The sequence below is a fragment of the Corallococcus interemptor genome, from assembly GCF_003668875.1.
Lineage (GTDB): Bacteria > Myxococcota > Myxococcia > Myxococcales > Myxococcaceae > Corallococcus > Corallococcus interemptor.
Genome location: NZ_RAWM01000006.1, coordinates 1 through 56,861, shown reverse-complemented (window position 1 = coordinate 56,861; position 56,861 = coordinate 1). Strand labels below are relative to the sequence as shown.

Below are 56,861 nucleotides of genomic sequence, written 5' to 3'. Positions count from 1 at the left end.
GCCGGCTGATTGGCCGGCCCACGGCGCCGTTCGGGAAGGCGATTGGCGCGGCGTTGAAGCAGGGGTGAGTTCTGGCGGAGCGCTCACCCGTTCAGCCAGAAGTGGGTATCGGCGCTGGTGAGCGCCTTCTCCAGGAAGTCGCCGAAGGAGGCGGCAATGGGGCGCACGCCTTCGGGGAAGGTCTCGTGGTACGCGTCGAGGAGCGGGTACCGGCCGTTCACCGGATGAGCGACGTCCAGGATGACGTAGTCGGAGTCCTGGAGGTCCACTAGCGTGAACCAGGACGCAGGGCCAAACCGGTCGTCGTCTCCCGGGCGCATGGCCACTCGGGCCCTGCGGATCTGATCGAGGGGCAGCAGGTGGTAGTTCGTGTCTGGGAAAGGCTGGAAGAGGGCCGCGCCATCGCAGTGCAGGTAGAAGGCGCGCAGCTCCTCATCCAGCTCCCAGCCAACGCGCGCCTCGAAGGCGGCGAGCTGGTCGGGTGTGGCGGGAGGATTGGGGAAGTGGTGGGCGGAGATTTCGGCCAGCAGCCGCTGCATGTTCGTGGACGTCACCCGGTGCATAAGAGGCCGGGCCGGAAGCTTGGCGTGGAACGGGCGGCTTGGATAGGGTCCAGGTTCGATGCGGAACGTCCTACTTGGCTGGTTCGTTGCCTTGATGGTCCTCGTGGCCGCCCCTGTCCTGGCGGGGCCGCGTGAGCGGGCGCAGGTCCGGACCCTGGTGCTGTCGGAGCATCCGGACGACGCGGCCCATCGCATCCACGTGGCGGGGCAGATCGTCACGGTGCTCCGGTTCGAGCAGCCCTGTGACCCGCTGAAGACGAAGCTGCTCGGGTGGGAGGGCCGCTTCGAGCCGCTGGTGGTCGCGGGGAAGCGCGTGGTGATCGAGCCTCTTCGTGCCTTGGGCCCAGATGAGAGTGTTCCCCTGCTCGTGACGCTCGCGGACGGGACCGCGATGTCATTCCTGTTGCGACCGCCTTTCCAGGAGGATGGCGGCTGGACGGATCAGCAGGTGGACGTCTTCGAGGACCGGGAGAGCTATCAGGCCCTGGTCTCCGTCCTGTCGCGCACGCTCAAGGCGAAGAACGCGCTGGAGGAGGAGAACGCGCGGCTGCGTGAAGAGGAGACTTCCGCGGACCACGCGCTGGCCGCACTGCTGGTGTCGGGGGCAGGGGCGCAGACGCCGTTCAAGCGGCAGCACACGTGGCGCGGATATGACGTGGATGCTCAGCTCTCGATGACGGTCTATTCAGGTAAGGGCAAGGCTGCGGTCATGATCCGCGTGACGAACCAGAGCGAGAGCCGGACCTGGCGCTTGTCCCGGACGAAGCTTTTCGCGCCATCCAGTCGCGCGCCAAGAATCGTGGCCATCCGGGCCGAACGCGAGTCGATCGCCGTGGGCCAGACTGGTGCCATCGCGTTCGTGGTGGACCGCAGTGCGTTCCTCAACCCGGAGGGAAAGTTCGAGGAACTGGCGCTGGAGGTCTACCAGCACGACGGGCGTCTCCAGGCCTCGGTGCTGCTGGATCCCCAATTGGTGCGTGAGTAAGAGCCGGGCAATGGTCTCCAGGAAGCTCGAACGTGTGTGCTGTCTTGCCTTGTCGGTACTGGCCTCGGGGTGCGTGGGCTCGACAATGGGACGGGTGTCGCTTCGAGCCGATGGGACTCCAGGACCCGAGCGGTGCTCGGAAGAAGCGCTCGAGGCGATGCGCTATCTGCGGTTGGCGGTGGGGGCCGGCGCGCTCGTCGAGTTCGATGTGAACCAGGGCGACGCCGAACCCATCACGCTGTACGAGGGCCGGGTCGAGAGCATGCTGTTGAGTGACCTGGGAACGCTGGACTCGCCCACGCGGCTCTACGGCTACGTGTGGACAAGCGGTCCGCAGGTGGCCATCCGCTACTACGAGGCGCGCCCCCCGGATTCGGCGGCGCGGGTTCCCATCTGCGCGGTGGTTCGCATGGCCAAGGGGCAGATGCAAAAGTTGTCGGGCTCTCTCCCGGGAACCGCCGTCCTCAAGTACTCACGAGGCGGCGTCTTCATCGTGGACAAGTTCCTCTAAGATCCACGGGATGGCTTCCAGGACGTTTGAGCTCACGTGCGGTCTCTTCTGCATGGCCCTGATCACAGGTTGCGCTGGCACCGCGATAGGAAAGGTAAGCCTGCGACCCGACGGAACTCCCGGGCCCGAGAAGTGTCCAGAAAATGCGCTCAAGGTGATGCGCTATCTGCGATTGGGCGTGGGGGACGGCGCGACCATCGAATTCGATGTGAACCAAATGCGTAGCCGGTCCATCACCTTGCATGAAGGGCGTGTCGAGAGTGTGTTGATCGACGACCTGGGGACGCTGCAGGCACCGGCGCGTCTCTATGGATACGTCTGGACAACCGGACCCCAGGCAGTCATCCGCTATTTCGCGGCACTTCCACCGGGTGCATCACAGCGGGTGCCCATTTGTGCTGTGGCGCGGACGGCCAAGGGACAGATGCGGAAGCTTCCTGGCTCAGCCCCCGGAACCGCTGTCCTTGAGTTCTCTGGCGGGGGTGTCTTCATCGTGGACGAGTTCCTCTAAACCCTCGGGAGGGAATCCGGTTCCCAGGGAGGAGAAAACGAGGGTCCTGCTGAGCCTCCCGGCGGCGGCGCTTCGTACGAACTTGTCCGACTGTCGGACAGGTTTTTGGAGAACCGGCGCCGGGCGGAGGTGTAAAGCAGGGATGCCTGGGGGCTTGGAACGCTCCCTGCTATGCGCAACGCGGAGGCAACCATGATTGTCGTCACAGGAGCCACGGGCCGGTTGGGCCGTTTCGTCATTGAAGGCCTGTTGAAGACGGTGCCCGCGAACCAGGTCGCGGTGGCGGTTCGCAATCCAGACAAGGCAAAGGATTGGGCCGCGCGTGGCGTGCAGGTCCGCAAGGCGGACTACAGCCACCCGGAGACGTGGGACAGCGTGTTCTCCGCCGGGGACTCGGTGCTGCTCATCTCTTCGAGCGAAGTCGGGCAGCGGCGCAAGCAGCACCAGACCGTGGTGGACGCTGCGAAGAAGGCCGGCGTGAAGCTGCTGGCCTATACGAGCATCCTGCACGCGGACACGTCGCGGATGGTGCTGGCGCCGGAGCACCTGGACACGGAGAAGGCCATCCGCGCGTCAGGGCTTCCGTTCGTGTTCCTGCGCCACAGCTGGTACCTGGAGAACTACACGGAGGCCGCGAAGCGCACGCTGGAGCAGGGCGTGCTCCGGGGCTGCGCGAAGGACGGCCGCGTCGCTCCCGCCACCCGGCAGGACTACGCGGACGCCGCCGTGGCGGTGCTCACCGGCACCGGTCATGAGAACCAGGTGTACGAACTCGCGGGCGACACCGGCTTCACGCTGGCCGAGTACGCAGCGGAACTGTCCCGCCAGTCCGGCAGGACCGTGACGTACCAGGACCTGCCTCCGGCCGACTTCGCCGCCGCGCTCCAGCAAGCCGGCCTGCCCAAGGGCTACGCGGACGTGCTGGCCAACTCCGACGAAGGCATCGCCCGGGGCGACCTGAACGACACCAGCCGCACGCTGAGCCGCCTCATCGGCCGGCCCACCACGACGCTGGCCGAGGCGCTGGCCGCCACGCTCAAGCAGGCGTGATGTTGAGCCACTTCGCGGCATCACTCGACGGAGACGAAAGGCTCGCGAGCACCTGATGCAGCTTCGCCTCAATCTCCGCGATGGAGGCGGATAGCGCCTCGGGTGCCAGCTGAGCCACGTCTTCCAGCTCCGTCGCCAGATGGATGGCGTGACGGAGCTCGGGGGGGACTTCCATCGCTTCGAGCCGCGACAGCAGCGCTGGTCCAAAGAGCCGGCTGCATGCTCCGGCGGGAGCGATGCTCCCCAGCATCAGCGCACGGCACATACCCAGGGCCGTGACCGCCACGAAGCGCTGGACCTCTTCAAGCCCCGAGGCCTGAAGGGTCATGACTGCTCCTTGTTCGGGGGGCGCAGGATTCACAGGTTGCTCCATCCGGGTTTGACCTTGAGGTTGAAGACCTTGCCGGATGCACTTTCGAAGTAGTGAAGGGACACCTTCTCGCTTCCGACCCAGCCATCCTTGTAGACCTTGTGCCAGGTCCCAGGTTCGACTTCCCGAAGCTTCTCCAACAGGGCCTTGTTGGACACAGTGTTCCGGGTCGTCCCATTCTGGACGGCCTTGAACCCAGGAGGATATCCCGGGGCGATCTTCACACTGTCGTGGACGGAAGCGACCCCTCCTCCCTGTCCCGACGGCGAAGGGCTCCCGGTTCCCTGCCAGGCGGAAGCGGCCACGGCGGTGGACGCGACGCCGATGGTGAGTACGCCCTCCGCGAGCGAAATAGACCGAACGCCCCCGGATGCCGCGGCACTCAAGCGCAGACCTGCGTTGGTCTCCGCCGCCAGTGCCGCGCGAGCGAAACCCGGAAGCATGGGACCCTTCGTGGCCACATTCGACGCTCCGCCACCCAGGGCGGCCGTGAGTGCCAGGATGAGGAGCCGGGCTCCGCTGGTCCCCATGACCTTTCCAAAGCGATGCCCCGCGTCCTGCAACTCCTCGAACGTGACCGCTCGCCCTGCTTCCGCGGACAACTGCTCCCAGCCGCTCACGAGCTGGACGAAGTTCTCCACTCCGACGTAGGCGATGACGTACGTGGTGAGCGCGATGGCGATGAGCTTCGTCACGGGCTCGGGCGCCACCAGCAGGGCCATGTAGGCCGCCATGGCGGTGGAGATCATCGCCTTGAGCGTCAGGGGATTGATCACCTCCGCCACGGCACCCTGGACGCCATCCCAGACTCCGTCCCATGCGAAGGACAGCGCCAGTCTCCTCCGGGCGCTGGCATCCAGGAACGAGAAGCCGTCATCCAACAGGGAAAGGCATTCCGTGGGTGCTTCTTGCTGGGAGCACCATTCCCGGGGCTCCAGTTCCTGCGCGCGCGAAGCCGGGCCCCAGCTGGCGAGCTGGAGGCGGGAAGGGGGCTGTCGCTCGGATTGAAGAGGGAGGCGCATCTCCAGCACGAGCTGAAGCAGCGCCTCCCGGAATCCATCCTCGGGAATGGGAATGGGGTCTACGTTCCGGGGAGGCGTGTAGATGATGGGGACGCCATCACCCGTGTCCAATTGGACGACGCGCGAGGTTGCACATCCCGCGCAGAGCAGTCCAAGGAGCAGGAGACCCAAGCCGCGTTGCTTCATGTCGTCCTCCCGGCACGCATGCCCACGAGGAGCATGCGTGCGGGGACTGACATCCACGGCCGGACCACGACAACCGCCGGGGCGCGACAGGCCCCGGATGATTCAAGACCTCAGGCCACCTGGGCTCCGGCGCCGCTCTGGCGGGCCACTTCGCGCGGCTCCGGGTAGACGGCGCGCTGGGGCGTGGTGATGCGGATGACGCCCAGCTTGGACAGCACGCGCATCACCTGCCACGTGGGGTCGATTTCGAAGGCGCGCGCCGCGAAGTTCGGGCTGCTGCCGTACTTGTGGTGGTTGTTCTGGAACAGCTCACCCATGCACAACACGTCCACCGGCAGCGTGTTGCGCGACTTGTCCGCGCCCTTGAAGTTCCGGTAGCCGTACTTGTGCCCGCACCAGTTCACGATGGCCCCGTGCACCGGCCCCATCACGAAGTGCACCGGCAACAGCAGGAACATCCAGGCCGACGTCGCGAACGCCACGTAGAACGCCGTGTACAGCGCCACCCAGCCCAGCACCGCGAACCAGGACTGGCCCAGCGTCTCGTCCACCAGCTTCCACTCCGGATAGCCACCCTCGAAGCGCGGCTCCGGCTGGATCTTCCGCGTCAGGATGCCGGTGTAGCGCTCCTTCGTGTGCCACATCATCCGCATCACGTCCTTGAAGTAGTGCGGCGAATGCGGGTCGTTCTCCGTGTCCGAGTACGCGTGGTGCTCGCGGTGCAGGATGGCGTACGCCCGCGGCGACAGGTACGACGAACCCTGCACCAGGTAGGTGAGCAGGTGCATCACCTTCTCCGTGCGCGGCCCCATGCTGTACATCCGGTGCGCCGCGTAACGGTGCTGGAAGAAGCTCTGGAAGAAGACGCAGAGCAGCCAGTGACTGATGAAGAAGATGACGATGGCCATGACTCTCCCGTGTTTACAGACACAGGGCTAACACCCCCCCTGTCACGGCAATGTCAGCGCCCCCCATGTCACCGGCCCCGTCCCGCTCGCCCTGTCCACGGGCGGATAAGGAACCGTTGCCGGCCGCACCCGGGGAGGGCAGAAGGGCACGCGGCGCGTCACCCTCCCTGTACCCAGGAGCTTCCACCGTGGATCGGGCAACCCTCGTCGGCCTGGACAAGCAGCACGTCTGGCACCCCTACACCGCCATGGAGGCGTACATCGCCAGGACGGATCCGCTCGTCGTCGTCCGGGCGGAGGGCGTCTGGCTCCATGACGCGGACGGACGGCGTTATCTGGACGCCAACGGCTCCTGGTGGGTGTCCACCCTCGGACACCGCCACCCGCGCCTCGTGCGCGCACTCACCGAGCAGCTGGGCAGCCTGGCGCACGTCTCGCTCGCTGGCATCACCCACGGCCCGGCCGCCCGCCTGGGCGCGGAGCTGAGCGCGCTGGCCCCGGGCGCGGACCGCCCGGACGTGCCCGCGGAGCAGAAGCTGTCGCGCGTCTTCTACACGGACAACGGCAGCACCGCGGTGGAGGTGGCCATCAAGATGGCCGCCCAGTACTGGGCCCAGAACGGCCGGCCCCGCCGCACCCGCTTCATCACGCTCACCGGCGCCTTCCACGGCGAGACGATTGGCTCCACCAGCGTGGGCGGCGTGCACGAGTTCCGAGACGTGTTCGGCCCGCTCCTCTTCGACGTCATCCATGTCCCGTCCCCCGCCGAGGCCAACGGCCACGCGCGCGCCCTGGAGCAGGTGAAGGCCGCGCTCGCCCAGGATCCGGACGGCATCGCCGGCGTCATCCTGGAGCCCGTCATCCAGGGCGCGGCGGGCATGTGGATGTCGTCGCCGGACTTCGTGCGCGAGGTGCGCGCGGCCACCCGGGCGGTGGACACCTTCCTCATCGCCGACGAGGTCTTCACCGGCATGGGCCGCACCGGCGCGCGCTTCGCGGTGGACCTGGCCGGCGTGGTGCCGGACCTCCTGTGCCTGGCCAAGGCGCTCAGCGGGGGCCTGCTGCCCTTCGCCGCCACGCTCGCGTCGGAGCGCATCTTCCAGGGCTTCCTGGGAGCGAAGGACCGGGCGCTCTATTACGGGCACTCGTACTGCGGCAACCCGCTGGGCGCGGCCGTGGCGCGCGAGGTGCTGGCCGTGTACCGCGACGAGGACGTGCTGGGGCAGGTCCAGCGCAAGGCGCCGCGCGTGAAGGCCGCCTTCGAGCGCATGGCCGCCACCCTCCCCGGACTGGAGCGCCCGCGCGCGGTGGGCATGGTGGGCGCGGTGGACCTGGGCGGCGGTGGCTACTTCGCGGACAGCGGCTGGCGCGTGTACGAGGCCGCCCGCCGGCGGGGCCTCTACCTGCGCCCCATGGGCAACACGGTCTACATCGCGCCCGCGCTCAACATCCCGGACGCGGACCTGGACCTGCTGCTCCAGGGCGTGGAGGACAGCCTGCGCGAGGTGGCGGCGGGCTGAGTCGTCACTCGCCACCGGCGCGTGCCGGGCAGCCCCCTCCCGCCTTCCGGTCCTCCCAAGGCCGTCACCGTGCGCATCCGTTGAGTCAGGCGCCGTGCCGGTGCCGGCCCTTGAGGAGGGAACCGCCGTGACACTCGAAACCCACCGTCCGCGGACGGGCCCCGGCCTGCCCGCCGGGTTGACACCGGACAGCGTGGAGCTGTTCCGCGCGCAGCTGCGAGGCACGCTCATCCAGCCGGGTGACGCCGACTACGCGGAGGCGTGCCAGCTGTACAACGCGATGATCCACAAGCGCCCGGCCATGGTGGCCCGCTGCGCGGACGTGGCGGACGTCATCGCCGCGGTGGCCCTGGCCCGCGAGCGCAAGCTGGACCTGGCCGTGCGCGGGGGCGGCCACAACGGCGGCGGCCTGGGCCTGGTGGATGGCGGGCTGGTCATCGACCTGTCGCGCATGCGCGGCGTGCGCGTGGATCCGGATGCCCGCACGGTGCGCGTCTCCGGCGGCGCCGTCTGGGGGGACGTGGACCACGCCACGCACGCCTTCGGGCTCGCGGTGCCCTCCGGCATCATCTCCACCACGGGCGTGGCCGGGCTCACGCTGGGCGGGGGCCTGGGCCACCTCACGCGCCGCTTCGGGCTCACCATCGACAACCTGCTCGCCGTGGACATGGTGCTCGCGGATGGCCGCTTCGTCACCGCGAGCGAGGAGAAGCACCCGGACCTGTTCTGGGCCGTGCGCGGCGGCGGCGGCAACTTCGGCGTGGTGACGTCGTTCCTCTTCCGCGCCAACCCCGTGGACATCGTCCTGGGCGGCCCCACGCTCTGGCCCCTGGACCGCGCGGCGGAGGTGATGCGCTGGTACCGCGAGTTCCTGCCGAACGCGCCGGAGGACCTCACCGGCTTCTTCGCCTTCATCACCGTGCCGCCCGCGCCGCCCTTCCCGGAGGAGCTGCACCTGAAGAAGATGTGCGGCGTCGTCTGGTGCTACACGGGCGACCCCGCGCGCGCGGACGCATTGTTCGCGCCCGTGCTGGCGCTCAAGCCCGCGCTGCATGGCGTGATGCCCATGCCCTTCCCCATGCTCCAGACCGCGTTCGACGCGCTCTATCCGCCGGGGCACCAGTGGTACTGGCGCGCGGACTTCGTGCGCGAGCTGCCGGACGCGGCCATCGAGCGCCACGTGTCCTTCGCGGAGCGCCTGCCGTCCATGCAGTCCACCATGCACCTGTACCCCATCGACGGAGCGGCGCACCGCGTGGGCCCGCATGACACGGCCTTCCGCTTCCGCGACGCGCGCTGGTCGGAGGTCATCGTCGGGGTGGACCCGTCACCGGAGCGGGCGGCGGACATCTCCACCTGGGCGAAGGAGTACTGGAACGCGCTGCACCCGTACTCGGCGGGCGGTGCGTACGTGAACTTCATGATGGAGGAGGGCCAGGAGCGCGTGCAGGCCACCTACGGCGACAACTACGCGCGCCTGGTGGAGGTGAAGCGGGAGTACGACCCGCACAACCTCTTCCACGTGAACCAGAACATCCAGCCCGGCCCGGTGAGGCCCCCGAGCGTCGCGCACTGAAGGCGCGCGCTCAGGCCTGGGCCCGCGGAGGCAGCGGCAGGTCGATGATGAAGGCAGCGCCCTGGCCGGGGGCGCTCTTCAGGACCAGCTTGCCGTGGTGGCCCTCGACGATCCGCCGGGCGATGAAGAGGCCCAGCCCCAGGCCGTGCACGGAGCGGGGCGAGCCGCCGCGCTCGAAGCGCTCGAAGACGCGGTCCTGGTGTTCCTGAGGGATGCCCGGGCCGCCGTCCGACACGGAGAGGATGAGCCGGTCGCCGTGCTTCCGGAGCCCGATGCCGAGCGCCGTGCCCGGTGCGTACTTGATGGCGTTGGACACCAGGTTCGTCAGCACCTGCTGCATGCGCGAGCGGTCCCACCACACGCGCACGTTCAGCTCCGCCCGCAGCTGCAGGATGCAGTGGGCCTGATCCATCTGCTCGCGGAAGACGTCGAGGACCTCGTGCACCAGCTCCATCGGGTCGCTCTCCTCCATGTGGAGGTCGAGCTTGCCCGCGCGGATGCGGGAGACGTCCAGCAACTCGTCCACCAGCCGCGACAGCCGCTCCACCTGCCGCTGCGCGGACCCCACCGCCACCGTGAGCTTCTCCGGGGAGGGCGGGTCTCCGCGCTTGGGCGACAGGCGCCGGCGCGTCATCTCCAGGTGAAGGAGCAGCGCGGTGACGGGCGTCTTCAGCTCGTGCGAGGCCACGCCCAGGAAGGTGTCGCGCGCGGTGAGCGCGTGCTGGAGGTCGCGCGTCAGGGCCTCCAGTTGCTGGCGCGCGTGGGTCCGCTCGCTGACCTCCTGCACGGCGACGAGCAGCCCCTGGATGTGGCCCCCGCCGTCGCGCTGCGCGTGGATGTCCACGTCCAGCAGCAGCTCCTTGAGGCCGCCCTGGCCGTCCGGCTGGCGCACCGGCACCTCGCGGCCCACGAAGGGCTCGCCGGTGCGGTAGACGCGCTCCAGGTGCTGGAGCAGCATGCCGTGGCCACCCTGCGGCTGCGCCTCGCGCGCGGGCCTGCCCAGCATGTCCCGGCCCATCAGGCTCGCGAACAGGGGGTTGATGACCGTGAAGCGGAGGTCCGGCCCCGTCAGCACGCACATGGCCACGGGGGCCTGCAGGAAGAAGTCGGAGATCTGCTGCCGGGCCCGTCCCAGCTGCAGCTGGCTGTCCACGCGCGCCAGCAGCTCGCGCGCGGAAAAGGGCTTCACCAGGTAGTCGTCCGCGCCGGCCTGGAGCCCCTCGATGCGGGCCTCCTCGCCCGCGCGCGCGGACAGCATGATGAAGGGGATGCCGCGCGTGCGTGCGTCGTCGCGCAGCTTCTTGAGCAGGCCGAAGCCATCCAGCCGGGGCATCATCACGTCGCTGAGGATGAGGTCCGGCCTCATCTCGAGCGCCGCCTCGAAGGCCGCCTCGCCGTCCGCCACCGCGCGCACGGTCCCGTGCGCCGCCAGGAGGCCGCTCACGTACCCGCGCATGTCCGCGTTGTCGTCCGCGACGAGGATGCGCCCGCGCCTCACGGACGGAGCGAACCCCGTGCCCAGGCTCTCCAGCATGGTGGCGTCGTTCGCGGCCAGCGCCGGTTCCAGCCCGGCGTCCCGTGAAGGCACGGGCTCCTCCGCGTCCGGCAGCCAGCGCAGCGCCTCCTCGCTGAAGGCGGACCCCAGCTTGCCCGCGTGCGGAGCGCCTTCCTCTTCGTGGACCTGCTCCGCGGGCAGGTGCGCGCGGCCCAGCGGCAGCTCCACGGTGAAGGTGCTGCCCTGGCCCTCCACGCTGCTGACGCCCAGCTTTCCGCCGTGCAGCTTCACCAGCTCCTGGATGAGCGCCAGGCCAATGCCGGTGCCCTCGTGCGTGCGGCCGCGCGAGGACTCCACGCGGTGGAAGCGCTCGAACACGCGCGGCAGCTCCGCCTCCGGGATGCCGGTGCCGGTGTCCCGCACGGTGAGCTTCACCCGCCTGCCTTCGCGCTCGAGCCGCACGGTGACGCCGCCGTGGAGCGTGAACTTGAACGCGTTGGAGAGCAGGTTGAGGACAATCTTCTCCCACATGTCCCGGTCCACGTAGACGGGCTCGCCCACGTCCCGCGCCTCCACCGTGTACTGGAGCCCCGCCTTCTCCATGGCGGAGCGGAAGACGCTGGCCAGGTCCCCGGTGAGCCGCGCCAGGTCCGTGGGGTGGTAGCCCGCCTTCACGCGGCCCGCCTCGATGCGGGAGAAGTCCAGCAGCGAGTTGACCAGCTTGAGCAGGCGCAGCGCGTTGCGGTGGGTGAGCTCCTGGCGCGCGCGCCAGGCCGGCGGCAGCGGCGCGGACGTGTCCGCGAGCGACTCCTCCAGCGGGCCCAGGATGAGCGTGAGCGGCGTGCGGAACTCGTGCGACACGTTGGAGAAGAACGCCGTCTTCGCCCGGTCGATGGCGGCCAGCGCCTCCGCGCGCTGGGCCTCCGCCTCATACGCGCGCACGGTGACCACGGCGTTGGTGACCGTGGCCTGGAGCTGCTCGTGGAAGTCGCGGTAGGCGTCATCCATGGCGCGGCGGGGGCTCACGCCCGCCACCAGGTAGCCGAAGGGCTCCGCCATGCCGGGCGGGTGGATGGGCAGCACGCGCGCGTGCGCGGGCGGCTCCTCGTACGGCCCCGGCACGATGCCCGCGTCCAGCGGCGCGCGTGGCACGTCCACAACTTGCGCGCCCGCGCTGGCGAAGGGCCACGGCCCGTCCAGCCCGGTCTCCTCCGGGCTCCACGCGGTGCCCGGAGGCAGGCCCATGCCGGACACCCAGCGGACGCGCGGGGCGGCTTCGTCGCGGCGGTAGAAGAGGAGGAAGGGCACGTCCAGCGCGGCGTCCGGCTGCAGCCGCGGCAGCGCGGCGCCAATGTCCTCCACCGTCTTCACCTTGCCCAGCAGGCCGGACAGCTCGCGCAGCGTCTGCGAGCGCCGCGCGCCGAGCATCTTCTCCGTCACCTCCGTGATGGGGTGGAAGAGGCCGCCCACGCCCCCGGACTCGTCGCGGATGGGGCTGAAGGAGAAGGTCATGAAGGCCTCCTCCAGATAGCCGTGCCGGTCCAGGAACATGCGCTGGTTCTCGATGTAGGAACCCGTGCCCGTGCCCGCCTTCTCGAACACGCCGCCCACCACCGGCAGCGCCGTGGCCCAGCAGTCGCGGAAGCGCTGGCCCATGGACTCCGGGTGCTTCGCGCCGCAGATGGGCCGGTAGCTGTCGTTGTAGATTTGAACGCGCTCCGGTCCCCACGCGATGAGGATGGGGAAGGTGGAGGACAGGCACAGGCTGACGGTCGTGCGCAGGCTCTGCGGCCACGTCTCCAACGGCCCCAGCGGCGTCTTCGACCAGTCCATGGCGCGGATCAACCGGCCCATCTCACCGCCGCCGGACAGCCAGTCCATCCCCCCTTCCGTGGATGACATCGCCGTGGAGCCGGCCTGAAGGGGGATGGGGAGAGTCATGAAGCCTCGGATGTTCGATCAGGGGAGCCGTCTGGTTGATAGCGGAGTCGCGCGGCGCGTGCCGGGCCAACGCCCCGAAGTGTGCGCTTGCCTGCTTCAGCCCTGGGGGGGATGGCGCGACAGCCGCTTCTCGCGGGCATGGCGCACCGCGAACGCGACAAGCAACGCGGCCACGCCGACCAGCACGAGGAAGTGCTCCACGCGGCCCACGCCCTTCGCCACGCGGTCCACGCTCTGGGAGCCCAGGTAGCCCAGCGTCACCACCAGCGGTGAGCTCACGCACAGCGCCAGCCCGTCCCAGAGGAGGAAGCGGCGCAGGGGCATGCCTTCCGCCGCGGCCATGGCGAACACGGGCACGCGCAGCACGGACATGAACCGGCCCACGAAGACGACGCGCGGGCCGTGCTTCGCGTACAGACCCTGGATGCGCTCGCGGCGCTCTGGGGGGAACAGGCGGCGGGTGCGCCGGTGCGTGTACAGGGCTTGTCCCAGCCGGCGGGCCGTCAGGAAGAGGACGGTGTCGCCGCACAGCACGCCCACGAAGCACAGCGCGATGGCGGCCGGCAGCGGCATGGCGCCCCGGTGCGACAGCACGCCCGCCGCCAGCTGCACCAGGTCCTCCGGGAAGGGCAGCCCCAGCCCTCCGGCCACCAGCACGAGGAAGAGCAGCGGGCCGGAGCCGTGCGTCACCAGGAGCTGGAGGGGCGAGGCGTTCATCAAGGCGTGAAGCCGTTCAGGGCTCCGGCAGGACGGCCGCGGCGCGGCGCTCCTGGCGGAAGAGGAGGACCTCGCGGACGATGATCTGCACGGTGGCGGCCACGGGCACGGCCACCACCGCGCCCACGATGCCCGCCAGCTCCACGCAGAAGAGCACCGCGAGCAGGGTGACGAGCGGGTTGACGTGCACGGTGCGCTTGAACACGAGCGGCGCCATCACGTTGCCCTCCAGCTGGCCGTAGAGGAGGAAGTAGATGAACACCGCCAGCGCCTTCCACAGGCCGCCGGTGGCCAGCGTGAGCAGCGTGATGAAGCCGCCCGCGATGATGGGGCCCGCGTAGGGCACCAGGCTGGAGAAGCCGCTGGCCACGCCCAGGGGCAGGTAGAAGGGCATGCCCAGCACGGCCAGCATGGTGGTGGTGAGCGTGGCGTTGATGGCGCAGATGAGCGTGATGCCGGACAGGTAGCCGCCCGTCGCCGTGTACACGTTGCGCAGCACGCGCACGTACCGCAGCCGGTGATCCGGACGGGCCAGCTCCAGCAGGCGCCTGAGCACGCCGCCGCCGAACACCAGCATGAACACCACCAGGAAGAAGACGGTGATGACGCCGCCCAGCAGGCCCACCACGCCGCCAATGGCGCTCATCAGCAGCTCGGGCAGCGGACCCGCGAGCGCGGGCGTGGCCTCCTCCAGCCGTTCGTTCCAGCCCAGGCTGTGCAGCCGCTGGTTGAGCGCGCGCAGGATGCCGGTGCCGCGCACCTGCTTCCACAGCTGAGGCCACTGGGTGACGAGCGCGTCCACCTGCTCCACCAGGTCCGGAATCACCAGCAGGCCCAGCGCCACGATGGCCAGGAACAGCGCGAGGAGCACCAGCGTGATGGCCTGCCACCGCCTCAGTCCGCGCTTCTCCAGCCGCGACACGCCGTGCTCCAGCGACAGCGCGATGAGCGCCGCAATGCCGGTGAGCGTGAGCGCCACGCGCGTCTTGGCGATGAGCACCACCAGGGCCATCACGCCCAGCACCACGAAGCACACGGTGAGCACCGTGCGGATGGACACCTGGGACTTCTGCTGCGGTGGGACGACGACGGGCTCGGACACCGGCAAAGGCTCCCCGGGGCGGGCCACCGGCTTCGGGCCCCATGTCCTTGCGGATGCGTCATCCCGTGCCCGGCGGCAACCACTGTCATCACGCCAGGTGTGCGCGCCGGGGCCGCGCGCCGCTCAAGCGTCCTGCGGGTGACACCCGGCGCTCGCGAAGTGGCCGGAACGGACGCAATCACCGGCCGCGTGGTTCGTCACCCCGGCAGCCCCGGAATGGCCGGGCTGGCCGGGCTGGCCGCCAGGCTGTCCGTCCCCCCGAGCACGGTTGCGCGTCCGCCACGCGACGGCGCCGCGCTCGGGCGTCCAGCACCTGACGCGCTGGGACGTCGTGGAAAGAGGGGACAGCACGGTTTGCCGGGCCCGAGCGTCAGACGGGGATGGGAACCTTCGTGGGAAGGGGCCTTTCGCGGGCCGGGAGAGGACACCATGAAAAAGACGGGTGAGCAGGAACTGGAAGGGGTGCGGCGGGAGGCCCTGGAGACCGAGGCCCGGTGGCGCGCGCTGGCGGCGAAGCTGGCGGAGCTGGGCGGCGAGGAGATGGACGCGCAGCTCCTGGTGACGTTCCGGAGCGCGCGGGACGCGGGCGCGGTGCCGCCGGACGCGGGCTTCTTCCTGGTGGCGCACATCCTCACGGCGATGGCGGACGAGGCCATCGCGGAGGATCCGCGCGTGCGGATGCGGGCGCGGGAGCTGGACGCGATGGAGCGCGACTACGGCCTCACCGGCGAGGGCTGGCCGGAGGGAGAGCTTCCACCGGAGGACTGGGAGGCCCTGTGCGTGGAGTACGAGCGGGCGTGTGACGAGGCGCGCGCCGCGTTCTTCCGCGCGTACGGCGAGGAGGAGATGGCGCGGCTGTACCTGGACCAGCGCGTCACCTTCCACCACCGCTTCGAGAGCGGGCGCCGCTTCTTCCACGGGCTGCCCATGCTGCCCACGCAGCTGCACTGAGCGGGAGGTAGACTCCGCCTCCCTGCGTGCGTTTCGGGAGGCGGCGGATGCGAGCGGCAAGCCTGGCTGTGGTGGTGGGCTGTTGGGTGTGGGGCGCGCTGGCGTCCGCGGCGGTGCCCTCGCCCGCGCCCGCGCGGATGGATGCCAGCGCGACGTACGACGCGCTCCAGCGCACGGTGCGCATCAAGCAGGTCTCGCTGTCGCCGGATGGCGCGCGGGTGGCCTGGGTGGAGTCGGTGCCGGGGACCGCGGAGGCCGCGCGGCTCCAGGTGCGGGAGCTGGCGCATCCGGAGCGGGCACCGGTGCGCGTCACCGCGTCGAAGGACGGCGCGCCGTGCGCGGAGGGCTCGCTGACGTGGAGTCCGGATGGACGGCAGCTCGCGTTCCTCTCCACGGCGGGCGAGGGCCGGGCGAAGCAGCTCTACGTGGCGGACGCCTCCGGGGCGGGCGGGCCCGCGCGCCGGCTCACCACGATGAAGGGCGTGCTGGCGGCGCCGAAGTGGTCGCCGGACGGGAAGGCCGTGGGGCTGCTGGTCATTGAAGGCGCGGAGGACGCGCTGGGGCCCCGGGGCCCCGCGGCGCGTGAGACGGGCGTGGTGCAGGCGTCCCCGCCGGTGAAGCGCTTCGCGGTGGTGACGGTGGAGGACGCGCGGCTGCGGCTCGTGTCGCCCGCGGGGTTGTTCATCCACGAGTACGCGTGGAGCCCGGAGGGGGTTCGCGTGGCGGTGACGGCGTCGCTGCCGCCGGGGGATGCGAACTGGTGGACCGCGCGGGTGTACGCGGTGGAGACGGCGACGGGGGAGACGTCGCTGTTGCACGCGCCCCGGTGGCAGGTGGCGGAGCCGGCCTGGAGCCCGGATGGACGGCAGCTCGCGTTCATCGAGGGGCTGATGAGTGACGAGGGCAGCACGGGCGGGGACGTGCTCGTGGTGCCGGTGCCGGAGCGGCTGGCGGCGAAGGTGCGGTTCGGGGAGAAGGCGGCGCTGCCCGCGAAGGTGCCGCCCGCGCGGAACGTGACGGAGGGGCTGAAGGCGACGGCCACGGACCTCTTCTGGCCCACGGCGGAGCGGCTGGTCTTCGGGGCGCAGGCGCAGGGCGAGGCCGCGCTGATGGCGGTGGCGCCGGGCGGTGGGGCCGTGAAGACGTTGTGGAGGGGCCCGGAGCGCGTGACGGTGTCGCTGGGGCGGGACGGGGTGACGAGCGCGGTGGTGCGCGACTCCATCACCCAGGCGCCGGAGCTGTGGACGGGGCCGGTGGGGAAGTGGAAGCAGGTGACGCGGCTCAATGCCGGCGTGCGCGTGGCGGTGGGCGACGTGCGCAGCGTGACGTGGACGAGCGGTGGGCAGCAGGTGCAGGGCTGGCTGGTGTTGCCGGTGCCGGATGGGTCCGGGCGCAAGGTGCCCATGGTGACGGTGGTGCACGGAGGGCCCGCGGCGGGCGTGCTGCCGGGGTTCAACCCGCAGACGGTGTTGTTCGCGGCGAGGGGCTACGCGGTGTTCATGCCCAACCCGCGAGGCAGCTATGGCCAGGGCGAGGCGTTCGTGCAGGCGAACCGCCGCGACTTCGGCTTCGGAGACTTCGACGACGTGCTGGCGGGGCTGGATGCGGTGCTGGCGTCAGCGCCGGTGGATCCGGCGAGGCAGGGCATCACGGGGTGGAGCTACGGCGGCTTCCTGACGATGTGGGCGGTGACGCGGACGCAGCGCTTCCAGGCGGCGGTGGCGGGCGCGGGCATCGCGAACTGGCAGAGCTACTACGGCACGAACCACATCGACACGTGGATGCTGCCGTACTTCGGAGCCTCGGTGTACGACGAGCCGGAGGTGTACACGCGCTCGTCGCCCATCAACGGCGTGAAGCAGGTGAAGGCGCCCACGCTGGTGCTGCACGGAGAGCGGGACGTGGAGGTGCCCGCGTCGCAGGGCTACGAGTTCCACAAGGCGCTGAAGACGCTGGGGGTGAAGACCCAGCTGGTCATCTACGCGGACGAAGGCCACAGCCTGCGCAAGCCGGAGCACCAGAAGGACCGGCTCTTGCGCACGCTGGACTGGTTCGACGCGAACCTGCCGGCGGCGCAGGAGGTAAAGCCGAAGGTGCGGGCTCCCGCGCGGTGAGCTTCAGAGCTCCGCGAACAGGTCGACCGCCGCCTGGGCCAGCAGGGCCTGCTCGTCTGGAGCGAGGCTCGCCGCGTAGCGGATGACATCACGAGGGCCGGGCGCCTCCGTGCTCCAGAAGAGATGGAGCAACCGGGTCCGGAGCGCCCGCCCATCTTCACCTGCCTGCAGCAGGGAAGCACGCACGGCCTGGGGACCTACCAGCTTGACGTAGGCGAACAGGTCGAAGCTGTCCTTGGTCTTGTCAGGTCGCAGCTCACGCTTGGCGCGCTCCTTCATCGTCAGGAACCCCGTGGCATCTGGCAGCAGGATCCGTAGGGGCTTTCCTTCGAGCAGGACCACGGCGTGACCGCGGCGGAGTGCCAGCCGCGCATCGGGCAGGGGCGTCATTCCCGTGGGCAGCTCGTCGGGGGCGACGTCCTTGGGGGCGAAGAGGTCCAGGTCCATCTGGCCTCCGGGCAGGGTCTTTGACCAGCGGAAGTGCCGCGACCTCGCATATCCCCGCTGCCGGAGGACCTGTGGAAGGCGCTCGGCCATGAAGTCCGAGCCATCCACGTCGAACAACAGGTCCGGTTCGTAAGAGAAGCCCCGCTCGACCACGATGCCGGTATCGGTCTCGATGGAGATGACCCCGGTTCCACCCCGTTGGCGGGACTCCAGCGCGAGGACCTGCCCGCCAATGAGCATGATGCGGCTGGAGAGGTCTCCCAGATCGAGCATCAGCTCGCCCAACTCACCAAGGATTTCGTCGAATCGCTCTTCATCCGTCATCAAGGCTCATCCGAAAGGGGGAGGGCCCGTGCGAAGCGCCGCACCAGTTCCTCCGCCTGTTCGGTTCCCCTGCCGCCACTCTGGTGGAAGTCCACGGCCAGCTGGGGCAGCGCGACCGCTGGACCGTGCGGTAGCAGTCGCTGTGCATGGTAGATGCCGCCCGCGTCGGTCTCGGCGGCTGGCTCCGGGCGGAGCACGAAGAAGTTGTGCGGAGTCATCCGGCGCAGTCCAAAGGCCGAGACGGCTGTCTCAAGAGCGCCGGACAGGTAGATGCCGTGGGGGAGTCCGGAGACGGACCGTTCGTCGGCGTGCAGGGCGCTCGCCAGCGTGAAGGTGGAGCGGATGCCCCGGGCGGTCAGCGAGGCATGGGCCTTGTTGAGCAGCGCGGGGGTCGTGGATGGCGCGTTGAACCCTTCACGGGTGACAGCTGTCGGCTTGTCGCTCGTCAGCCATGCCCTCAGCAGGGACACCGGATCCCGAAGCCGGAAGCCGGTGCCGCGGCCTCCTTCGACGAAGCCTTCCTTCAGGAGTCGCGTGGTGACCCCGTGCGCATAGGAGTAGCTCGTCTGGGTCTGCTCGGAGAGTGCGCGAATGGTCCAGCGATGGCCGGGCGACTGGAGCAGGACGCGCACGACCCGGCATCCCTTGCCATGAAACAAGGGCTCGCGAGGTGTTCGCTCCAGCGGCCGATGCCCCTGCACCCGGATGAAGGTGCTGCCCGTGCGCAGGAAGAACGTTCCCCGCATGTCGATGAGGCCCAGTTCCTCACGCTCACAGAGTTCGATGACGCTGGCGGAAGCCGAGTCCGTGACGAGCATCGGCAGGCGGAAGATGGGCAGCGAACGCGGATCCGCGTCCCTGCGTTGAAGCTGCTCGCGCAGGGTAGACAGCTTGTCACGCTGGCTCAGCACGTCCGCCGGGAACAAGGGGGCGCGATACCCCAGCAACACCGGAACGCGAACCTCCGGGAGCTGGACCTCCGCGAGGTCATAGAGGGATTCCCCCCCAGGGCCCACCCGGGACACCACGACGGCCTCCTGCTGCACCAGCTTGATGCCACGCGGCAGCGGCGGCGGATTGCGCCAGAACTCGTCACGGAGATGGGTAGGTCCGGGTCTCATTCAATTCTGTCGATATTGGTCGGAACTCGGCAAAAAGCGCGTAGAAAGGCGCCATTCTCCGACAATATCGACAGAATTGGGACGCTTGCGTGTCAGGGCTCGGCGGGGGCTACGAGTGAGTTGAGCACGTGGTCTCGCCACTGGCCGTTGATGAGGAGGAAGTCGCGGGCGTAGCCCTCGGGGATGAAGCCGAGGCGGCGGAGGACGGCGGCGCTGCGCAGGTTCTCCGGCAGGTGGTTGGCCTGGAGCCGGTGCAGGCCCATGGCGCCGAAGGCGAAGTCGCAGAAGGCGCGGAGGGCTTCGGTCATGAGGCCCTTGCCCTCGTGGCGCTGATCCAGGCCGTAGCCCAGGTCCGCGGCCTGGAGTGGCCCCCGGCGGATATGAGCGAGCGTGGCGTTGCCAATGACCGGCGCGAGCGCGAGGGGCTGACCCCTGGGGAGGATGAACACGCGCAGGGACACGTCGTGGCGGAAGTCCTCGCGGTCCTGGGCCAGGCGCGTGCGCCAGTAGGCGGTGGAGAAGAAGGTCGGCGGCCGGGCTGGAGACACCGGGCCCAGGTGGTCCTTGTTGGCCACGTGGTACGCGAGCACCCGCTCCGCCGCGTCAGGCGGCAGCAACATCAGGTGCAGACGCTCGGTGGTGAGCAGGACGGGCGACTTGTCGATCATGGCGGACTGGCGACGATGGGCGCTTGAATCAGGCGGGGCCGTTGCCGCTCATGACGGCGTCTTCGTGGAGCTTCTTGAAGGTCTCGTTCCGGTTCGTGGAACGAACGAGCGCGTCCAGTTCCGTCGGGCCGATGGCGACGACCAGGTGGTCGTCCTTCCGGAAGGTGGCGGAGCGGGTGTGAAAGCCCTCGGTGAAGCCTCCGGCCGCGACGAAGAAGCCGAGGCGGCAGCGTCCTCCGCGGTTCCAGAGCTTGTCGCGGAAGATGACCAGTTCCCCGGGGCCGACGTGCTTCGACCAGTTCTTGCACTCGACGAGGATGTAGCTGCTGCTCTCGCGGGCCCAGAACGGATCCTGGGATTCGTTGCGGATGACGATGTCGATCTCTTCGTCCGCGCTGGTCCGGTTGGTGCTCGTGTTCATCAGGCCCGGCACGGTCTTGAAGAGGAGGACCAGGAGCTCTTCCAGCAGGCGGCCCTTGCGGTTGCCGTTGGTTTCGGACCGGCAGGCGGCCCAGAGGTCCTGGATCTCCTTCTCCCGCTGGGCGTGGGTGAGCGAGGCGAGGCGGCGCTCACGCACGGCCTCGGAGGCATTGCGCACCTTGATGCGCAACATCATGGGAAGGGTGGGGACCTTTTCCAGATAGTCGTAGGCGCCGTCCTTGAAGGCGCGCTCAATCATCTTCGCGTCGGCATACGCGGTCGCGACGATGACCTTGGCGCCCGTGAGGACGATCTCCGAGATGAGGTCGATGCCGGAGTCGCCACCGGAGGAACCCTGGAGGCGCTGGTCGAGGACGACGACGTCCCAGGATGATTCCTGGAGGCGGGCCTGGGCGGTCTTCCGGTCCGGAGCCCATTCGACGCGGTAGCCCTCGGGGACGAGGATGTCCTGGTAGGTCTCGAAGAAGGGCTTCTCGTCGTCGACGACGAGTACGGTGCCTGGAGAAGTCATCGTGGTGTCCTCTCTGCCACAGGCAGGCGCATCCGGAAACGGGCACCGCCATCGGGTTTGTCCACGCAGGCGACTTTGCCGTGCAGTTCGATCTCGACGACCTCCTTGACCAGGGCCAGACCTTCACCCGCGCCACCGGAGCGGAGGGAGATACCGCGCTGGAAGATGCGCTCGCGGTCCTCGGGACGGACGCCGGGACCGTCGTCGTCCACGGTCAGGAGGAGGTTCCGCTGGTTGTCCTCCAGGATGCAGTCGATGACGACTTGCTTCGCGCCGGCCTGCTCCGCGTTCCGCAGCAAATTGACGATGGCGAGGACGAATCGCTCCCGGTAGCCCGACAGGGAGGGGAGGTCAGGGGCTACATGAAGCTGGGTGCGCAGTGACGTGGCAACACTCGCGACCGCATCCGCCAACACGCGGAGGACATCGAAACCTTCGGGCGCACGTGCTGCCAGTTCAGAGGTCTTGAGCAGATCCGTGACGAACTTCAGTGCGCGGTCAATGCCCGGGTCGATGCGAGGGCGGAAGCGGGCGACCTCCGCTTCAACCTGACTGCCCACCACGGAGCTGTAGAGCGACCCGAGAGCGATCTGCGCCGGAATGAGTGCGTTCCGGATCTCGTGAACGACCAGTCGTGCTTGTCGAGCGGTAGCGATGGCCGAGGAGTTGAAGACCATATCGAGACCTGGCCTGCCGCCACCTTCCTTCTCCAGTGCGGTCAGCGATTCGTCCTGGCTGAGCGTGGCCGCGAGAACGGAGAAAGGCGTTTCCGTAGGCGTCAGCAGGGCTTCCAGGAGACGCTTGCCTTCGTTCAGGAGCCTGTATCCGCTGTATGGATCGGATAGGTCGTTCATGCCCTCGATGTATTCAAGGACGCCCAGCGACCCAAGCCGCCGGAGAGTCGCCCAGGAGTGCGCGAGCCCGGACTCATCCCACGTGCTCTCGAGACGAATGTCTTCTGGGATTTGGAGAAGGTGCCTGGCGGTTTCCCTGCTCAGTCGCCAGTCATCAATGGGTCCCATCGATTGAGCGACCTCGACTTGGAGAAGCCACTGGATGGCGTCTCGTCCGCTCAAGCCCAGAAGGACTTCCCCGATGGGCCCCACTTCATGGCGCTCTCCTAGTTGGCGAATGGCGCGAACCTCTATCGCGTACTTTGCGACCCCGTTGAGTTGTGACGTGCCTCGAGGAGGCCCTTGATGCCAGGCCTTGTCGGCCAGACGGTCAATCTCCAGTCGACGCGTCAGCGATGAAGCGGGCCCGTTGAACCCCATGCGACGCGTCATTCCGAGGAGCACATGCTCTTCAATGACACTGCGTGGTTCACCATGCAGAAAGCCTTCCTGGAGCAGGATGGCAAGGTTGATGGCGAAACTCACGACGCGATCATCCGAAGTCCATTTTCGATGGAGGTCGAACAGGAGTCCGGGGGGAAGTTCCCCGGGTTCTCGCTCAAAGTGTTCGACGAGTCGGATGAACTCCGCACGCACCCATTTGGCTTCTGGCACGAAGAGACTTGAGGCCGGCCGTCCGTCCTGCGCCGAGCGCACGCTCTGAAGGTACTCTTTCAGGTCCTCGATGAAGCTCATGGCTCGGCATCATTCCACCAAATGGGATGGGCCCGCCGCGTTCTCTCCGCGACGGGCCCTGGCTCTGCGCTTCAACTCAAACGGCTACTGGCCGTGGTCCATGGGCTGCTGGGGCACCTGCTGCGGTGCTGAGCCACCGCCCGTGCCCTGCTCGGGCTGGGGGCTCTGGTGGTCGGTGCCCGTGCCGTGCGGCTTCGCGTCCGTGCCGCTGCCGCCCGCGTTCTGGCCCTGGTCCTGGTCGCCCTGCGCGCCGCTGCCTCCCACGCCGCCGCTTCGCGACGGCTGCGCGCCGGCCACGTTGCGCTCCACCACGATCTCCACGCGGCGGTTGTTGGCCCGGCCCTCCGCCGTGCTGTTCGAGGCCACCGGCCGGGTCTCACCCACGCCGCGAATCTGGATGCGGTCCGGCGGGACGCCCTGGTTCACCAGGAAGTTCTTCACGCTGTCCGCACGGCGCTCCGACAGCTGGTCGTTGTAGTCCTCCGAGCCTCGCGAGTCCGTGTGGCCTTCGATGAGCAACGGGTTCTTCGCTTCCTTCAGCGCCGTCGCCACCTCCGACAGCCGGTCGCGCGCCGCGGGCAACAGCTCCGTCGCGTTCGTCGCGAACAGCACGCTGCCCGACAACGTCACCACCGTGCCTCGCGCCTCCTCGCGCACCTTCACGTTCTCGTCCTGCAGCTTCGACAGCGCCTGCGTCGCGCGCTGCTCCGCCTGGAGCCTCGCCTGACGCTCCTGCTCCAGCTCCTGCGTGCGCTGCTGGAGCTGCTGGTTCAACTCCGCCAGCCGCTGCGCTTCGGCCTGCTGCTGCTCCAGGCGCCGCTGCATGTCCGCTTCCATCTGCTGACGCTGCTGCGCGTCCGCCGTGCGCATCCGCTCGGCTTCCTGCGCACGCTGGGCCTCAAGCTGCTGGCGCTGGGCCTCGTACTGCTGACGCTGCTGCTCGTACCTCGCGCGCTCCTCCTCCTGCTGACGCGTGAGGTTCTGCGCGCGCGCCTCCTGCTCCTGACGCAGGAGCGCCTCGGCCTGCGCCCGCTGCTGCGCGGCCAGGTCCGCCTCGCCGCGCGCCTGGGCGATCTCCGCCTTGCGCAGGGCCACGTACGCCAGCGAGCGTGTCGTCACCGAACCCTTGCTCTCCGCGTACTCGTTCTCCGCCTCCTGCAGGGCCGCCCGGGCCGCCGCCACGTCCGCGGGGCGCTCACGGCCCTCGGGGCTCGTGGACACCTCGCGGTAGGCCTGGCGCGCCGCGGTCAGCTCACTGGGCGGAGGACCGTGCGCACACCCCACCGAGAGCGCCGTGACTCCCGCGACCGCAAACCATCCAAGTTTCCAACGCTGCATGACTCGCTCCTCGCAAAACTAGAGGTGGGGACTCACTGACGGTTGCGGAGGGACTCGGCCTGCTCGCTGGCCCGACGCGCCTCGTTCTTCAGGGGCACTGCCCGGGCGAGCGCCGACGCCAGGTCCGCATCCGCGGCCGCCTGACGGAAGCGCAGCTCCGCGGCCTCCTGCTCGCCCTCCTGGACCAACCGCTCACCGTCGGCGATCTGCTGACGCGCGAACTCCAGATGCCTCGCGGCCTCGGGCACGTTCGGCGCCTGCGAGTTCTCCGCGGAACGCAGCGCCGCCTCCGCCTGGACGCGTTGGTTGTGGGTGGACGTCGCAATCACCTGCTTGCCTGCACAGCCAAGGGCCGCGATGGAGAGCAGGGCGGCGGCGAACAGCTTCGGGCGCATGGATCACCTCATGCCGGTGGGAAATGCTGGGACGCTCCGGCGCGGCCCAGAGGGAGTTGGTTTGGAAAATGGGACCCGTGCACCCACTCGGCATCGGCGACCCGTCCCCACCCGGCACGCTGGCCAAGGGGGTTGACAGGCGTCGTGTAGGGAACGAGGCGTGCCCCACTGAGACGCTGTGCACGGGTTGCTGGCCGCGCGGCGGAAGGGGCGCTAGAGGGGGAACATGCGCCTGCACCTCGTGGACGGCACGTATGAGCTGTACCGGGCCCACTACTCGCCCAGGCCGGGCACCACCGCTCCGGATGGACGCGACGTGAAGGCCACCGCGGGCGTGATGGACTCGCTGCTCGCCCTGCTGCACGACGAGCAGGAGGCCGTGACGCACGTGGCGGTGGCGTTCGACAACCCCATCCGCTCGTTCCGCAACGCGCTGTTCGCTGGTTACAAGGGAGACGAGGGCGTGCCGCCAGAACTGCGCGCGCAGTTCGACCTGGTGGAGGAGGCCGTGGCGGCGCTGGGCGTGCGCGTCTGGTCCATGAAGGACCAGGAGGCGGACGACGCGCTGGCCACCGCGGCGGCGCGCTGGGCGGGCGAGGTGGAGCAGGTGCGGCTGCTCACCCCGGACAAGGACCTGGGCCAGTGCGTGCGCGGCCAGCGCGTGGTGCAGGTGGACCGGCGGCAGCAGAAGGTGATGGACGCGGAAGCAGTGAAGGCGAAGCTGGGCGTCGCGCCGGAGAGCGTTCCGGACCTGCTGGCGCTGATGGGCGACGACGCGGACGGCATCCCGGGGCTGCCGGGGTTCGGGGCGAAGGGCGCGGCGGCGGTGCTCCAGGCGTATGGACACCTGGAGGCCATCCCGGACAACGCCGCGGAGTGGACGGTGAAGGTGCGGGGCGCGGACAAGCTGGCGGCGACGCTGAAGGCATCTCGCGACGACGCGCGGCTGTACCGCACGCTGGCCACGCTGGTGGAGGACGCGCCGCTGCCGGGCACGGCGTCGCTCGCGGACCTGGAATGGAAGGGCGTGCCGGAAGCGCGCTTCAAGGCGTTCTGTGAAGGATTGGGATTGAAGAGCCTCCAGCGCCGGCCAAAGCGCTGGGCGGCATGAGGAAGCCATGAGCATGGAATTGAAGCCCCCGCCGTCTGACGGCTGGGTCCCCACGCTGGACGACACCCCCTTCACCCGCATGGGCGGCGAGCAGGCCGTCCACGCGCTGGCGGAGGCCTTCTACGACGTGATGGACGCGGAGGAGCCCGCGCTCGCGGCCATCCACGAGCTGGACGCGGAAGGGAAGGTGAACCGGGGCACGCGCCAGCGCTTCGGCATGTTCCTGGTGGGCTGGCTGGGCGGGCCGCAGCACTACAGCGCGACGCACGGCCACCCCCGGCTGCGCATGCGCCACGGCCACCTGCCGGTGGACACGGCGATGCGGGACGCGTGGCTGCGCTGCATGCAGAAGGCCATGGACAAGCAGGGCATCACCGGCGGCCTGCGTGGCTTCCTGGATGATCGCTTCGCCCAGGTGGCGGACTTCCTTCGCAACACGGAAGGATGAGGTTCACCGGGTCCATCCGCATCACCTGTCCGCGAGAGCGCGTCTTCGCGTACACGCAGGACCATGGACAGCGGCTCGTCTGGGACACGTTCCTGCGTGAGGCGGTGCTGATGGACGGCGCGACACAGGCCGGGCCGGGCGTGAAGGCCTGGTGCGTGTCGTGGCACGGGCTGGGGATGGAGACGGAGTACGTGTCCTTCCAGCCGTCCCTCGCCACGCCTGCCCAAACCGGCCGCCTGAGTGCCTGCCCGCCCGGCAGTGGCCGGACGGGCGCCGAGCCCCCACCCTCTGGTTTTCACCACCGGCATCGGGGGATGGGGTCCATGCGAACGAACACTGAACTCTGGACGGCGGCGGGCTTCGGCGTCCTCGCCGGGATGCGCAGCATGACGGCGCCCGCGGTCCTCACGCGTGAGCTGTCGCGCAAGCCGACGCGCGCGTTGAAGCGGGCCCTGCCGGGCCTCACGTCGAAGAAGGTGTCCCAGCGACTGGGGCTCCTGGCGCTCGGTGAGCTGGTGGGGGACAAGAACCCCAAGGCTCCTCCTCGCACCGCGCTCCCGGTCCTGTCCGGCCGCATCCTCTCCGGGGCCATCACCGCCGCCGCGGTGTCACGCAAGCGCAAGGGCGCGCGGATTGGCTTCGCCCTCGTCGGCGCCGCCACCGCCATCGCCTCCAGCTACTTCTTCGTCGGCTTCCGCCGGCTCCTGACACAGCGGCTGCGCGTGCCGAACGTGGCCGCGGGCCTGGTCGAGGACGGCCTCGCGCTGGCCCTGGGCTCCCGCCTCACGCAAGCGCTGCGGTAGGCCCCGCGCCCTGGCTCACCCCGGTGTCTTGCCGGCGGTGAGCCTTGCCTCCAGCCGCGCCAGCACCGCGTGCTCCGCCCGTGCCCGCTCCGCCAGGGGCGCGAAGAGCAGCCGCGAGCGCAGGCCCATGCCTTCCGTCAATTCGAACTGGCGCAGGTCCTCCGGCAGCGCGAGCAGCACCTCGCCCAGCGGGCGCACCCGGTGCAACTGGTACGAACCCGCCGCCTCCAGCGCGCGCACCACGTCCGCCACGGGCTCCGCGCGGGCCATGGCCTTGCGCGACTGTTCCTCGTACCGCAGGCCCGCCTCCACCCGCTCCTCCAGGTCCGCGAGCACCGCCGCCGACGTGCGCTGCGCCTCCTTCACCAGCCGCAGCGGATCCAACGCCCGCTCCACGCGCCTTCGCACCGCCGGGGATAGCGCCCGCGCCCGGCCCTCCACACGCGACAGCACCGCGTCCCGGTAGCTCGCCGCGAAGCAGACCACGAACAGCGCCTCTTCCAACGGCGCCCGCTCGCGCCCGGCCAGCCCTTCCGCCAGCGAGCACAGCCCCTCACCGGTCAGCACGTACCGGCGCCCCCGGGGCAGCCCCTTCACCGGAGCGCTGGTGCCCGCCTCCGCGTGGCCCGCGCGCACCAGCCGCTCCAGCGTCCGCCGCACCTGCGTCAGGTCGATGTCCTGCGAGGGCCGGGTGACGTCGTGCTCCACCCAGTTGGTGAACAGCAGGAAGTAGAAGCGCACGTCCGACACGCGAAACCCGCCCGCGCGAGCACCCGCTCCATGCGCCGCGAGCAGCGCCGCCTGCACGAAGGTGGCCTGCGTGTCGATGTAGCCCAACCGGGCCGTCAGGGTGCTGTTCCGAGCCATGCCCGGGAGGATGCCAGCCCCCGTTCCTCCCGTCCCAGCCCTCCCAGGTGACAGTGTCAGTCCGGGCGAAAGCCATCTCCCGGAAGGTCCTTCGTAGAAGGGGCTGGTCCGAAATCACGGAAGGATTCCCATGCTGCCCTGGCTCGTGCTCATCGCCGGTTTCTGCTTTCTCATTGAACAGCTGTCCCTGGGGTGGAAGCTGCCCCGCGTGCGCGGCTGGCATTCGCGGGTGGTGCTCATCAACCTGGCGCAGGTGGGCGTGGTGGTGCTGGGCGGCTACACCTGGGAGCGGTGGTTCTCCGCGCACTCGCTCTTCCACCTGTCCCGGCACGTGAACCCGGTGGTGGGCGGGGTGCTGGCCTACCTCATCGCCACGTTCGTCTTCTATTGGTGGCACCGCGCGCGGCACGAGAGCGACGTGCTCTGGCGCTTCTTCCATCAAATCCATCACAGCCCGCAGCGGCTGGAGGTCATCACCAGCTTCTACAAGCACCCGCTGGAGATGACGGCCAACAGCCTCATTGGCGGGCTGCTCGTCTACACGGTGCTGGGATTGAGCCCGGCGGCGGGCGCCATCTACACGGCCTGCTGCGCGCTGGGCGAATACTTCTACCACACCAACATCCGCACCCCGCGTTGGGTGGGCTGGTTCTTCCAGCGTCCGGAGATGCACCGCATCCACCACGAGTACGGCAAGCACAAGAACAACTACGGCGACCTCCCCATCTGGGACATGTTGTTCGGCACCTACGAGAACCCCGCCACCTGGGACGCCGCGTGCGGCTTCGACGACGCGAAGGAGCAGCGGCTGGGGGACATGCTCGCCTTCCGCGACGTGCATCGCTCCTAGGCGGTGGCACACTGGCGCCCCCTTCGCTTCATCCGTGAGGTTGCGCCATGAGCAGCTCGCGTCGGCAGTTCCTGACCCACACCGTGATTGGACTCGCGAGCACCGCCGTCTCCGCGGCGCCGGACGCGGGCACGTCCGCACCGCCGGCCGGTGCGCCGCCCACCTTCGGCGCGGGCCCCACGGTGGGCCCGGAGGTCAGCCCCACCACCTTCGCGGAGGCCGAAAAGCTGATGCAGGTGCAGCTCACGCCCGCCGAGCGCACCCAGGCCGCCAGCAACTGGCGCGTGTCGCTGGCCCCGCTGCACGAGCGCCGCACCGGACCGCGCAAGCTCGCGCTGGAGCCCACGCTGTCGCCCGCCTCGCAGTGGAACCCCTCGCTGCCAGGACTCAAGTCCACTGTCCCCGTGAAGGCCCGCTTCGTCCGGAGCCGCGACGCGAAGCTTCCGCTGCCCGCGAAGGAGGAGGACATCGCCTTCGCGCCGCTCACGCAGCTGTCGCGCTGGGTGCGGTCGCGCGCCATCACGTCGGAGCGGCTCACGCAGCTCTACCTCGCCCGCTTGAAGCGCCATGATCCGAAGCTCCAGTGCGTCATCACGCTGACGGAGGAGCTGGCGCTCCAGCAGGCCCGGCAGGCGGACAAGGACCTCGCGGCGGGGCGCTACAAGGGCCCGCTGCACGGCATCCCCTGGGGAGCGAAGGACCTGGTGGACACCGCGGGCATCCGCACCACCTATGGCGCCGAGCCGTTCAAGGACCGCGTCCCCACCACGGATGCCGCCTCGGTGGCGCGGCTGCACCAGGCGGGCGCCGTGCTGGTGGCGAAGCTCAGCCTGGGCGCGCTCGCGCTCAATGACATCTGGTTCGGCGGCGAGACGAAGAACCCGTGGCTGTTGGAAGAGGGCTCCTCCGGCAGCAGCGCGGGACCGGGCGCGGCGACGGCCGCGGGGCTCGTGGGCTTCTCCCTGGGCAGCGAGACGGGCGGCAGCATCATCTCGCCGTCCATGCGCTGCGGCATCACCGGCCTGCGCCCCACCTACGGCCGGGTGCCGCGCTCGGGCGCGATGACGCTGTGCTGGTCACTGGACAAGCTGGGGCCCATGACGCGCGGGGTGGAGGATTCGCTCCTGGTGCTCGCGGCGCTCCATGGCGCGGACGCGGGTGACGTGGCGAGCGTGTCCGTGAAGCTCGACTTCGACGCGAACGCGCCCGTGAAGGGGCTGCGCGTGGGCTACGTGCCCGCGTGGATGAAGGAGAACCCCGCCACGGACGTGGACCGCCAGGCGCTGGAGACGCTCAAGGGGCTGGGCCTGACGCCGGTGGAGGTGCGGTTCCCCGACTGGCCGTACTCCGCCCTCAACGTCATCCTCTTCGCGGAGGCCGCCGCCGCGTTCGAGGAGCTCACGCTCAGCCACGGCGTGGACGCGCTGAAGATGCAGACGCCGGACGCGTGGCCCAACCTCTTCCGCCAGTCCCGCTTCCTGTCCGCGGTGGACTTCGTCCAGGCGGACCGGCTGCGCCGCAAGGTGGCGCAGGAGATGGCGCGCATCATGTCCCAGGTGGACGTGCTGCTCGTGCCCTCGCTGCGCGACGAAGCCCTCACCATCACCAACCACACGGGCCACCCGTCCCTCACGCTGCGCACCGGCTTCGTGGAGGTGTCCAAGGCCCGCAGCGACTGGGCCCCGGACCCCAAGCGCCCCATGCCCACGTTCAGCACGCCGCGCCGGGTGCCCCATGGCGTGACGCTCATCGGCCAGCTCTTCGACGAGGGCACCCTGGGCCGTGTTGGCATCGCCCTGGAGCGCGCGTCCGGTGTGGCCGGGGAGCGCCCGCCCGGCTTCTGAGGCCGAGCGTCGGCTGACGCACGCCAGGGCCCTCCCCCAAGGCCGGGGGAGCGGACAGCCAGCGACCCCCGGGCCCCTGTTCCCCGGGGTGGCACACCCGCACCTTCCGCGCCGGTCAATGCAAGGGGAGGGTGTATGGGATTGCCAAAGCCGGGAGTGAAGCTGTGGTGGATGTTGGCGTTGCTGGTGGCGCCGGTGGCGAATGCCTTCACGGACGCGGACGCGGTGCGCGTCTTCACGTTCGCCCGGGCTCAGCTCGCGGACACCATCACGGAGATGCCCAGCGTGAACCGCTCTCCCAAGGCCTCCACGTCCAGCGGGACGTGGACCACGGTGGCCAACACGGACCGCATCGCGTGGACGCAGGGCTTCTTCCCCGGGAGCATGTGGTTCATGTTCCAGGTGGCCAACGAGCCCTACTGGCGCGACCGCGCGGACATGTGGACGCGTCCCCTGGAGGTCCAGAAGACCAACACGGAGACGCACGACCTGGGCTTCAAGATGTACAACAGCTACGGCAACGCCTACCGGCTCACCGGCGACCCGTACTACCGCGACGTGCTGCTCACCTCCGCCGCGTCGCTGGCCACGCGCTACAACAGCACCGTGGGCATCATCGATTGTTGTGATTGGAACTCGAACTGGAACATCCCGCTCGTCACCGACACGATGATGGACATCGAGCTGCTGCTCTGGGGCGCCCAGAACGGCGGCCCCGCGGTGTGGCGCACCATGGCGGTGAACCACGCGCTGCGCACGCTCCAGGACGCGGTGCGCGCCAATGGCAGCTCGTTCCACTACGTGGACTACAACAACAACGGCACCATCCGTTCGCGGGGCACCTTCCAGGGCTACTCCACCACCTCCACCTGGGCGCGCGGGCAGGCGTGGCTCATCTATGGCTTCACCATGGTGTACCGCTACACGGGGGATGCACGCTTCCTCACCGCGGCCCGCCGGGTGACGGACTACTACCTGGCGAACCTGCCCGCGGACCGCGTGCCCAACTGGGACTTCAACGCCCCCAGCCAGTCCAAGGACTCCTCGGCCGCGGCCGTCGTCGCGTCCGGCCTGCTGGAGCTGAGCAGCCTGGAGACGGACGCCACGCGGCGCACGACCTACCGCAACGCCGCGCTGGCCATGCTCGACTCGCTGGCGTCGCCCGCGTACCTGGCGCAGGGCACCAACAGCCCGGGCCTCCTGCTGCACGGCGTGGGCAACTTCCCCGCGGGCCAGGAGATCAACGTCAGCCTCATCTACGGTGACTACTACTTCCTGGAGGCGCTGCTGCGCTTCAACCCGCGCCCCAACTACCCCTGGTACTCGAAGCTGAGCCTGCCGCGCGGCCAGCACCTGCTGGGCACCACCAACACGGGGACGCGCATCGTGGAGTTCGACCTCACGCCCCTGGCGGACAACCTGGGCGGCGGCGTGGTGGGGTGGACGGACAGCTCCACGGAGGTGACGGCCTTCAACCGGCTGAACATGGCGCTGCGCATGAGCGAGGACGGCATCTTCCAGGTGCGCAACGGCGCGGGCTACTCGTGGATCCGCCGGGTGCCGTACGTGAAAGGCCAGACGTACCACTTCCGCATGAACGTGGACCTGCTCGCGCAGCGCTACACCGTCTGGGTGACGCCGCCCGGCGCCGCGGAAGTCCTCCTGGTGGACCGCGTCGCGTTCCGGTCGGACGGGCCGCCCATCAACGACCTGGGCCGCGCCGCGGTCATCTCCACGGTGACGGACAGCGACTTCCGGGTGAACAACCACCGCGTCTACGCGCCCACCGCCAGCGTCGCGGCCGCGCTGAACGCCCCGGCCCCGCTGCCGGAGGCCCTGTGGAAGGCGCTGGACGCGCCGGCCCCCATCTCCACGGGCCCCGCGATTCCGTCCGAGCGTTGACAGCAGGCGCCTGTCCGGTGGCCCGCCCGTCGTCGGGGTGGGCCACCGCGGGTGCATGGGAGGCGGAACGCGGTTACATCCGCCGGGTGACGAACCTGGACCTCTTCCTCCCGGAACCCGCCCCGCGCCCGGCCGCCGTGCCCCGGGGCCCTGGCCCGCTCGACCGGCTGCTGAAGGTGTCGCGCATCTACCTGGAGCCCGGCGTGCGGGAGTCCGCGCGAGGCCGGGAGATTCTGGAGCGCTGGCCGGACGCGGAGCAGGTGGAGGTGGCCTCGCACCAGCACATCCCCGGCCTCTTCGGCAACGAAGGCAACGTGGAGGCCTGGAACCGCATCAAGGGCAGCACGCTGGTGCTGGGCGTGAAGAAGACGCTGTCGTTCATCGCGAATGACCGCAGCTCGGACTTCATCGCGCCGTCCACGGCGAACGGCTGCGTGATGGCGTGCGCGTACTGCTACGTGCCGCGCAACAAGGGCTACGCGAACCCGGTCACGGTGTTCGTGAACATCGACCGCATCCAGGAGGCCATCCGCAAGCACGCGCACAAGCGCGGGCTCAAGCTGGAGCCCAACACGGTGGATCCGCACGCGTGGGTCTACGACATCGGGTGCAACAGCGACTGCGCGGCGGACGCGGCCATCAGCGACAACGTGCGGGACCTGGTGCGGCTGTTCACCACGCTGCCCAACGCGAAGGCCAGCTTCGCCACCAAGCTGGTGAACCGCGAGCTGCTCACCTACGAGCCCAAGGGCAGGACGCGCATCCGCTTCAGCCTGATGCCGCACGCGCCCGCGAAGCTGCTGGACGTGCGCACCAGCCCCATCGCGGAGCGCATCGCCGCCATCGACGACTTCGTGGTCGCCGGCTACGAGGTGCACCTCAACTTCTCCCCGGTCATCCTCCACGACGGCTGGCAGGACGCCTACGTGGAGCTGTTCCAGCAGATTGACGCCGGCATTGGCGAACGGGCGAAGCAGCAGCTGGCGTGTGAAATCATCTTCCTCACGCACAACGCGGGCCTGCACGAGGTGAACCTGCGCTGGCACCCGAAGGCGGAGGAGCTGCTGTGGCGGCCTGGAATCCAGGAGACGAAGGTGTCCCAGGGCGGCGGCGTCAACGTGCGCTACCGCACCGGGTTCAAGGGCCGCCACGTGGCGGAGTTCCAGGCCCTGCTCGCGAAGCACCTGCCGTACTGCCGCGTGCGCTACGCCTTCTAGGCAGTCCGCCTGGAAGCCAACGCGTCAGCACAGGGCCCACGGCGCGGCCAATGAGGCGCCAGGGATACGCGGCCCACCGGAGGCCGGCCTCCAGAAGCGAAGCACCCGGACCTGCCTGACACTCGGACACGCTTCCCAAATCCGCTCGCGTCACATCCTCTCCGACGTACGCCATCTCGGGCTTGCATGGAGCGAACATCGAGGCGGTAGGAGACCGAGGCGCCCCATGGTCCGGCGCCAGGTCAAGGGCTGCCACCCGGGGACAGGGCACCCCCGGGAGTGCTTCGGTGTCCCTGGAGTCATGTGCCACTGGGCCAGGGCCATGCACCTCCAGGCAGGGGCGTTCCCCTATCGCGTCATCCGGAGCGGTGGCTGCGGCAAGAGCTTCGGCTTGCGCGATGGCTGAAGCAAGCTCGCTCGGGAGTTTCTCCTGGGAAGGATGGGCCGCAGGGGAAACAGGCTCCTTGAGAGCAGGAGCAAAGGCGTCCAGCACAAGGTCGTCGCAAGCCTTCATCAGCGCCGGCAGCTCATGCTGGAGGGCCCGCGTATCGCGATCATGCAGGGCATCCTTCGCGCAGTTCACCCACTGGCGCAGCGGCTCACCTCCCAGAAGAGGCAGCAGCTGGGCCGCGCCGACCATGAAGGCCCGCTGCAGGGATTGCACGAGGAGCACATGCCCGGGCCGGTCTGCTACTCGCGCCGCCAGCCGCAGCAACTCGAATTCCACCCGGGCGCAGTAAGCCCCCGACTCCCAGCGTGCCGCGTCCCAAAGCCCGAAGCAGATGCTCCCCAGTTGGTCCAGGTCCCGCTTGGAGGCCCGTGCGCAGCAGTCAGACAGCAGCTCCACCAGCACCTGCCGCCGGAGGCTGAAGTAGCCCTCCAAGAGCCACCGGGCCTGCGGCGAGCGCGTGTCATGCAGCGCCAGGCCCAGGTTCTCCAGCGTCAGCGACTCATCCAGAGGTACCGCGCGCGTCTTGCGTCCAGGCCTCTGCACCACCAGGCCCCGTGCCGCCAGCCGCCGCAGCGCTTCACGGATGGTGCCCCGGCAGACGTCATAGCGACGCGCCAGCTTTGCTTCCGAGCCGAATCGCCCGCTCGGGTGAATCCGTCCCAACGCGATGTCGCGCTCAATCTGCGCTTCCACGTACGCCACGAGTCCGCCGTGCCCCATCCCCATTCCCCTTCCTCGTTCCAGCATCGCCATCCAACCACAGGGGTCTGACATGGACGCGTGGGGCCCACCGCCCGCGTCGGCTGACTGGAAGGGGCGCCCTCCGGAGCCGGACGAAAAAAACCTGTCCGACTGTCGGACAGGTTTTTTAGCAACCGCCCCCGGCCGGGCGCCTCTGCCCGAGGCTTGGGCCTGGCGTCCTGGCGCGCACGACATGGCGGCCTGCAGCTGTGCCTCGCGAGGTGCATCGCTGGTTCATTCGGCGCGACCTGTCCAACTGTCAGACATGTTCTTGGGCTCTGCCGGTGTCCCGCCCCTGACCGTCAGATGCGCACCTCGTCACGGCCCACTGCTGTGTTCCGTCAGGCACGCGCCTTCCCGTTGAAGCGGCGCGGACCTGTCCGACTGTCGGACAGGTTTTTCGGCGACCGCCCCGGCGGGGGCTCTGGCTCCGCGAGCTGCGCGTCATCGCGGAGCACCTTGGACCGCCGCATGGGGGGATGCGGGTGCCCGGTGCTTGCTTGAGCTGCTCAGTACTCGTGCTGGATGAGCCAGAACACCGCGGTGCGGTGCGACACGGGGAAGTACACGATGTAGAGGTTGTGGAAATCGTGCGCGCCCGCGGCCACCAGCGGGTCGTCGTAGAAGTGCGCCACCTGCGGCACCTCCGTGCCGTTGCCCAGCTCCTGCGGCAGCACCTGGCCCAGCTCCGGGAACATCCACCCGATGCGGCCCGCGAAGTCCGGGTACGTCAGGTCCGGCTGCCGTGTGAATTGCACGCGCTGATTGGACGACAGCTCCGGCAGCGTGGCGAAGGCGCCCTCCACCACCCAGTCCAGCTGCGTGGGCTGCGTGCCCGCAACGAAGGGCACGTTGAACGTCCAGAGGGACTCGTCGCAGTAGTTCTCACCCGCCTTGCACCGCGCGTGGCCCGTGGCCCGGGCCTCGTTGATGGCGTCGTTGTCCTCCAGCGCCGTGAGGGGCAGCGGGCCCGCGCCGTAGTAGCGCTGGTAGAAGTCCTTGCACACCGGCCACATCCGCGACGTGAAGGCCGCCTCGCCATTGGCGCACCAGGGCTTCTGACCGGAGGACACCGCGCACTGCGACAGCCAGGCGTCGCGCGCGTCCTGCGCGTCCGTGCACTGCGGCAGCGCCTGCGCGGGCGTCACCCCCTGCGTCTCCACCACGCTCTCGTCACACACCTCGATGCGCGTGGCCACGTCCAGGTCGCACGCGGTGAACAAATCCTCCTGCGCACAGGCTCCGTTGAGACAGCCCAGCGCCAGGCGGAACTTCTTGCCCGCGCCCGTGCCGGTGCTCACCACCGCCAGGTACTCGCCGCCCTGGGCCAACGTCAGGCTGGCCACCTTGGACAGCTGGCCGTAGCCCGCGTCGTCGTCCTGCGCGAGCACCGTGGTGCCGTAGCTGCCGCTGGCGTTTTTCGGGCCATGGATGAACAGGCCCGTGTCCAGGTACATGCTGCTGCCCAGGTGCGTCACCTCCAGGCTCACCCGCGCGCCCGCGGCCACGTTGAAGCTGAAGGACAGGTACTGCGGGTTCGTCGTGAACTGCGTCTGCACCGCGTCGTTCAGCCCCACCGGACCCAGGTACGGCGTGCTGTCCACGATGTTGTCGCTCGCGGGCACGGGGGGCGGATACAGGATGGACTGCGTGCGCTCACCGACTTCCGCGGAGGCTTCCAGCTCCTGGGATGGACCACACGCCGCCACGAGCAACGACGGCACCAGCCACCACAGCCGACTCCAGGCGTGACGCATGCAACACTTCCTTCATGTCTTGGGGGGAATACAGCCTACAGCCGGTTCACGGCTCCTGGGACAGGCCCTGGAACCAGGCGGCGTACGGCGTGTTGCGCACGAGGCGCCGGTTGAGGTCCGGCGTGCCGTCCGTCCACCAGGGCGGGCCTCGCTCGCCCAGGCCCACCTTGGCGCGGTGCACGCGGTCGCGGGCCCTGCGCTCCAGGGCCGCGTCCTTCGCGCGCTTCGCCCGGCCCACGTCGGCGCGGGCCCGCATCAGCGCGGCCACCAGCAGCTCACGCTGCCGGGGCCCGAGCGCTGGATTGCTGCGGCGCCACAGCCGCCCGTCCACCACCAGGTAGCGTCCATCCGGGGTGGTGGGGGGCGGCGGCTTCGTCACTGATTCACGGGATACAGGAAGCGCAGGATGTCACCGAAGCGCGCGCTCCACGCGGCCTCGTTGTGCTGGCCTCCCTCCACCACCGTGTACTTGAGGTCGCTGTCCAGCACCCAGCCCTTGGCCACCAGCGCGTCACGCAGCGCGTTCGCGTCCGCCACCGTCTCCGCTTCGTCGCCGTCGCCTTCCTTGGTGCCAATGTCCTCCCAGATGCGCAGCGCGGGCTTCGTGGTGAGCGCGTTCACCTCCGCGATGATTTCCCGGTCCGCCCACCACACCGACGGCGACACCACGCCCAGGCGGCTGAAGACGTCCGGGTGCTTGAGCCCCAGCGACATGGACACGAGACCGCCCAGCGACGAGCCCGCGAGCCCCGTGAATTGCGCCTCCGGCTTCGTGCGGAACTCCGCGTCGATGCGCGGCTTCAGCTCCTGGATGAGGAACTGGCCGTACACGTCCGCGCGGCCCGCGTCCGGGTACTTCGGAGCAGGCACGGGCGTGTACTCCGCGATGCGGTCAATGGTGTTGTAGATGCCCACGATGATGAGCGGCTCCACCTGGCCGGACTCCACCAGCGCCTGGGCTGTCTCGTCCACGTTCCACTCGCCGGCGAACGCGGTGTTGTTGTCCATCAGGTTCTGGCCGTCGTGCATGTAGAGCACCGGGTAGCGGCGCGAGGTGTCCGCCTCGTAGCCGGGCGGCAGCCAGATGATGACGTCGCGCGGCTTGAGGGTGGCGTCCGTGGGCGTGACATTCTGCAGATAGCGCACGTTGCCGGTAAGCGTAGGCGTGGTGTTCGCCCAGCTGCCCACCGCAATGGACACGCGCTCGAAGCCGCCACTGGTGGTGAAGGTGTGGTTGTCCACCTCAGCTCCCGTGTCGCTCTTCTCCACTGTCTTCCACGAGCCCAGCGTCATCTTGAACTCCAGGCCCGTGCCCGCCGCGAACGTGACGGCACCGGCGTAGGCGTTGTCCACCGCGGGGTAGAGCTCCACCTCCGCGCCATTCCAGTTCCCCAGCTCCGGCTGATTCCCTGTCAGCCACACCTTGGCCCCTGCCGGAGTGGTGTCCGGTACCTGGACGATGAACACGGTCCTCGCGCCTGTCTGCCCCCCCTCCGCGCCGAAGCGCTCCACCGCGAGGGCGACACGCTCCTCGTTCTCCTGGGCGGTGAGGGTGTGGTCCGCCTCCGGCGTCCCCTGGGCGTCCAGCGCCACCTGGGGCGTGGGCGCCGTCATCCGCACCGCGTAGGTGAAGGCGGTGTTCTTGGGCAGGCGGGCCTTCAGGCTGAACTGACGGCCGCCCTGGTAGACCATCTCCAGGCCCCGCCCGTCCGTGCCCTGGAACGTGGCGCTGGGACCGGTGAGGAAGATGGCCGCGTCCACCGGCGTCTCCGGCGGAACGGTGAGGTCGAACTGCACGTCGGAGAAGAGCTGCTCGACGGGCGGCTTCGGCTCGTTGGAGGAACAGCCCCAGAGGGCCGTCAGCGCCAGGACGAGCAGCAGGGTGGGCCGCGAGGGCCGGGAAGGCGACATGGGTGGGTGGGCCTCCGGGGGCGAAGGACACCGGCCCCCTGGTGAGAGCGCGCACCCTAGCAGCGTGTTCCGACATGTTTCAGTGGGGCCCGGCTACCCCGCCGGAGGCATCCCGCAGGGGTTGGCCACTTGGCAGTTGCCCGACAGTGCCTACCTTGCGCCGCGCACTGGGAACGGGGGCACGCATACTGCCAGTCCCCCCTCGAGCGAAGGAGTCACACCGCATGAAGAAGCTGACGCTGCTGGCCTTGACGCTGGGTGCCATCTCCATGGGTACGGGCTGCCACCGCAACACCCGCGAGTCCGCCAAGGACGACATGGAAGAGGCCGGCGACAAGGCGCAGGACAAGGCCGAGGACGCCGCCGACGCCACGGGCGACGCCGTGGAGAAGGCCGGCGACAAGGTCGAGGACGCGACCGACAAGTAATCGCGCCAGGCATCCGCTGACGCGAAACACCCCGGACGCCGGACCCTTCACGGTGCCGGCCTCCGGGGTGTTGTCATTGCAGGGGGATCATCCCCCGGGCGCTCAGAAGCCCGCCGCGAAGTCCACGATGCTCCAGTACAGGCTCAGCTGGTGGGCCGTGCCCTGCGTCGTGCCGTAGTCCGACACGGTCCGCCCCGCCAGCGCGGGAATCTGCGGGCAGGTCAGCTGGCCGTGGATGGCCTGGGCGTAGCCGTTGGTGGTGATGGCGCTCGCGAAGCTGGACGTGGAGGGAATCGTCACCTGGCCGGACGTGCTGACCGTGTTGTACGCGCCGGTGGCCGAGAACGAGACGGCGATGGCGTCCGCGTCGAACGCGTTGTTGCCGGTGATCAGCTGGTTGATGATGGGCGAGCCGCCGTTCACGCGCCAGGCGCCGGCCTCACGCGCGGTGGCCACGCCGCTGATGGTCGTGCGGCCGGAGACGCGGCCCATGTGGTCGAAGCGGGCCTGGCACGGCGAGGTGCAGGGCACCTTCACGGGGAAGGGGAAGCGCACCGGGAACAGCCCGCCCGGCCGGTGGATGATGAGGTCCCACCAGTAGTAGTAGCGCCAGCGCGAGCAGCTCAGGTTCAGCGACAGCTGGCTGTTGCCCGCGACGGTGCGGTTGATGGTCACGGGATACGGGGTGACGGCGTTGGCGCTCAGCGTGTGCTTCGCGCCCGGCCCGTTCCAGCCGTAGAGGCTGCGGCCCGGGTACGACTGCAAAATGGTCTGGGTGGTAGTGGGCGTGCGCGTCGTCGTCGTCACCCAGCTGCACGTGCAGGGCCCCTGGAGGGGGAACCACGGCAACAGCTGATGCGCGAAGACGATGGCCTGGCCGCGCAGCTGCGGGAAGTTCTTGGAGACCTCCTGCACCAGGTCGTACTCGCCCTGGCCATACTTCGCGTCGAGCTGCGTGACGGCGGCGCTCAGCTCGCTGCTCACGTGCGCGACGTCCGGGTCCGACGCGACGCCCGCGGACACGGTGAGGCCGCACTCCTTGTCGTTCGCGCAGTCCAGGCCCACGTCATAGGGCTGGGTGAAGAGCGGCTGGCCCTTGGAGTCCTCCAGCACCAGCTTCTGCGCCCAGCCCGTCTCCCAGGGCTTGTCCAGCGCGCCAAAGAGCTTCACCTGGGAGATTTCGCCCGCCTTCGGGGTGACCGCCACGCCCGCGTTGGCGCTGTCCTTGCCGTCATAGGACACGAGCTTCGAGGACTGCGGCAGGTCCTCCTGCCGGCCCGTCCACAGGATGCGCGCCGTCAGCTCCCCGTCCTCCAGCGCCACGTCGAGCAGGGTGGCGACGTTCGGACGCTCCTCCTCCTGCGGCTCCGCTGCATGCGCCGGCACGGCCACGAGCAGGCCTCCGAGCGCGAAGGACGAGACGGTCAGCGAGCGAAGCCAGGACGGAACGAGGCCGAAGGGGCCTCGCGGGGAGTGATGGGGCATGGGCAATCCCTTGCGAAGGAATGGGGTCCGCCCTCCGGCGCGTGGGGCCGGAGGGCGGTGTGCCTTCAGAGCAGGTCCCGTGCCAGGGATTGCGCCATGTCTGACATTGCTGCGGGTTTCCGGAGGGAAAGCGTGGCTTTCCAAGATATCTCCGGAATCGTCGCTTGCGCGGAGGCTGTATCCCTTCGCGTTACGCGAACCCCGCCGGGTGTAGCGCGGCGGGCTACAGGCCGTAGAGGAAGAAGTCCCGGATGTTCTGGTCCAGGCTGGACTGGTTGTTCATGGTGGTGGCGAAGTCCGAAACGGTGCCCGAGGGGTTCAGGCCTCCACCCGGGCACACGGCGTAGCCCCGGATGGCCATGGCGTAGGCAGCCTGCGCCTGGCCGAACGGCAGGCCCAGGGAGGGGTCACCGTTGTAGGTGTAGAAGGCCTCACCGGAGGTCTGGACGAAGCCGGAGCCGCTGCTCGTGTTGTTCGCGATGGTGGACACGTCGAAGCCGCTGTTGGCGGGCGCGTGGACGGTCTGGTTCAGCAGCGGGCTCAGGGAATTGCCCAGGTGGTACTTGATCTGCTCCGTGGCGGTGCCGTTGAGGAGCATGGTGGTGCTGTTCGCGCTCGCGTTGCCGATGATGCGTCCGAAGTGGTTGAACCGGCCGCTGCACGTCCCGGCGCACATGCTGTAGACGGGCTGGGGCATGAGCACGGGCTTCACCAGTCCGCCGGACTGCTTGATGCCCACCTGCTGGAAGTGGATTGACGCCAGCGACGTGCAGTTCAGGGTCAGGTTGATCCGGCTGGTGCCCTGCGTGGTCAGGCGCGCGTTCGAGCGGCGGTTGGGGGCCAGGGGGCCCGCGTACAGGTTGTGCGCCGCGCCCAGGCTCGTCCCCGAGGTGTTGCTGCGCGTCGAGGACGCCTGCCAGGTGCACCGGCAGCCCTCGGCGGGGCCCACGGGGCCCAGCTTGCTCAGGCCGTGGGCGTAGCTCAGGGCCTCGCCGTACAGCGTGGGGTCGCGCCGGGCCACCTCGCGCACCAGGTCGAACTCCTTGGCCCCCAGGTCCTTCTCGATGGTGTCGAGCGTGTCCTTCAGGGCACGGCTCACGTGCAGGACCTCGCGGCTGGCGGAGACGCCCGCGGTGGCCTTCAGCGCGCAGGTCTTCTCGTCCTCGCAGTCCAGGCTGACGTCATAGGGCTGGTGGGTGAGCTCCTGGCCCTTCGCGCCGAGCACGGCGAGCCGCTGGGCCCAGCCCGTCTCCCACGGCTCCTTCACCGCGCCGTACAGCGTCACCTCGGAGACCTCGCCGGCCTTCGGCGTCACCCGCTCGCCCGCGGTGAGCGTGTCCTGGCCGTCATGGGACACGACCTCCACCTCTCCGGGCAGGGACTTCGCATCCTGGGCCCAGAGGATGCGCGCGGTCAGCTCGCCGTCCACCAGGGACACGTCGAGGATGGTGGCGGGGGCTTCACGCGGTTCGTCGGCGTGGGCGGGGGCGGCCATCAGCAGGCCGCCCATGGCGAAGGAAGAGAGGGTCAGGGCGCGAAGCGAACGACGGAACATGGTGCAGTCCCTTGGGAAGAGGGTTCCGCCATTCCTGACATCCGGTGTCAGGAATGGCGGGCCGCCCAAGAGCAGGTTGTGTGCCACGCACGGCCCCGTCTGAGCCGGGGGGCCTTTGTAGCGCGGAGCGCTACCCGGCGACGGACCAGGGATTGAGGGGTGTCTGGGGTTGTTTGTGTTTGGGGGCCCTCCGCGCCATGGAATCCGGCGGGGCCGGAGCGTGCGGGGTTGCTCCCCGGTGCTAGAAGGGGCGGGTGATTCCCGCTCATCTCCGACCGGAGCGCGCGGGCGCCGCGCGGCTCGCCTTCGAGCGCTCGGGCCCCCGCACCGTGGTGCGCACCGCGCTGGCGCACAGCCCCTTGCGGCTGCTCACCCCGCGCAACCACGGCCACGCGGCGTGGGCCTACACCAGTTCCTTTGGCGGTGGCCTGGTGGACGGCGACCACCTGCGGCTGGAGGTGGACGTGGCGGACGGGGCCTCGGCGCTGCTCGCGACGCAGGGGGCCAACCGTGTCTACCGGTCTCCCACGGGCTGCCGCAGCGACCTGTGCGCGCGCGTGGGCCGGGACGCGCTCCTGGCGTGGGTGCCGGACCCCACCGTCTGTTTCACCGGCGCCCGCTATTCACAGACGCTGGACGTGACGCTGGCGCCGGGTGCGTCGCTGGTGCTGGCGGACGTGGTGACGGCGGGGCGCAGCGCCCGGGGTGAGCGCTGGGCCTTCCTGCACTACGCCTCGCGCCTGCGCGTCGCGCGGGAGGAGCGCGCGCTGGTGGATGAGCGCTGGGTGCTGGACCCCGCGCACGGCGCGCTGCCGGAGCGGCTGGGCCGCTTCGACGCGCTGGCGTCCGTGCTGCTGGTGGGGCCGGCGTTGAAGGACGCCCGTGAGGCATTGGCCGCGCGCGTGGCGGGCCTGCCGGTGAAGCCGCGCGCCCGGGAGGTGGTCTCCGCCAGCCCCCTGGGCGAGGACGGGCTGCTGTTGCGCGTGGCGGCCGTGTCGCTGGAGACGCTGCTCGGCACCACGCGCGACTGGCTGTCGTTCCTGCCGGGCCTCCTGGGTGACGACCCGTGGGCCCGGCGGGTGTGACTCAATACCGGGTGATGTCGAACGTGCTGTAGTGCGAATACAGCCGGTCGACGTGCTCCGCCGTCAGGTTGACCGCGTCCTTGTGGTTGTTCGTCTTCCACTCGGCGGTGTTCGCGCTGCACACGCCCGCGTCCGTGCCCGCGGGCAGGCCCGGCTGCTTCAGCATCGGGTGGGAACTCCGTGAGGGGGAGAACGGCGCGGGGGGCCTCCATCCTGGCCCACGCTGACGCGTCGCGCTAGGGTCCCGCGGGTCGGCGCATCCCGCACCCGGAAGAACCCAGGGAGTCGGACCCATGCATCTGTCCCCCCGTGACGTGGACAAGCTGCTCCTGCACCAGGCGGGCGTCGTCGCCCAGAAGCGGCTGGCGCGAGGCCTGCGTCTCAACTACCCGGAAGCCGTCGCGCTCATCGCCACCCAGTTGCTGGAGTATATCCGTGACGGCCGCAGCGTGGCGGAGTTGATGGACCTGGGGCGCCGGTTCCTGGGGCGCGCGCAGGTGATGGACGGCGTGCCGGAGATGCTGGCGGAGGTGCAGGTGGAGGGCACCTTCCCGGACGGCACCAAGCTCGTCACGGTGCACCACCCGGTGGTGGCGGAGCACGGGGACCTGTCGCTGGCCCTCTACGGCAGCTTCCTGCCGGTGCCACCGCTGGAGCGCTTCACCGTGCCCGCCGCGTCGCCGGAGGGGCCTCCTGGCGCGGTGCGCGCGGCGGAGGGCTCGGTGGAGCTCAACGCGGGCCGTAAGGCCATCACCCTGCGCGTCACGCACCGGGGCGACCGGCCCATCCAGGTGGGCAGCCACTACGCGTTCGCGGAAGTGAACCGCGCGCTCGTGTTCGACCGGGGGCGCGCCTACGGCCACCGGCTGGACATCCCCGCGGGCACTGCGGTGCGCTTCGAGCCCGGCGAGGTGAAGACCGTGTCGCTGGTCCCCATCGCGGGCGAACAGGTGGTGCGCGGCGGCAACGCGCTGGGCAGCGGCACGGTGTCCGACGAAGGCCGCGAGCGTCTGCTGGAAGCAGTTCGCGCCCAGGGCTTCGGTCACGAGGAAGAGGAGGGCCGCTCATGAGCCGCAAGCTGGACCGCCGCCACTACGCGGACATGTTCGGTCCCACCACGGGAGACCGGGTGCGGCTGGGGGACACCGGCCTGTGGCTCCAGGTGGAGCGCGACGCCACCGTCTACGGCGACGAGTGCAAGTTCGGCGGCGGCAAGGTGCTGCGCGAGGGCATGGGCCAGCGCGCGGGCACGGGCGACGCGGACGCGCTCGACTGCGTCATCACCAACGCGCTCGTGGTGGACTGGACGGGCATCTTCAAGGCGGACGTGGGCATCAAGGCGGGGCGCATCTCCGCCATTGGCAAGGCGGGCAACCCGGACGTCATGGCGGGTGTCACCCCGGGCATGGTGGTGGGCGTCACCACGGAGGTCATCGCCGGGGAAGGGCTCATCCTCACCGCGGGCGGTCTGGATACGCACATCCACTTCATCAGCCCGCAGCAGGCGGACGAGGCCATCGCCAGCGGCATCACCACCTGGGTGGGCGGCGGAACGGGCCCCGCCACCGGCACCAACGCCACCACCTGCACGCCGGGCGCGTGGAACCTGGCGCGCATGCTGGAGGCCACGGACACGCTTCCCCTGAACATCGGGCTCACCGGCAAGGGCAATACGTCCCTGCCAGACGGTCTGTTGGATCAGGTCCGCGCGGGCGCCATCGGGCTCAAGCTGCACGAGGACTGGGGCACCACGCCCGCGGCCATCGACACGTGCCTCACGCTGGCGGACGCGGAGGACGTGCAGGTCACCATCCACACGGACACGCTGAACGAGTCCGGCTACGTGGATGACTCGCTGGCGGCGTTCAAGGGCCGCACCATCCACACGTACCACTCGGAGGGGGCGGGCGGCGGCCACGCGCCGGACATCATCCGCGTGTGCGGCGCGCCCAACGTGCTGCCCAGCTCCACCAACCCCACGCGGCCGTACACGGTGAACACGCTGGATGAGCACCTGGACATGCTCATGGTGTGTCACCACCTGGACCGCGAGATTCCGGAGGACGTGGCCTTCGCGGAGAGCCGCATCCGCGGAGAGACCATCGCCGCGGAGGACATCCTCCACGACCTGGGCGCCATCAGCATGATGGCCTCCGACAGCCAGGCCATGGGCCGCGTGGGCGAGGTCATCACCCGCACGTGGCAGACGGCGCACAAGATGCGCGAGCAGCGCGGGCGGCTCCCCGGTGAGCAGGGGGACAACGACAACCTGCGCATCCGCCGCTACGTGGCGAAGTACACCATCAACCCCGCCATCGCCCACGGGCTGTCCCACGAGGTGGGCTCCGTGGAGGTGGGGAAGCTGGCGGACCTGGTGCTGTGGCGGCCCGCCTTCTTCGGCGCGAAGCCGGAGCTGGTGCTCAAGGGCGGCTTCATCGCGTGGGGGCAGATGGGCGACGCGAACGCGTCCATCCCCACGCCGCAGCCGTACCTCATGCGCCCCATGTTCGGCGCGCGCGGAAGGGCGCGGGGCTCCACGAGCATCACCTTTGTCTCCGGACGCGCGCTGCGCGAGGGCACCGTGCAGGGGCTGGGGCTCACCAAGCGGCTGTCCGCGGTGGCGGACTGCCGCGCCCTGGGCAAGAAGGACATGCGCCTCAACGACGCGCTGCCGGTCATCACGGTGGATCCAGAGACCTACGAGGTCCGCGCGGACGGAGAGCTCCTGCGCTGCGAGCCCGCCACCTGGCTGCCCCTGGCGCAGCGCTACTCGCTGTTCTGAGAGGGACGCGCCATGGCTTCCGGCTGGAGGGTGTTGCAGCTGGCGGACTCGGGGTTCCCTACCGGAGGCTTCGCGCACTCCGGGGGCCTGGAGGCCGCGGTGCAGGCAGGTGAGGTGCGCGGCGCGGACGGCGTGCGGCGCTTCGTGGAGGCGCTGGTGTGGCAGGCGGGCCTGGGCGCGCTGCCGCTGGTGGGCGCGGCGTGGCACCAGCCCGGCTCCGTGCCAGCGCTGGACGCGAGGGCGGACGCGTTCCTCGCCAACCACGTCGCGAACCGGGCCAGCCGCACGCAGGGCAGGGCCTTCCTGGACACCTGCGCGCGCATCTTCCCGGAGGCCGTGGGGCCCGTGCGCGAATCCGCCCGGGCCGCCAGCGTGAGGTTCCACCACGCGCCCGTGTCCGGCGCGGTGCTGCGCGCGCTGGAGGTGGAGCACGAGGACGCCTTGCGCCTCTTCCTGTCGCTCACCCTGCGCGGCGCCCTGTCCGCGGGCGTGCGCATGGGCGTCATCGGCACGCATGAGTCCCACCAGGTGCAGCACGCGGCCACGCCGCTGCTGGAGGCCGTCCTGGAGCAATGCAAGGCATTGAGCGTGGACGACCTGGCCCAGCCCGCGCCGCTGTGGGACCTGGTGGGCGCCACGCATGACCGGCTGTACTCCCGGCTGTTCCTGTCCTGAATCCAGACACGAAAAGGAAGCGCGACATGCACGACGACGACCACCGCGGCCATGGGCAGGACGGGCACGAGCACACGCACGAGGACTGGGACCACCCGGGCCACTTCGACGCGCGCGACAAGCCGCACCGGCGCGACTACTCGCAGCGGGCCTTCACCATTGGCATTGGCGGCCCGGTGGGCAGCGGCAAGACGGCGCTGGTGCTGGCCCTGTGCAAGAAGCTGCGCGACACGCACCGCCTGGGCGTGGTGACCAACGACATCTTCACCCAGGAGGACGCGGAGTTCCTGGTGCGCAACCAGGCCCTGTCCCCGGAGCGCATCAAGGCGGTGGAGACGGGCGGCTGCCCCCACGCGGCCATCCGCGAGGACATCAGCCACAACCTGCTCGCGCTGGAGCAGTTGATGGAGGAGCTGCACCCGGAGCTGCTCATCGTGGAGAGCGGCGGTGACAACCTCGCCGCGCAGTACAGCCGGGAACTCGCGGATTACACGGTCTACGTCATCGACGTGGCGGGCGGCGACAAGGTGCCTCGCAAGGGCGGGCCCGGTATTACGCAGTCGGACCTTTTGATCATCAACAAGACAGACCTCGCACCGCACGTGGGTGCGGACCTGGGCGTGATGGAGCGGGACGCCCGGAAGATGCGGGGAGAGGGGCCGTTCGTCTTCACCCAGGTCACACGGGATGTCGGGGTGGATGCGGTGGTGAGCCACCTGCTGGACGCCTGGCGCAGGCGCTAAACACTGGACGATTGTTGTTTCACCTGTCACCCGCGCCCAGCACCTGGGGGCGGGTTGTGCCAGGGTGCGCGCCGTGGAACTCCTGGAGCGGGCGCGCGTTGAGTGGTTCGCGGTGGCGGTGGGGCTCATGGTGGGCACGTCGATGGTGTTCGTGCCCTATGAATTCGGCTCCACGCTCTTCCAATACATCTATCCGCACGTCCGGCTGCTGGGGAGCCTGTTCCTCGTCGGCGCGGGGCTGATGCTCATCGCGCTGATGTATCCGGCCTGGCCCTCCTTCGTGGGCTGGATGGGGCGCGCGTTGGTGCTGGCCGCGGTGGCGGTCTACTGGTGGGCGGTCTGCATCCTGCCCGTCAGCCTCACGGGCACCGTCGTCTACCTGTTCCTGATGGTCCTGCTCGTCATGGAGCCGCGCACCCTGCGCCGGGGCCAGGGGCAGCTGCTGGTGTTCCTGGCCTGCGTGGCGCTGTGCTTCGGGCCGCTGATGCTCTGGGCGCCCCAGGACTTCGTGCGCTTCGCCCTGGCGTCGATAGGGCCCTACGTGCGGTGGGTGGGGGGCCTCTTCCTGCTGCTGGGGACGCTGCTCGCCGTGGGGCTGTGGCGCCGCGAGCCGTTGTCCTGCCGGGTGGCCCTGGGCGGCCTGTCCCTGCTGTTCCTGCACATGACGGTCGCGGTGGTGTCGCGGCGCTCGTGGTCGGGGATGAGCGTGTACGCCGTGCTGACGGCGGTGTGCGTGCTGCTGGCCGGGGTGCGCCGGTGGCCGGTCCTGGTGGGGGTGCGCTGGCGGCTGTTCCGCGGCATGGCGCTGGCGTCGGTGCTGCCCATCCTGGGCGTGGGCGCGGTGGCGTCGTACCTGGCGCAGAAGGCCCTGGAGGCGGAGCTGCACGGCAAGACGCGCCAGACGGTGGCCGCGGAGTCCGCGTGGCTGGAGCAGACGGCCGCCATGGCCAGCTCCATGCTGCAGGTGTACAGCCAGGGGCCGGCCTTCATCGCCCAGGTGCGCGCGGGCAACCGCGAGGGCATCCGGGAGCGGCTGGCGATGCTGGAGGGCCCGTCCGGGCTGTTCGACGCGGCCTGGCTGCTGGATGAGACCGGCGACACGCTGATGACCTCCGCGCGTTTCAACCGGGTGCAGGGCAACTTCGCGTACCGGGCCTACTTCCAGGAGGCGATGAAGGGCGGCGCCCGGGTGCTGCTGTCGCGGCCCTTCCTGTCCCGCGCGAACCTGCCCTTCGTCGTCATCACCGTGCCCATGGACCTGGGCGCGGGCCGGCGCACCTTCCTGGTGGGCGCGCTGTCCCTGGAGCGTCTGGGATTGCAGCCGGCGCTCGCCTCGCCCGACTACCACGTGGAAATCTTCGACCGCCGCGATGGCAGCCTCCTGCGTGAGACGGACCGGGGGAGCGTGCTGGCCCGGGCACCCGCGCTGGACCTGGTGGGGGCGGACGCGCTGACGCGGCCCCAGGGGCTCACGGAGGCGTTCGACGACTCGGGGCACCGGCTGGTGGTGGCGCACACGCAGGTGGCGGGCACGCCGTGGACGGTGGTGGTGACGGCACGGCTGCGCGAGTCGTTCGCGCCGGTGACGCGCATGGGCGCGTGGGTGGTGGCCATCGCGTTGCTGGCGGGAGCCATCTCGCTCGTGCTGTCGCATTGGGTGGGGCGGGACGTGGCGCAGCGGCTGGAGACGCTGCGGGACGGCTTCGCCGTGCTGGGCACGCCGTCACTGGAGCGGCGCGTGCCGGCGCGGGGCGATGACGAGATTGCCCAGCTCGCCCTGGGCTTCAACGACATGGCGGCGCGCATCGACCGGACCCAGAAGGAGCTGCGCGAGGCCATCGCCATCCGGGACCAGTTCCTGTCCATGGCGAGCCACGAGCTGCGCACGCCGCTGACGCCCTTGAAGGCCACGCTGGACCTGCTCGTCCGTCAGCTGGGGGCCGGGCAGGGGATGAACCCGGAGCGGCAGCGGGACACCATTGCCCGGCTGAACCGGCAGGTGGACCGGCTGACGCGGCTGATTGGAGACATGCTGGACGTGTCGCGGCTGCAGTCCGGACGCTTCACGCTGACGGTGGCGCCCATGGACGTGGCCGCGCTGGCGCGCGAGGTGGTGGAGCGCATCCAGGTCACGCGCCCGGAGCGCGCGGCGCAGCTGTCGCTGGAGCTCCCCACGTCACCGCTGGTGGGCCGGTGGGACGAGCAGCGGTTGGATCAACTCCTGACGAACCTGGTGGAGAACGCCCTGCGCTACTCGCCGCCGGAGACGCCGGTGGTCGTGCGGGTGTTCGAGGAGGCGGACGCGGTGCGGGTGGAGGTGGAGGACCGGGGCATCGGCATCCCGGCGGAGAGCCTGTCGCAGCTCTTCACGCCCTTCTTCCGCGCGCGCAACGCGGCCGAGCACTACGCCGGAGGCCTGGGCCTGGGCCTGGCCATCTGCCGCGAAATCGTGGAGCGCCACGAGGGCCGCATCCAGGCGAGCAGCGAGGGGCCGGGGAAGGGCACCTGCTTCACGGTGACGCTGCCCCGCTCGGCCGTCGCGGAAGCGGCCTGATACGCGACAGGGGCGCGCGGCGGCGACAACCGGGCCGTGCGCTCCTGCTCGGGTTGTGTACTCTGCCCCCGTGGGCATCCTCGAGCGCGCACGGGTGGAGTGGTTCGCCGCGGCCTTCGGGCTGGTCGTGGGCACCACCATGGTCTTCGTGCCCTACGAGTTCGGCGCCGCCATCTTCCAGCTCATCTACCCGTACGTCCGTCCGCTCGGCAGCCTGTTCCTGGTGGGCTCGGCGACGATGCTCGCCGCGATGATGTACCCCACCTGGCCCGCGCTCGTGGGGTGGCTGGGCCGGGCGCTCTTCCTGACGGCGATGGCGTTCTACTGGTGGGCCGCCACCGTGCTGCCCCGGGGCATCACGGGCCTCGTCCTGTACCCGCTCATCGCGGCCCTGCTGCTGCTGGAGCGGACCCACCGCTTCCGGGAGCGGGGGCTCCTGCCCGTGTTCATCGCCTGCGTGGCGCTGAGCTTCGGCGGGATGATGGTCCTGGTCCCCAGCGGCTTCCACCGCCTGTCGCTGCTGGCGTTCGGGCCGTTCCTCCGGCTCCTGGGCGTGGCCTTCCTGGGGACGGGCGCGCTGCTGGCGCTGGGGCTGGGGCGCGGCCACGAAAAGCGCTGCCGCATCGCCCTCGCGAGCCTGGGCCTCCTGTTCCTGAACATGACGCTCGCGCTGGGGTCCCGGCGCTCCTGGGCCGGGATGGGCGCGTACGCGGTGCTGACCCTGGCCTGCGTGCTGTTGTGGCGGATGCGCCAGGTCCCGGCCCTGTCCGGGGTGCGCTGGCGGCTGTTCCGGGGCATGGCGCTGGCGTCGGTGCTGCCCATCCTGGGCGTGGGGGCGGTGACGTCGTACGTGGCCCAGCGGGCCATCGCGGCGGAGCTGCGGGGCAAGGCGCAGCAGGCGGTGCTGACGGAGACGGCGTGGCTGGAGCAGTCCGCGGCCATCGCGCGCTCGCTCCTGCGTTCGCAGAGCCGCGACCCGGGCTTCATCGAGGCGGTGCGCGCCGGGGACCGCAAGGAGATGGTCGAGCGGGTGGAGCTGCTGGAGCGCGAAACCGCCCTCTTCGACGCGGCGTGGCTGTTGGACTCGAGCGGGGAGACGCTGGTTCCGTCCCTCCGGCTCAACCGCATCACCGGCAACTTCGCGCAGCGGGAGTACTTCCAGCAGGCGCTGAACGGGGGCGACGCGGTCTGGGTGTCACGGCCCTTCCTCACCCGCGCGGGGCTGCCCTTCATCGTCTTCTCCACGCGGGTGGACCTGGGGGACGGCCAGCGCGCGGTGCTGGTGGGCGGGCTGTCCCTGAAGCGGCTGGGCCGCCAGTCGACGCTGGCCTCGCGCAGCTACCACGTGGAAATCTTCGACCGGCGCGACGGCACCCTCTTGCGCGAGACCGAACGGGGCGACGTGCTCACGCGGGCGCCGGTGCTGGGGGTGCTGGCCCCGGAGGAGCTATCCGGCAAGGAGGGCCTGCTGGAGGCGTTCGATGAAGCCGGGCGCCGCCTGCTGGTGGCGCACGCGCAGGTGCCGGACACCGAGTGGACGGTGGTGGTGACGGCCGGGCTGCGCGAGGCGTTCTCACCGGTGACGCGCATGGGCGCCTGGGTGGTGGCCATCGCGGTGCTCGCGGGGGCCATCGCGTTGCTGTTGTCGCGGTGGGTGGGGCGGGACGTGGCGGTTCGGCTGGAGACGCTGCGGGACGGCTTCGCCGCGCTGGGCACGCCCGCGCTGGAGCCCCGGGTGCAGGCCCGGGGCGACGACGAGGTCGCGCAGCTGGCGGACGGCTTCAACGACATGGCGGCGCGCATCGACCGGACCCAGAAGGAGCTGCGCGAGGCCATCGCCATCCGGGACCAGTTCCTGTCCATGGCGAGCCATGAGCTGCGCACGCCGCTGACGCCCTTGAAGGCCACGCTGGAGCTGCTCATCCGCCAGGCCGAGTCCGGCACGGCGAATCCCGAGCGGCAGCGCGCCAGCCTGGAGCGGCTGAACCGGCAGGTGGACCGGCTGACGCGGCTGATTGGGGACATGCTGGACGTATCCCGGTTGCAGTCCGGGCGCTTCGCGCTGACGGTGGCGCCCATGGACCTGGCCGCGCTGGCGCGCGAGGTGATGGAGCGCATCCAGACCACGCGTCCGGAGCGCGAGGGGTTGTTGTCTTTGGAGGTCCCGGACGCGCCGCTGGTGGGCCGGTGGGACGAGCAGCGGTTGGATCAACTCCTGACGAACCTGGTGGAGAACGCCCTGCGCTACTCGCCGCCGGGGACGCCGGTGGTCGTGCGGGTGTTCGAGGAGGCGGACGCGGTGCGGGTGGAGGTGGAGGACCGGGGCATCGGCATCCCGGCGGAGAGCCTGTCGCAGCTCTTCACGCCCTTCTTCCGCGCGCGCAACGCGGCCGAGCACTACGCCGGAGGCCTGGGCCTGGGTCTGGCCATCTGCCGCGAAATCGTGGAGCGCCACGGGGGACGCATTGGCGCGAGGAGTGACGGGCCGGGGAAGGGCACCTGCTTCACGGTGTGGCTGCCCCGCGCGGCCGTCTCGGACGCGGCCTGATGCGCTACGTGGAGGCGAGCCCCTGCGCGGCGCTGGCGCCGTACGTCCAGTGCTACTGGGCACTGGAGACGTCGGGAGCGGCGCCGGCGGGCGTGCACCGGGTGCTGCCGGACGGGTGTCTGGACATCCTGGTGGACCTGACGGGCGGCGTGGGGCTGCACGTGGTGGGGGCGATGCGGACGGCGGAGGTGGTGCCGCTGTCCGCGCGCGCGGCCTTCGTCGCGGTGCGCTTCCGGCCCGGGGGCGCGCAGCCGTTCCTGCGGTTGCCGTTGCTGGAGCTCACGGACGCGAAGGTGGCGCTGGGGGACCTCTGGCCGCGCGAAGCGCGTGAGTGGCGGGAGCGGCTGGCGGAGGCGCCCGGGACGGCGGCGCGCTTCGCCCTGCTGGAGCGGCTGCTCCTGGGCCGGCTGTCTGGCGGGGAGGCCGACGTGGGGGTGCGGCACGCGGTGGACCTCATCCTGGGCGCGAGGGGCCAGGTGCCGGTGCGTTCGCTGGAAGGGGTGATGGGAGTGGGGGCGCGGCAGGTGGAGCGCCGCTTCCACGCGGCGGTGGGGCTGTCGCCGAAGGTGCTGTGCCGCATCGCCCGGATGCAGCACGCGGTGGAGCTGTCGCGGCGGCTGGAGGGCGCGGAGTGGGCGCTGGCGGCGGGGTACTACGACCAGGCGCACCAGGTGCGGGAGTTCCGGGCGCTGATGGGGCTGACGCCCGGGGCGTACGTGCGCGAGCGGGCGCAGGTCGGATTCGTCCAATCCTCCCGGGAGGCGGGTGCGTAAGGTGGGGGTGTTCCCACTTGGAGGAGGCACCCCATGTCCACCGCACCGCAGCAGGCCGAGCAGCACCACCGCATCGACTACCTCGAGCTCCCCGTGAAGGACATCGCGGAGGCGAAGCGCTTCTACGGCGCCGTGTTTGGCTGGAAGTTCGAGGACTACGGCCCGGACTACACGGCCTTCAATGACGGGCGGCTGAACGGCGGCTTCGACAAGGAGCGCGAGGTGTCCAAGGGTGGCGCGTTGCTGGTGCTGTACTCGAAGGACCTGGACGCGACGCTCCAGAAGGTGCGCGAGGCCGGAGGGCGCATCGTGAAGGACACGTTCTCCTTCCCCGGAGGCAAGCGCTTCCACTTCGCGGATCCCACGGGCAATGAGCTGGCGGTGTGGACCGAGCCCTGAGGTGTCGCGGTTCCAACACTCCCTGTCCCTCCTGAGCGCGCGGCGCGTGGGAGAGGGCAGGGAGCCGGATGATCCCGGTTCGCGTGGGCCCCAGCCGCTGCGGTAGAAATCGGCTCGGCTCCTCCCTGGGGTTGTCGACCGTGCTCGCTACCGTCAAAGCCACCATCCTCCACGTCAACGACACCCCCGCGAGCCTCTACCTGGGCACGTACTCCCTGCGCCTGGCGGGCTACGACGTGCTGGAGGCCGTCACGGGCGCCGAGGCCCTGGAGGTCGCCTTCGACTCGCGCCCGGACGTCATCGTGCTCGACGTGAAGCTGCCGGACATGAGCGGCTACGACGTGTGCCGGCGGCTGAAGGAGGACCCGCGCACGCGGGAGAGCGCCATCATCCACACGTCCGCCACCTTCATCACCGCGGAGAAGAAGGTCGCGGGCCTGCGCGCCGGCGCGGACGTCTACCTCACCCGGCCCTTCGACCCCGAAGAGCTCATCGCCACCGTCAACAGCGTCCTGCGCCTGCGGCGTGTGGAGCGCGAGGCCCTGGCCAACGCCGCCCGCCTGGAAGAGGCCGGCCGCAAGAAGGACGAGTTCCTCGCCATGCTCGCCCACGAGCTGCGCAACCCCCTGGCCGCCATCTCCGTCGCGGTGCAGATGCTGGGACAGAAGGACTCCAACGGCCTGTCGGAAGCGGACGCGCGCCGCCGGGACATCATCGAGCGGCAGGTGAGCCACCTGCGCCACCTGGTGGACGACCTGCTCGACGTCAGCCGCATCACCCGGGGCAAGTACGCCCTGCGCCGCGGCCGGTTGGATCTCAACACCGTGTTGCAGCACTCGCTCGCCGCCGCGCGGCCCGTGATGGAGGAGCGAGGGCTCATCCTGCGCGAGGCCCTTCCCACCGCGCCCTGCTGGATGGACGGCGACCGGACGCGCCTGGAGCAGGTCTTCACCAACCTGCTCGACAACGCCTCCAAGTACTCGCCCGACGGCGGCATCGTCACCGTGGGCGCCCACGTGACGGAGGACTCGCGCGTGCGCGTCTCCGTGCAGGACACCGGCATCGGCCTGCGGCCGGAGGACCAGGCGCACATCTTCGAGCTCTTCGCGCAGCTGGATGCGGGGCTCGCGCGCAGCCGGGGCGGACTGGGCATTGGCCTGACGCTGGTGCGCCACCTGGTGGAGGAGCACGGCGGCCAGGTGGAGGTCTTCAGCGAGGGCCAGGGCCAGGGCAGCATCTTCACCGTCACGCTGCCGCTGCTCACGGACGCCGCGAGGCCCGAGCCCGCCGTGGAGCGCGTCGAGTCCCGCCGGGGCGAGTGGCGCATCCTCCTGGTGGACGACAACCCCGACGCGCGCGAGGGCCTGCGCGAGATGCTCCAGATGTGGGGCCACACCGTCGCGGTCGCCTCGGACGGTCCGGAGGCGCTCGTCATGGCCACCTCCGGCACCTACGACGTCATCATCCTGGACATCGGCCTGCCGGGCCTGGACGGCTATCAGGTGGCGCAGGAGCTGCGAGGGCGAGTGGCCTCGGACGCGCACCTCATCGCGCTCACGGGCTACGGGACGCCGGAGGACCGGGCCCGCAGCGAGGACGCGGGCTTCGACCTGCACCTGGTCAAGCCGGTGGAGCTGGTGGAGATTGGCCGGGTGCTCGCGCAGCTGGGCCCCGTGAAGCGCGGCGTGCACCGCCGGCCCCAGGCGAAGAGCGCCTAGAGGCCCGGCGCTCGCGGATCCATGCCCGCGCGGGTTTCTGAACGCGTTGATGCGCGAGCACGCTCAGGATGACCGACCCCACCACGAACACCGCCACCGCCCAGGCGGACGTGGGGGGCTCGCCCAGCCGCTTGAGCACGGACTTCCAGGCGAACAGCACCGGCATGTGCAGGAGGAAGAGCGCGTAGCTCGACTCACCCAGGATGCGCAGCGGTCGTGAAGCCAGCGCTCGCGCCACGGCTCCCTGGCTCCCCGACAGCAGGATGAACAGCACCGCGAACACCGGCGCCAGCAGCCCGTTGTGCAACAGCGGGAAGGGCAGCCACGGGCTTCCCAGCAGCGCCGCGATGAGCAGTCCTCCCACCACCGCCAGCGCCACCGGATGGGTGGGCGCGTCTGCCCGGAGCAGGAAGCCGCGCGCCGCGAGGATGCCCAGGATGAACTCCGGCAACCGCGCCAGCGGGTTGAAGCGCAGCGCCAGCATCCACGGGCCGGAGTTGTAAGCGGATGCGGTGCCCCCGGTGTGGTCCGGATCCGCCACCATGTAGAGCGCCGGGAGCACCATGGATGCGGCGTAAGCCACCGCCGCAGCCACCCCAAGCGCCTTGGGCCCCAGCAGGCCCAGCCTGCCGGCCAGGAAGGGGAAGGCGGCGCAGAAGAACGCGCCCACCGCCACCGGCCAGCCCGAGCCGTTCCACGCCATCGCGGTCCACGGCGTCCAGCTCTGGAGCAGCAGGGGCGTGAGCACCAGGGCCTCCGCGTGCTCCATCCCCCGCCAGGGGTCCACCGTCCAAGCGTCGCGCAGTCCCTTGAGGTACGAGGGCGCATCAAGCACCAGGCCCAACGCATAGACAGGATAGATGCGCGCGAAGCGGGCCACCCAGAACGCCTTGCGAGTCTCGTACGAGTCCGGAGGCCGCTCCAGGTGGTGGTAGCCAAGGAGGAAGCCCGACAGGACGAAGAAGAAGCCGATGCTCACGTACCCGCTGTCGAGCAGCCCATGCAGTCCCGGCGGCGCCTCCGTGCCTGTGAAGCCCAGGTGATACACGTGGTAGGCGACGACGTGCGCGGCCGCGAGGAACCGCAGCCCGGTGAGTGCATCCAGGTACTGCCGGGAAGAAGCCATGACGGCCAAGAGTCTCGCCGCTCCCCGCGCGCGGCTCAAATCGGGCCGCCACCGGCGACTGAAGTCCGACTTGGTGAACACCGCGATGAGCCAAGAAGGTGGACGTGAGATCCGTTTTCGCCAATGACGCCGCCAGTCGAGTGGGTCTTCAGCCAGGAAACGATGGGCCCCCTCCGGCCGCGCGGTCTCAAAACCTGTCCGACAGTCGGACAGGCTCAAACCGAATGAAACCAGGCCGAGGACGCGCCATGTGAGGCGCAGCGGTCGTGCAGCCACCAGGACCAGCCCACAGACAGGAGTGCCGCCCAGGCACGGTTGCCTGAAAACCTGTCCGGCAGTCGGACAAGTTCCCGCCAACTCAAATGGGAAGGAACGTGCCTGTCGGAACGCAGCGATAAGCAGTGACGTGGTGCGTACTCGAACGAGCATGCCACCCGGGCGCGCAGTTTCAAATCCTGTCCAACAGTCAGACAGGTCCGCGCCGAATGAAACCGTGGACGCGCCTTGCAAGGCGCAGCGGTGTCGCACGTGCGGACCTCAGGTCAGGGCCAGGCTACAGACAGATGTGTCCGCCCGGGCGCGCAGTTTCAAAACCTGTCCGACAGTGGGCGTGATCCGCTCCAGTGGACACCAACGAAGAGGCAGATACGGTGTCCGACATGGTGGAAGAGAAGAAGCCACGCCGCCCGCGGCGCAGCTACACGGACGAGTTCAAGGCCGGGGCTGTCCGGC

At 69.9% G+C, this 56,861-nt stretch carries 49 protein-coding genes (1 of these 49 running past the window's edge); 26 read left to right on the top strand and 23 right to left on the bottom strand.

The window, feature by feature from the left end; translation table 11 throughout:
- A protein-coding gene (locus D7X96_RS03760) for an SDR family oxidoreductase (RefSeq protein ID WP_120547225.1) crosses the window boundary here: on the top strand, positions 1-68 show its final stretch. 790 nt of this gene lie to the left of the window's left edge; 68 of the gene's 858 nt are visible here — the last part of the coding sequence; the start codon falls outside the window, past its left edge; the stop codon is at positions 66-68.
- A 15-nt stretch (positions 69-83) separates the two neighbouring features.
- Here the strand turns inward: D7X96_RS03760 and D7X96_RS03755 are convergent, their stop codons facing one another.
- Positions 84-554 carry an SMI1/KNR4 family protein gene (locus D7X96_RS03755; RefSeq protein ID WP_306449558.1) on the bottom strand — a complete coding sequence of 157 codons (471 nt, stop codon included), beginning with the start codon at positions 552-554 and terminating at the stop codon, positions 84-86.
- A gap of 112 nt (positions 555-666) precedes the next feature.
- On the opposite strand from D7X96_RS03755, the gene D7X96_RS03750 reads away from it, so the two are divergent.
- The 3 genes from D7X96_RS03750 to D7X96_RS03735 all read left to right on the top strand — a co-directional run bounded on the left by D7X96_RS03750 (position 667) and on the right by D7X96_RS03735 (position 3,620).
- Positions 667-1,548: a DUF2381 family protein gene (locus D7X96_RS03750; RefSeq protein WP_370450065.1), complete on the top strand. Its 882-nt coding sequence runs from the start codon at positions 667-669 to the stop codon at positions 1,546-1,548.
- 85 nt (positions 1,549-1,633) lie between these two features.
- The gene (locus tag D7X96_RS03745) at positions 1,634-2,059 is read left to right on the top strand and encodes a serine/threonine protein kinase (protein ID WP_370450067.1); all 426 of its coding nucleotides are present in this window, start codon (positions 1,634-1,636) and stop codon (positions 2,057-2,059) included.
- A gap of 703 nt (positions 2,060-2,762) precedes the next feature.
- Complete coding sequence (locus tag D7X96_RS03735) at positions 2,763-3,620, top strand: SDR family oxidoreductase (protein ID WP_120547257.1); 858 nt, start codon at positions 2,763-2,765, stop codon at positions 3,618-3,620.
- Here the strand turns inward: D7X96_RS03735 and D7X96_RS03730 are convergent.
- From D7X96_RS03730 to D7X96_RS03720, 3 genes are all read right to left on the bottom strand, one after another.
- Positions 3,607-3,948: a DUF3969 family protein gene (locus D7X96_RS03730; protein ID WP_120547230.1), complete on the bottom strand. Its 342-nt coding sequence runs from the start codon at positions 3,946-3,948 to the stop codon at positions 3,607-3,609. The genes D7X96_RS03735 and D7X96_RS03730 overlap by 14 nt on opposite strands.
- Before the next feature lie 29 nt (positions 3,949-3,977).
- Positions 3,978-5,198, bottom strand: a complete 1,221-nt coding sequence (gene sitA5 / locus D7X96_RS03725) for a SitA5 family polymorphic toxin (RefSeq protein ID WP_147442666.1) — start codon at positions 5,196-5,198, stop codon at positions 3,978-3,980.
- A gap of 110 nt (positions 5,199-5,308) precedes the next feature.
- Positions 5,309-6,106, bottom strand: coding sequence for an acyl-CoA desaturase (locus D7X96_RS03720; protein ID WP_120547232.1), 798 nt, complete (start codon positions 6,104-6,106; stop codon positions 5,309-5,311).
- Between the two features lie 188 nt (positions 6,107-6,294).
- On the opposite strand from D7X96_RS03720, the gene bioA reads away from it, so the two are divergent.
- Both bioA and D7X96_RS03710 read left to right on the top strand, forming a co-directional pair.
- A complete protein-coding gene (gene bioA / locus D7X96_RS03715; RefSeq protein WP_121769001.1) occupies positions 6,295-7,626 on the top strand; it encodes an adenosylmethionine--8-amino-7-oxononanoate transaminase in 1,332 nt (443 codons plus the stop codon).
- Between the two features lie 127 nt (positions 7,627-7,753).
- Entirely contained in the window at positions 7,754-9,202 is a 1,449-nt protein-coding gene (locus D7X96_RS03710; RefSeq protein ID WP_121769036.1) for an FAD-binding oxidoreductase, read from the top strand.
- A 10-nt stretch (positions 9,203-9,212) separates the two neighbouring features.
- Here the strand turns inward: D7X96_RS03710 and D7X96_RS03705 are convergent, their stop codons facing one another.
- The 3 genes from D7X96_RS03705 to D7X96_RS03695 all read right to left on the bottom strand — a co-directional run bounded on the left by D7X96_RS03705 (position 9,213) and on the right by D7X96_RS03695 (position 14,457).
- On the bottom strand, positions 9,213-12,638 hold the full coding sequence (locus D7X96_RS03705) for an ATP-binding response regulator (protein ID WP_121769000.1): 3,426 nt from the start codon (positions 12,636-12,638) through the stop codon (positions 9,213-9,215).
- A 96-nt stretch (positions 12,639-12,734) separates the two neighbouring features.
- Complete coding sequence (locus D7X96_RS03700) at positions 12,735-13,355, bottom strand: DedA family protein (protein WP_121768999.1); 621 nt, start codon at positions 13,353-13,355, stop codon at positions 12,735-12,737.
- 16 nt (positions 13,356-13,371) lie between these two features.
- Positions 13,372-14,457 carry an AI-2E family transporter gene (locus tag D7X96_RS03695; protein ID WP_120547259.1) on the bottom strand — a complete coding sequence of 362 codons (1,086 nt, stop codon included), beginning with the start codon at positions 14,455-14,457 and terminating at the stop codon, positions 13,372-13,374.
- A 429-nt stretch (positions 14,458-14,886) separates the two neighbouring features.
- Here D7X96_RS03695 and D7X96_RS03690 point away from each other — a divergent pair, with 429 nt between their 5' ends.
- Positions 14,887-15,408, top strand: coding sequence for a hypothetical protein (locus tag D7X96_RS03690; protein ID WP_120547236.1), 522 nt, complete (start codon positions 14,887-14,889; stop codon positions 15,406-15,408).
- A gap of 47 nt (positions 15,409-15,455) precedes the next feature.
- The gene (locus D7X96_RS03685; RefSeq protein WP_121768998.1) at positions 15,456-17,522 is read left to right on the top strand and encodes a S9 family peptidase; all 2,067 of its coding nucleotides are present in this window, start codon (positions 15,456-15,458) and stop codon (positions 17,520-17,522) included.
- A 3-nt stretch (positions 17,523-17,525) separates the two neighbouring features.
- Here D7X96_RS03685 and D7X96_RS03680 read toward each other — a convergent pair whose 3' ends face one another.
- From D7X96_RS03680 to D7X96_RS03650, 7 genes are all read right to left on the bottom strand, one after another.
- Positions 17,526-18,293, bottom strand: a complete 768-nt coding sequence (locus D7X96_RS03680) for a hypothetical protein (RefSeq protein WP_120547238.1) — start codon at positions 18,291-18,293, stop codon at positions 17,526-17,528.
- Positions 18,293-19,414, bottom strand: a complete 1,122-nt coding sequence (locus tag D7X96_RS03675) for a hypothetical protein (RefSeq protein ID WP_121768997.1) — start codon at positions 19,412-19,414, stop codon at positions 18,293-18,295. Before D7X96_RS03675 ends, D7X96_RS03680 begins: the two co-directional genes overlap by 1 nt.
- A gap of 92 nt (positions 19,415-19,506) precedes the next feature.
- A complete protein-coding gene (locus D7X96_RS03670; protein WP_121768996.1) occupies positions 19,507-20,082 on the bottom strand; it encodes a GNAT family N-acetyltransferase in 576 nt (191 codons plus the stop codon).
- A 28-nt stretch (positions 20,083-20,110) separates the two neighbouring features.
- Positions 20,111-21,034 (bottom strand): response regulator, encoded by a 924-nt coding sequence (locus tag D7X96_RS03665; protein ID WP_121768995.1) that lies wholly within the window; start codon positions 21,032-21,034, stop codon positions 20,111-20,113.
- Positions 21,031-22,623, bottom strand: coding sequence for a sensor histidine kinase (locus tag D7X96_RS03660; RefSeq protein ID WP_121722278.1), 1,593 nt, complete (start codon positions 22,621-22,623; stop codon positions 21,031-21,033). Before D7X96_RS03660 ends, D7X96_RS03665 begins: the two co-directional genes overlap by 4 nt.
- An 84-nt stretch (positions 22,624-22,707) precedes the next feature.
- Positions 22,708-23,961 carry an OmpA family protein gene (locus tag D7X96_RS03655; protein ID WP_121768994.1) on the bottom strand — a complete coding sequence of 418 codons (1,254 nt, stop codon included), beginning with the start codon at positions 23,959-23,961 and terminating at the stop codon, positions 22,708-22,710.
- A 32-nt stretch (positions 23,962-23,993) separates the two neighbouring features.
- Complete coding sequence (locus D7X96_RS03650) at positions 23,994-24,356, bottom strand: DUF4398 domain-containing protein (RefSeq protein ID WP_121768993.1); 363 nt, start codon at positions 24,354-24,356, stop codon at positions 23,994-23,996.
- A gap of 226 nt (positions 24,357-24,582) precedes the next feature.
- Here D7X96_RS03650 and D7X96_RS03645 point away from each other — a divergent pair, with 226 nt between their 5' ends.
- The 3 genes from D7X96_RS03645 to D7X96_RS03635 are packed head-to-tail and all read left to right on the top strand — an operon-like array spanning position 24,583 to position 26,718.
- Entirely contained in the window at positions 24,583-25,467 is an 885-nt protein-coding gene (locus tag D7X96_RS03645; protein ID WP_121768992.1) for a 5'-3' exonuclease, read from the top strand.
- A gap of 7 nt (positions 25,468-25,474) precedes the next feature.
- A complete protein-coding gene (locus tag D7X96_RS03640) occupies positions 25,475-25,915 on the top strand; it encodes a group II truncated hemoglobin (protein WP_120547246.1) in 441 nt (146 codons plus the stop codon).
- A complete protein-coding gene (locus D7X96_RS03635) occupies positions 25,912-26,718 on the top strand; it encodes a hypothetical protein (protein ID WP_121768991.1) in 807 nt (268 codons plus the stop codon). Before D7X96_RS03640 ends, D7X96_RS03635 begins: the two co-directional genes overlap by 4 nt.
- Before the next feature lie 15 nt (positions 26,719-26,733).
- Here D7X96_RS03635 and D7X96_RS03630 read toward each other — a convergent pair whose 3' ends face one another.
- Positions 26,734-27,585: a hypothetical protein gene (locus tag D7X96_RS03630; protein ID WP_121768990.1), complete on the bottom strand. Its 852-nt coding sequence runs from the start codon at positions 27,583-27,585 to the stop codon at positions 26,734-26,736.
- 130 nt (positions 27,586-27,715) lie between these two features.
- Here D7X96_RS03630 and D7X96_RS03625 point away from each other — a divergent pair, with 130 nt between their 5' ends.
- The 4 genes from D7X96_RS03625 to D7X96_RS03610 all read left to right on the top strand — a co-directional run bounded on the left by D7X96_RS03625 (position 27,716) and on the right by D7X96_RS03610 (position 33,398).
- A complete protein-coding gene (locus D7X96_RS03625) occupies positions 27,716-28,435 on the top strand; it encodes a sterol desaturase family protein (protein ID WP_120547248.1) in 720 nt (239 codons plus the stop codon).
- A gap of 47 nt (positions 28,436-28,482) precedes the next feature.
- A complete protein-coding gene (locus tag D7X96_RS03620) occupies positions 28,483-30,279 on the top strand; it encodes an amidase (RefSeq protein WP_121768989.1) in 1,797 nt (598 codons plus the stop codon).
- Positions 30,280-30,414: 135 nt separating this feature from the next.
- Positions 30,415-32,181, top strand: coding sequence for a glycoside hydrolase family protein (locus D7X96_RS03615; RefSeq protein ID WP_121768988.1), 1,767 nt, complete (start codon positions 30,415-30,417; stop codon positions 32,179-32,181).
- 17 nt (positions 32,182-32,198) lie between these two features.
- Positions 32,199-33,398, top strand: a complete 1,200-nt coding sequence (locus D7X96_RS03610) for a spore photoproduct lyase family protein (protein WP_244219435.1) — start codon at positions 32,199-32,201, stop codon at positions 33,396-33,398.
- Here the strand turns inward: D7X96_RS03610 and D7X96_RS03605 are convergent.
- The 4 genes from D7X96_RS03605 to D7X96_RS03590 all read right to left on the bottom strand — a co-directional run bounded on the left by D7X96_RS03605 (position 33,319) and on the right by D7X96_RS03590 (position 38,258).
- A complete protein-coding gene (locus D7X96_RS03605) occupies positions 33,319-34,575 on the bottom strand; it encodes a FadR/GntR family transcriptional regulator (RefSeq protein WP_167510794.1) in 1,257 nt (418 codons plus the stop codon). The two genes, D7X96_RS03610 and D7X96_RS03605, sit on opposite strands and share 80 nt — an antisense overlap.
- 524 nt (positions 34,576-35,099) lie before the next feature.
- A complete protein-coding gene (locus D7X96_RS03600; RefSeq protein WP_120547251.1) occupies positions 35,100-36,347 on the bottom strand; it encodes a PPC domain-containing protein in 1,248 nt (415 codons plus the stop codon).
- Between the two features lie 46 nt (positions 36,348-36,393).
- Entirely contained in the window at positions 36,394-36,726 is a 333-nt protein-coding gene (locus D7X96_RS03595) for a hypothetical protein (RefSeq protein WP_120547252.1), read from the bottom strand.
- Entirely contained in the window at positions 36,723-38,258 is a 1,536-nt protein-coding gene (locus D7X96_RS03590; protein WP_121768987.1) for an alpha/beta hydrolase-fold protein, read from the bottom strand. The genes D7X96_RS03595 and D7X96_RS03590 overlap by 4 nt, the downstream gene beginning before the upstream one ends.
- A 224-nt stretch (positions 38,259-38,482) precedes the next feature.
- On the opposite strand from D7X96_RS03590, the gene D7X96_RS03585 reads away from it, so the two are divergent.
- Entirely contained in the window at positions 38,483-38,686 is a 204-nt protein-coding gene (locus D7X96_RS03585; RefSeq protein WP_120552093.1) for a YtxH domain-containing protein, read from the top strand.
- 102 nt (positions 38,687-38,788) lie between these two features.
- On the opposite strand, the gene D7X96_RS03580 is transcribed toward D7X96_RS03585, so the two are convergent.
- Together D7X96_RS03580 and D7X96_RS03575 are read right to left on the bottom strand one after the other, a co-directional pair.
- Positions 38,789-40,171, bottom strand: a complete 1,383-nt coding sequence (locus D7X96_RS03580) for a hypothetical protein (protein ID WP_121768986.1) — start codon at positions 40,169-40,171, stop codon at positions 38,789-38,791.
- A 223-nt stretch (positions 40,172-40,394) separates the two neighbouring features.
- Positions 40,395-41,726, bottom strand: coding sequence for a hypothetical protein (locus D7X96_RS03575; protein WP_121768985.1), 1,332 nt, complete (start codon positions 41,724-41,726; stop codon positions 40,395-40,397).
- A 257-nt stretch (positions 41,727-41,983) separates the two neighbouring features.
- Here D7X96_RS03575 and D7X96_RS03570 point away from each other — a divergent pair, with 257 nt between their 5' ends.
- Complete coding sequence (locus D7X96_RS03570; protein ID WP_120552104.1) at positions 41,984-42,811, top strand: urease accessory protein UreD; 828 nt, start codon at positions 41,984-41,986, stop codon at positions 42,809-42,811.
- 1 nt (position 42,812) lies between these two features.
- Here the strand turns inward: D7X96_RS03570 and D7X96_RS39865 are convergent, their stop codons facing one another.
- On the bottom strand, positions 42,813-42,977 hold the full coding sequence (locus tag D7X96_RS39865) for a hypothetical protein (RefSeq protein ID WP_158616310.1): 165 nt from the start codon (positions 42,975-42,977) through the stop codon (positions 42,813-42,815).
- A 127-nt stretch (positions 42,978-43,104) separates the two neighbouring features.
- On the opposite strand from D7X96_RS39865, the gene ureA reads away from it, so the two are divergent.
- The 9 genes from ureA to D7X96_RS03525 all read left to right on the top strand — a co-directional run bounded on the left by ureA (position 43,105) and on the right by D7X96_RS03525 (position 55,003).
- Positions 43,105-43,881 (top strand): urease subunit gamma, encoded by a 777-nt coding sequence (ureA, locus tag D7X96_RS03565; protein ID WP_120552096.1) that lies wholly within the window; start codon positions 43,105-43,107, stop codon positions 43,879-43,881.
- Entirely contained in the window at positions 43,878-45,593 is a 1,716-nt protein-coding gene (ureC, locus tag D7X96_RS03560; protein ID WP_120552097.1) for an urease subunit alpha, read from the top strand. Before ureA ends, ureC begins: the two co-directional genes overlap by 4 nt.
- A gap of 12 nt (positions 45,594-45,605) precedes the next feature.
- On the top strand, positions 45,606-46,268 hold the full coding sequence (locus D7X96_RS03555; RefSeq protein ID WP_120552098.1) for an urease accessory protein UreF: 663 nt from the start codon (positions 45,606-45,608) through the stop codon (positions 46,266-46,268).
- A 26-nt stretch (positions 46,269-46,294) separates the two neighbouring features.
- The gene (ureG, locus tag D7X96_RS03550) at positions 46,295-47,011 is read left to right on the top strand and encodes an urease accessory protein UreG (protein WP_120552099.1); all 717 of its coding nucleotides are present in this window, start codon (positions 46,295-46,297) and stop codon (positions 47,009-47,011) included.
- 73 nt (positions 47,012-47,084) lie between these two features.
- Entirely contained in the window at positions 47,085-49,565 is a 2,481-nt protein-coding gene (locus D7X96_RS03545) for a sensor histidine kinase (RefSeq protein ID WP_244219434.1), read from the top strand.
- Between the two features lie 70 nt (positions 49,566-49,635).
- A complete protein-coding gene (locus tag D7X96_RS03540; protein ID WP_306449549.1) occupies positions 49,636-52,113 on the top strand; it encodes a sensor histidine kinase in 2,478 nt (825 codons plus the stop codon).
- Positions 52,113-52,886: an AraC family transcriptional regulator gene (locus D7X96_RS03535; RefSeq protein ID WP_121768983.1), complete on the top strand. Its 774-nt coding sequence runs from the start codon at positions 52,113-52,115 to the stop codon at positions 52,884-52,886. The genes D7X96_RS03540 and D7X96_RS03535 overlap by 1 nt, the downstream gene beginning before the upstream one ends.
- A 33-nt stretch (positions 52,887-52,919) precedes the next feature.
- Entirely contained in the window at positions 52,920-53,285 is a 366-nt protein-coding gene (locus D7X96_RS03530) for a VOC family protein (RefSeq protein ID WP_120552102.1), read from the top strand.
- A 140-nt stretch (positions 53,286-53,425) separates the two neighbouring features.
- Positions 53,426-55,003 carry a response regulator gene (locus tag D7X96_RS03525; RefSeq protein ID WP_120552106.1) on the top strand — a complete coding sequence of 526 codons (1,578 nt, stop codon included), beginning with the start codon at positions 53,426-53,428 and terminating at the stop codon, positions 55,001-55,003.
- Here D7X96_RS03525 and D7X96_RS03520 read toward each other — a convergent pair.
- Positions 54,906-56,129 carry an acyltransferase family protein gene (locus tag D7X96_RS03520; RefSeq protein WP_158626544.1) on the bottom strand — a complete coding sequence of 408 codons (1,224 nt, stop codon included), beginning with the start codon at positions 56,127-56,129 and terminating at the stop codon, positions 54,906-54,908. The two genes, D7X96_RS03525 and D7X96_RS03520, sit on opposite strands and share 98 nt — an antisense overlap.
- Positions 56,130-56,861: the final 732 nt, after the last annotated feature.

Bases quoted from the DNA above. Each gene is read 5' to 3' on its own strand.
- D7X96_RS03745 (WP_370450067.1), top strand. From the start codon at position 1,634: ATGGGACGGGTGTCGCTTCGAGCCGATGGGACTCCAGGACCCGAGCGG.
- D7X96_RS03735 (WP_120547257.1), top strand. From the start codon at position 2,763: ATGATTGTCGTCACAGGAGCCACGGGCCGGTTGGGCCGTTTCGTCATT.
- D7X96_RS03730 (WP_120547230.1), bottom strand. From the start codon at position 3,948: ATGACCCTTCAGGCCTCGGGGCTTGAAGAGGTCCAGCGCTTCGTGGCG.
- sitA5 (WP_147442666.1), bottom strand. From the start codon at position 5,198: ATGAAGCAACGCGGCTTGGGTCTCCTGCTCCTTGGACTGCTCTGCGCG.
- D7X96_RS03720 (WP_120547232.1), bottom strand. From the start codon at position 6,106: ATGGCCATCGTCATCTTCTTCATCAGTCACTGGCTGCTCTGCGTCTTC.
- D7X96_RS03705 (WP_121769000.1), bottom strand. From the start codon at position 12,638: ATGACTCTCCCCATCCCCCTTCAGGCCGGCTCCACGGCGATGTCATCC.
- D7X96_RS03700 (WP_121768999.1), bottom strand. From the start codon at position 13,355: ATGAACGCCTCGCCCCTCCAGCTCCTGGTGACGCACGGCTCCGGCCCG.
- D7X96_RS03690 (WP_120547236.1), top strand. From the start codon at position 14,887: ATGAAAAAGACGGGTGAGCAGGAACTGGAAGGGGTGCGGCGGGAGGCC.
- D7X96_RS03685 (WP_121768998.1), top strand. From the start codon at position 15,456: ATGCGAGCGGCAAGCCTGGCTGTGGTGGTGGGCTGTTGGGTGTGGGGC.
- D7X96_RS03680 (WP_120547238.1), bottom strand. From the start codon at position 18,293: ATGACGGATGAAGAGCGATTCGACGAAATCCTTGGTGAGTTGGGCGAG.
- D7X96_RS03675 (WP_121768997.1), bottom strand. From the start codon at position 19,414: ATGAGACCCGGACCTACCCATCTCCGTGACGAGTTCTGGCGCAATCCG.
- D7X96_RS03670 (WP_121768996.1), bottom strand. From the start codon at position 20,082: ATGATCGACAAGTCGCCCGTCCTGCTCACCACCGAGCGTCTGCACCTG.
- D7X96_RS03665 (WP_121768995.1), bottom strand. From the start codon at position 21,034: ATGACTTCTCCAGGCACCGTACTCGTCGTCGACGACGAGAAGCCCTTC.
- D7X96_RS03660 (WP_121722278.1), bottom strand. From the start codon at position 22,623: ATGAGCTTCATCGAGGACCTGAAAGAGTACCTTCAGAGCGTGCGCTCG.
- D7X96_RS03655 (WP_121768994.1), bottom strand. From the start codon at position 23,961: ATGCAGCGTTGGAAACTTGGATGGTTTGCGGTCGCGGGAGTCACGGCG.
- D7X96_RS03650 (WP_121768993.1), bottom strand. From the start codon at position 24,356: ATGCGCCCGAAGCTGTTCGCCGCCGCCCTGCTCTCCATCGCGGCCCTT.
- D7X96_RS03645 (WP_121768992.1), top strand. From the start codon at position 24,583: ATGCGCCTGCACCTCGTGGACGGCACGTATGAGCTGTACCGGGCCCAC.
- D7X96_RS03640 (WP_120547246.1), top strand. From the start codon at position 25,475: ATGAGCATGGAATTGAAGCCCCCGCCGTCTGACGGCTGGGTCCCCACG.
- D7X96_RS03635 (WP_121768991.1), top strand. From the start codon at position 25,912: ATGAGGTTCACCGGGTCCATCCGCATCACCTGTCCGCGAGAGCGCGTC.
- D7X96_RS03630 (WP_121768990.1), bottom strand. From the start codon at position 27,585: ATGGCTCGGAACAGCACCCTGACGGCCCGGTTGGGCTACATCGACACG.
- D7X96_RS03625 (WP_120547248.1), top strand. From the start codon at position 27,716: ATGCTGCCCTGGCTCGTGCTCATCGCCGGTTTCTGCTTTCTCATTGAA.
- D7X96_RS03620 (WP_121768989.1), top strand. From the start codon at position 28,483: ATGAGCAGCTCGCGTCGGCAGTTCCTGACCCACACCGTGATTGGACTC.
- D7X96_RS03615 (WP_121768988.1), top strand. From the start codon at position 30,415: ATGGGATTGCCAAAGCCGGGAGTGAAGCTGTGGTGGATGTTGGCGTTG.
- D7X96_RS03605 (WP_167510794.1), bottom strand. From the start codon at position 34,575: ATGGGGATGGGGCACGGCGGACTCGTGGCGTACGTGGAAGCGCAGATT.
- D7X96_RS03600 (WP_120547251.1), bottom strand. From the start codon at position 36,347: ATGCGTCACGCCTGGAGTCGGCTGTGGTGGCTGGTGCCGTCGTTGCTC.
- D7X96_RS03590 (WP_121768987.1), bottom strand. From the start codon at position 38,258: ATGTCGCCTTCCCGGCCCTCGCGGCCCACCCTGCTGCTCGTCCTGGCG.
- D7X96_RS03585 (WP_120552093.1), top strand. From the start codon at position 38,483: ATGAAGAAGCTGACGCTGCTGGCCTTGACGCTGGGTGCCATCTCCATG.
- D7X96_RS03580 (WP_121768986.1), bottom strand. From the start codon at position 40,171: ATGCCCCATCACTCCCCGCGAGGCCCCTTCGGCCTCGTTCCGTCCTGG.
- D7X96_RS03575 (WP_121768985.1), bottom strand. From the start codon at position 41,726: ATGTTCCGTCGTTCGCTTCGCGCCCTGACCCTCTCTTCCTTCGCCATG.
- D7X96_RS39865 (WP_158616310.1), bottom strand. From the start codon at position 42,977: ATGCTGAAGCAGCCGGGCCTGCCCGCGGGCACGGACGCGGGCGTGTGC.
- ureA (WP_120552096.1), top strand. From the start codon at position 43,105: ATGCATCTGTCCCCCCGTGACGTGGACAAGCTGCTCCTGCACCAGGCG.
- ureC (WP_120552097.1), top strand. From the start codon at position 43,878: ATGAGCCGCAAGCTGGACCGCCGCCACTACGCGGACATGTTCGGTCCC.
- D7X96_RS03555 (WP_120552098.1), top strand. From the start codon at position 45,606: ATGGCTTCCGGCTGGAGGGTGTTGCAGCTGGCGGACTCGGGGTTCCCT.
- ureG (WP_120552099.1), top strand. From the start codon at position 46,295: ATGCACGACGACGACCACCGCGGCCATGGGCAGGACGGGCACGAGCAC.
- D7X96_RS03535 (WP_121768983.1), top strand. From the start codon at position 52,113: ATGCGCTACGTGGAGGCGAGCCCCTGCGCGGCGCTGGCGCCGTACGTC.
- D7X96_RS03530 (WP_120552102.1), top strand. From the start codon at position 52,920: ATGTCCACCGCACCGCAGCAGGCCGAGCAGCACCACCGCATCGACTAC.
- D7X96_RS03520 (WP_158626544.1), bottom strand. From the start codon at position 56,129: ATGGCTTCTTCCCGGCAGTACCTGGATGCACTCACCGGGCTGCGGTTC.